Below are 43,101 nucleotides of genomic sequence, written 5' to 3'. Positions count from 1 at the left end.
AGACGGCACCAGACGACAGCTCGACAAAGCCACTACAGACGGCGATCCACCGACGAAGCCACTGGATAGCTCACGAAACCACACTGGAGTACTAGCCCTGGCCGGGCGGGGACGACAACGGCCCCGCGATGCCCCCCGGGGCCCGCGAACCCACCCCTTCCGCCCCGGGCCGCCCCGCCGACCCGGGGTGCCCGGCATCCGGACCCATCCGACCGGTGCAGCCGCCCCCGCCGGTTCGGCCGGATCCACGGGTCGGCCCGATGAGCCGGTCCAGCAGGATCCACAGGATCAGCGGGCCCCATCGGGCTGGCCGGATCAGTCCGATCGGCCAGGACCAGCCGACTCCGTCCACCGGACCAGCCCGATCAGCCGGTCCAGCCAGATCCCCCGGATCGACATCACGCAGCGGAGCGGCGGTTCCGGCTGGCCCGCCGTCACCGCCCGGCGGGCCCAGCACGAGCGGACCACCCCAAGAGCCCCGATCAGCGGGCCCCACCGGATCAGCCGGTCCCACCGGATCCACCGGATCAGCCGGTCCGATCGGGTCGGCCGGACCAGTCCGATCGGCCAGGGCCAGCCGGTTCCGTCTCACCGGTCCCACCGGATCAGCCCGATCAGCCGGATCGACATCGGCGCGGCGGAGTGGCAGGTCCGACTGCCCCGCCGTCACCGCCCGGCGGGCCCAGCACGAGCGGACCACCCCAAGAGCCCCGATCAGCCGGTGCAGTCCGAACGGCCGGATCCACCGGTTCCACCGAACCAGCCCGATCAGCGGTCCAGCCGGTTCCGTCGGATCGGCATCGGCGCGGCAGGTCCGGCTGGCCCGCCGTCACCGCCCGGCGGGCCCGGCACGGGCGGACCACCCCGAGAGGCCCGATCAGCCGGATCAGCGGGACCCACCGGATCGGCCGGCCAGCCGATCAGCCGGTCCCAACGGATCAGCCCGACCAACCCGATCAGTCAGCCCCACCGCATCGGCCGCAGCGGCGTCGGCGGGCGGTTTCGTCGGTTTGGGGCTCCCTCGCTGGGGCCTGGTTACTTGAGGGCGAGGAGGAGGGTGTCCGACGGTGAGGACCACACCGGCCGAGCCTCCGAGAAGCCCTTCTCCCGCAGCACGCGCGCGTGCCAGGCGACGGAGGGCATGTCCCCGTCGGCGTGCTCGCCGTAGATCTCGAAGCGGCGGGCCGTGGGCTCGGCGAGGACCGGGTCCTTCGCGGCGAGTTGCCACCACTCCGCCCAGTCGAGCGCGCCCACGCGCTTGGCCTGATCCATGCGGGCGTGCCGCTGGGCCCGTTCGGCGGCATTGATCCGGGGCGTGCTGTCATCGATCATGTGGTCCGCGTTCATGAAGACACCGCCGTCGCGGACGAGTTCCGCGACCTGACCGTAGAGGGCCGCGAGGGGGTCGCTGTGCAGCCAGTGCAGGGCCGTGGCGGTCAGCACCGCGTCGTACGCGTCGTACGGCAGCAGCGCGGGCCACTGCGGGTCCTTGAGGTCGGCGGTGACGAAGGTGACCCGTTCGTCGCCCGCGAAGGTGCCCTCGGCGATGGCCAGGAGCGCCGGATCGAGATCGACGCCGGTGCTGACGGCCTGCGGGAACCGCTTGAGCAGCCGGCCGGTGATGCTGCCGGTGCCGCAGGCGAGGTCGAGCACGCGCGGCGCGGTGCCGACGAGCGCCTCGACCATGTCGAGCATGATCGTGAACCGCTTCTCGCGGTCGGGCATGTACCACTCCTGCTGCCGGTCCCAGCTCTCCTGCCAGGCCCGCCAGTCGGCTCCGGTCGTGGCCGTGTTCGCGTCCGTCATCGCAACCCCTCCCACGCGAAGGTCCCGTAATACCCTGGAAGCGCGATCGGTCATTACCCGATCGCGTCCACGACCATAGAGCACCACCGTAAGGACTACAAGTGGAACTGGCCTATTACTCGGATTACGCCGTGCGCCTCGTCAACAGCGAGGAACCGCTCCGGGGCAAGGACTCGCTCACCACGGTCGAGGCCGTCCGCGGCCTGTTCGGCGTCAACCAGTCGGCGGGCCGCCGCGCCGCCGACGCCGACGTCACCCGCTTCCGCTCGGTGCGCGCCCGGCTGCGCGCGGTCTTCGAGGCCGCCGACCAGGGCGACGAGACCCTGGCGGTGGACCTGCTGAACTCACTGCTGCTGGAGTTCCCGGTCAGCCCGCAGATCTCCGGGCACGACCACCGGGACGACGACGGCCGCCCGCTGTGGCACATGCACCTGGCCGACCACCCGTCGAACGCCACCGCGGGCTACGCGGCGATCGCCGCCATGGGCCTGGCCTTCCACCTGACCGAGTACGGCGTGGACCGCCTGGGCCTGTGCCAGGCGGCCCCCTGCCGCAACGCCTACCTGGACACGTCTACCAACCGCTCCCGGCGCTACTGCTCCGACCGGTGCGCCACGCGGGCCAACGTGGCCGCCTACCGGGCCCGCAAACGCCTGGAGGCCGACCGGTCAGGGAACACCGGTCTCGCGGCCGAGAGCGCCCAGCGCACCACGGCCAGCGGCGAGCGCTGATCCGGCCTGCGCGGCCGCAGCCGCAGCCGGACCCGGCCGAGGATCAGCTCCTGCGGCACGGCCCCGTAGTCGGTGCTGTCACCGCCCGCGTACGGATTGTCCCCCAGCACCCACCAGCCGGCCTCGCGGCGCTCCACCGCACGCTTGACGACGAGCAGGTCCTGCTGGAAGGGATGGCGCAGGACCACGATGTCCCCGGGCCTGATCCGGGCGCCGTACTGCAGCACGAGCCGGTCCCCGTGATGCAGCGTCGGCACCATGGACGGCCCCGTCACCTCGGCCAGTCCGAAGGGCGGCGTCGCCCTCCCCCGCTCGGTCTCCTGCGACAGCTCCGGCATCGCCGGCACCTCCCCGGTCCGTTCCTCCACCAGTCTCAGTCTGACCCTGGACTTTTGTCCTAAGCCCTAGGGGGCACTCGCGAAATCCCGCTTCTCAGGGAGTAATGTCCCACCTGAGAAGACGATCACGAGGAAGGAATGCTCCATGCTTTCCCGCCTGTTTGCCCCCAAGGTCAAGGTCAGCGCGCACTGTGACCTGCCCTGCGGCGTGTACGACCCGGCCCAGGCCCGCATCGAGGCGGAGTCGGTGAAGGCCGTCCAGGAGAAGATGGCCGGCAACGACGACCCGCACTTCCAGTCGCGCGCCACCGTCATCAAGGAGCAGCGCGCCGAGCTGGCGAAGCACCACGTCTCCGTGCTCTGGAGCGACTACTTCAAGCCCCCGCACTTCGAGAAGTACCCCGAGCTGCACCAGCTGGTCAACGACACCCTGAAGGCGCTCTCGGCCGCCAAGGCGTCCACCGACCCGGCGACGGGCCAGAAGGCGCTCGACTACATCGCCCAGATCGACAAGATCTTCTGGGAGACCAAGAAGGCGTGATCGTTATTCATGCCTTCTGACCTGCGATTACTTTGGTTGCAGCGTCTCCCCGACCGCACCCGGCCCACAGTCCGCCGACCACGGCGACCCTGACGGCCCGGGTGCGGTCTTCTTCCCTGGCCACAGGTGGGCACAGGTCCGCCCGGATCTCGCAGGCGAGGGCGGTCGTCATGTCCGACTGGGATCCGGAAGGCGGTGCGGGTACAGACACCGGGGCGGGCCCCGGAGCGTCCTGGAGGCCTGCCTGAGCGGAGCGGTCTGTCTACGATCGCCGCATGAGCATCCGCTGGACCCATGCCTTCGTCGACCGGCCCGCCGAGCGGATCACGGTGGCGTGGGCGTTCTGGACGGCCGTCACCGGCACCCGGCTCTCCGGACCGCGGGGCGAACGCGGCGAGTTCGTGACCCTGGTGCCGGCGGGCGCCGACGCCTGCGTGAAGGTGCAGGGCGTCGCCGCCGGTCCGGGCGGTGCCCATCTCGACTTCTCCGTGGACGACGTCGAGGCGTTCGTGACGTCCGCGCGAGCACTCGGCGCGGTCCCGGTCGCCGAGCACGGGGGCTGGTGCGTGCTGCGCTCCCCGGCCGGGCAGCCCTTCTGTGTCGTGCCGTGGCACGGGGAGTCGGTCCGGCCCCCGGTGGTGGCGGGCAGCAGACTGGACCAGGTGTGCCTGGACATCGCGCCGTCCGCGTACGACGCCGAGTCCGCGTTCTGGGCCGAGTTGACCGGCTGGGAGCCGCTGACCGGCTCGCTTCCCGAGTTCCGGGTGCTCCGGCCGCCGCCGGGCCTGCCCGTCCGGATCCTGCTGCAACGGCTGGGCGAGGAGCGGCCCGCCGGCGCCCACCTCGACCTGGCCTGTGCGGACATCGCGGCGACCCGGACCCGCCACGAGGGCCTCGGGGCCGCCGTCGTGGCCCACGGCCCGCACTGGACGGTGCTGCACGACCCGGCGGGCGGCACCTACTGCCTGACCGGCCGGGACCCGGAGACGGGCGGCCTGCCGGGGTCGTCGCTCAAGAACGCACGCTCGTGACCGCGCACCGGGGGACGTCCGGACCGCCGGGCACGGCGGAGGGCAGGACCCCTGGAGACGGGTACGCCGTCACCCCCAGGGCTCCACGTCCACCACGGCCTTGACCGGCACCGGCCCGTACACATGCGGGAACTCCTCGCCGCCCGGCTCCGCGGCCTCATACTTCACGGGTACGCCGAGCAGCGCCGGGTCCACGACCAGGACCACCAGGTCGTCCGGGCGGTCGTGCGCGCCGTACAGGAAGGCCGCCACGCGCGGGAGTTGGGCGCGGGTGGAGAAGTGGACGAAGCCCTCCTCCCGGAGCGTGCGGCCACGGGTGGACATCTCATAGCTGCCGCGCTCGCGGGCCGCTTCCCACAGGGGGCGTTCCGTGATGTGGAGGATGTACGGGAGTTTCGGCATGCGGCCACGCTACGGCCCCGACCGGACGTACGGCTCGCGCCCGGGACATGGGCGCCGCACCGGTGAGGCCGGGACGGGCTCAGGGCTTCTTCGCGTCGGCCGCGTCGGGCTCGCCCTGCCGTTGCTCGGCGGCGGGGTCGGCGCAGGCCGGGCAGTCGGGGTTGTGGCACGGGCCCGGGCCCCACACGGGGACCCAGGCGCCCAGGGTCTTGTGCCGCTTGACGACCGTTTCGACGGGCTGTCCGCAGGCGGGACAGACGTGTTCCTCGCTGTCCATGTCCCCAGGGTAGGGCGTGCGGGGGCACCGCGCGTCCCGCGCCGGGACGGCCCCCCTCAACCCGCGCGGGACGGGAGTCGGGGGCGAGTGCGGTCCGCGCGGCCGGCCGACGAGAGAGGGCCGGTACGCCCCGCCCGGCATGCGCCGGCCGGGGCATGCCGGGCGCCGTGGGGATCCACGAGGCCCACCGGGCCGGAGCCGTCGGGGGACGTGCGGCGGTCAGAGGCCGCACGCGCCCGGTGGCTCCGGGAGCCTTCCGGGGCCCGGCCGTCGGCCTCAGCTGCTGCGCCGGGTGACGAACTCGGCCAGCGCGATGAGACTCCCCGCCGCCTCCGGATCGGGAACCGCGCGGGCCAGTTCCTGCATCGCCCGGGACATCCGGTCGGCCGCCTCGGCCTGCGCCCAGTCCCGGCCGCCCGCCCGCTCGACGGCCAGCGCCGTCCGCTCCAGGTCCTTCTCGTCGTACGGCCGTCCGTACAGCGCGGCCAACTCGGTCGCCGCCGCCGTACCGGAGGTGAGGGCCGCGACCACCGGCAGCGACTTCTTGCGGGCGGCGAGGTCCGCGCCGGCCGGTTTGCCGGTGCGGCCCGGGTCGCCCCATATCCCGATGACGTCGTCGATCAGCTGGAAGGCGAGCCCGGCCTGCCGTCCGAACCCGTCCAGCGCCGCCACCTTCTCCTCGGCCGCCCCCGCGTACAGCCCGCCGAGCGCGCAGGCGCAGCCGATCAGCGCACCGGTCTTGGCCTCGGCCATGGCGATCACCTCGTCGAGCGTGACCTCCTCGGGGGCGCGCTCCTCCATCGCCGTGTCGGTGTGCTGGCCCTCGCACAGCTCGACCACGCAGTCGGCGAGCCGGACGGCCGCGGCCCGGGACGCCGGGTTCGGGTCCTCGGCGAGCAGCCGCAGGGCCAGCGCCTGCAGGGCGTCCCCGGCGAGGATCGCGTCGGCGACGCCGAACACGGTCCACGCCGTGGGCCGGTGTCTGCGGGAGGTGTCCCGGTCCATCACGTCGTCGTGCAGCAGCGTGAAGTTGTGCACCAGTTCCACCGCCGCGGCGGCCCGGAGAGCCGCCGTACGCGCCCGGGGACCGCCGAGCGCCGCCGCCGCGGTGAGGACGAGCGCGGGCCGGATCGCCTTGCCCGCGTTGCCCGCGGCCGGGGTGCCGTCCGCGTGCTCCCAGCCGAAGTGGTAGCGCGCGATCCGCCGTATGGCGTCCGGCAGCGAGTCGACAGCGGCCCGCAGTTCCGGGTCGACCGATGCCCGGGCCCGGTCCAGGACGGCCGTGGCCTCGTGCCCGTCGAGCGGGGGCGCGCCCTCCCGGGCGGGCCGCGGCCGGTTGTCCGGCACCGGGGGCTCGCCGGTCCCCGGCGGGCCGGCGGGGTACTGCTTCGTCTCCGTCAAGAACTCGGCCATGGGTCCCCCTCGCAGAGTCCGCGGACGGTGGCGTGGCCGTCCCGGCTGGGCGGGTATCCCGATGGTGTACCCACCCGAGTGGGCGGGAACACGGCTGCGACGTGCGGAGACGTCACCTCCACCGGCCGATCTCGACGTTCTCCAGGACACCGAGCGCGTCCGGCACCAGGACCGCCGCCGAGTAGTAGGCGGTCACCAGGTAGTTGATGACGGCCTGCTCGTTGATGCCCATGAAGCGGACGGACAGGCTCGGCTCGATCTCGTCCGGGATCCCCGCCTGCCTGAGGCCGATGACCCCCTGGTCCTCCTCGCCCGTACGCATGGCGATGATCGAGGTCGTGCGCGCCTCGCTGATCGGGATCTTGTTGCACGGATAGATCGGGACTCCGCGCCAGGTCGGGATGCGGTTGCCGCCGATGTCCACGGTTTCGGGGACGAGTCCGCGCTTGTTCAGCTCGCGGCCGAACGCCGCGACGGCCCGCGGGTGGGCGAGGAACAGCTTGGTGCCGCGCCGACGGCTCAGCAGCTCGTCCATGTCGTCCGGGCCGGGCACGCCGTCGTGCGGCTGGATCCGCTCGTCGTACTCGCAGTTGTGCAGCAGACCGAACGCACGGTTGTTGATCAGCTCATGCTCCTGGCGTTCCTTCAACGCCTCGACGGTGAGCCGCAACTGCTGCTCCGTCTGGTTCATCGGCTGGTTGTACAGGTCGGCGACGCGGGTGTGGACGCGCAGCACGGTCTGGGCGATGCTCAGCTCGTACTCACGGGGCTTCGCCTCGTAGTCGACGAACGTGTGCGGGATGTCCGGCTCTCCGGAGTGGTCGGCCGCGAGATCGAGCGCCTTCTCGCCGTACTTGTTGGTGCGCTGCGCCGGGATCGCGCGCAGCCGCCGCAGATGCTCGCGCAGGGAGTCCGCGCGCTCCGCGACCTGTTCGAAGTCCTGGCGGGACAGGATGAGTACGGTGCATGTGGTGCCCGCGCGGGCCGTGTACTCCCAGATGGCGTCCGGGTCGAGCAGCGCCTGTTCGCCGAAGTAGGCGCCGTCGGCGAGGACCCCGAGGATCGCGTCGTCGCCGTACGGGCCCGTGCCGAGCTTTTCCACCCGGCCGTGCGCCAACAGGAACACCTCGTCGGCCCGGCCACCGAACGAGGCGATCACCTCGCCCGGGGCGAAGTCGCGCTGACGGCAGCGCTGGGCCAGTTCGGAGAGCACCTGCCCGTCCTCGTAGGACCGCAGGGCCGGCAGTTCGCCGAGTTCGGCGGGGATCACCTCGACCTGGTCACCGGTCTTCACAAAAGTGATGCGGCCGTCGCCGACGGCGTACGTCAGTCGCCGGTTCACCCGGTACGTGCCGCCCTGCACGTTCACCCAGGGCAGCGTCCGCAGCAGCCAGCGGGAGCTGATCTCCTGCATCTGGGGCGCGGACTTGGTGGTGGTGGCCAGGTTCCGCGCGGCCGCCGTGTCCAGAGACTGCTGCGGCTTGCCCTGATCCGTGCGGACCTCTTCGCCTACCGACATAAAGAATTGCCCTCCCAGTCTGCACCGGCACACGAACTGCGCCGGGCATCGGCCTCGCTCGCAACCAGCCTTTCAGCACGGAGCGTGTTCGCGCCATTACCCAAAAGAGCGGGAATGGATCATCGCATTACTGGGCAGAAAGAGGGACCTCCATTCCGGACGGCGCCTTGCGCGCACGATGTCCGGATCGACTCGCACGGCGCCCGAACAAGGTGGCCAAGACGTCCGATTTCACTGACACTTACCGCGTTCGATCGAGCACACCGGGTGACTCGCGTCCGGCACGAAGGAGGCGTCCATGGCTTCACCCATGTCCGCGAGCCGTTTTCGGGACGCCTTGAGGGCGGAGGGTGCGACGGTCGTCGAGGTCGGCGACTGGAAGCATCACAATCGCAACCACAAGGGCGCGTGGGGGCCCGTGCACGGAGTGATGATCCACCACACGGTGACCAGCGGCAGCCAGGCGACGGTGGAGCTCTGCCGGGACGGGCACGCCGAACTGCCGGGCCCGCTGTGCCACGGTGTGATCACCAAGGACGGCAAGGTCCACCTCGTCGGCTACGGCCGGGCCAATCATGCCGGACTCGGCGACGACGACGTGCTCCGCGCGGTCATCGCCGAGACGGCGCTTCCGCCGGACAACGAGGCCAACACCGACGGCAACCGGCATTTCTACGGCTTCGAGTGCGAGAACCTCGGCGACGGCAAGGACCCCTGGCCGGCGGCCCAGCTCACGGCGATCGAGCGGGTGTCCGCGGCGATCTGCCGCCACCACGGCTGGACGGAACGCTCCGTCATCGGCCACCTGGAGTGGCAACCGGGAAAGGTGGACCCCCGTGGCTTCACCATGAACTGGCTGAGGCAGCGCATCAAGGAGCGCCTGGCAAGCTGACGGCGGCGGTCGGCAGGCGGCCCCGGGCGGCAGGCGGCCGGGCGGCGGCCGCCCGGCAGGGTGCTGCGCCGCGGCGACCGCCAGGTGGTGACAATGGGGTGGTGGTCGCTCCTGGGTCTCTTGCCGCCCGGCTCCCGTCGCCCGTCGAAGTCGTCGATGACCGGCGGTTCTCCCGGCACGGGGTACGTCTGCTGCTGAAGCGGGACGACCTGATCCACCCGGAGCTGATCGGCAACAAGTGGCGCAAGCTGGCGCCGAACCTGGCCTCGGCGGCGGGGCGGACGATCGTCACGTTCGGCGGGGCGTACTCCAACCACCTGCGGGCCACCGCCGCCGCGGGCCGCCTGCTCGGCCTGACCACCATCGGAGTGGTCCGCGGCGAGGAGTTGGCCGACCGCCCCCTCAATCCCTCCCTGGCCCGGTGCGCGGCCGACGGCATGCGACTGCACTTCGTCGACAGATCGACCTACCGCGCGAAGACGGACCCGCGGATCCTGGCTGCCCTGCTGCGCGCGACCGGCGCCGAGGACGCCCATGTCATCCCGGAGGGCGGCAGCAACGCCGAGGCCGTACGCGGCTGCCGGGCCCTGGGCGAGGAACTGCGCGGGCACGCCGACGTCGTCGCCGTCGCCTGCGGCACCGGCGGCACCCTGGCCGGTCTCGCCGCCGGCCTCGCCCCCGGCCGGCGCGCCCTGGGCATAACGGTCCTCAAGGGCGGCTTCCTGGCCGCCGAGGTGCGCGCCCTCCAGGAGCGCGCCTTCGGCGCCCCGCGCGGCTCCTGGTCCCTCGACGACCGCTTCCACTGCGGCGGCTATGCCCGTACCACTCCCGAACTCGACGCCTTCGCCGAGGACTTCGAACAGCGCCACGGCCTGCCCGTGGAACGTCTCTATGTCGCCAAGTTGCTCTATGGACTCGTCGCCCTGACGGACGAGGGCGCCTTCCCGCCCGGCACGACCGTCGCGGCCGTCGTCACGGGCCGCCCCTTCCCCGAGGCCGGCTAGGCGTCGGCTAGGCGGTCTCCCGGTACGCGGCCGCTTCCTCCAGGTCCAGTCTGCGCAGCAGCGTGCGCAGCATCTCGTCGTCGATGTAGCGGCCGTCCCGCAGCCGTACGAACACGTCGCGCTCGGCGCTGATCATCTCCCGGGACAGCCGGCGGTAGGTGTCGTCGGCGGTCTCCCCGGTCACCGGGTTCACCGCGCCCAGCCGCTCCCAGACGGCGTTGCGGCGGCGTTCCAGGACGGTGCGGAGGCGGTCCGCGAGCGGCTGCGGCAGGGCGTTGCGCTCGTCGGCGAGCAGGTCGTCGAGGCAGGCCTCGGCGGCCCGGGACGCCTGCGCCTGGGCATTGGCCTCGGCAAGGGTCTCCGCCTGCGGGTCGCGGCCGGGGAAGCGCAGCACCCGGATCAGCGGGGGCAGCGACAGGCCCTGTACCACCAGCGTCCCGATGACCGTCGTGAACGTCAGGAAGAGGATCAGGTTGCGCTGCGGGAAGGGCAGTCCGCCGTGCGTGGTGGCCGGGATCGAGAAGGCGATGGCCAGCGACACCACGCCCCGCATCCCGGCCCACGAAGTGATCATCGCGCCCCGCCAGGTGGGGTCGGCCTCGCGCTGTCTGATCCGGGCGGACAGCCGCCGGGGCAGGAAGGTCGCCGGATACACCCACACGAACCGGGCCGCGACCACCACCAGGAAGAGGGCTACGGCGTACCCGGCGGCCTCGGCGCCCGCGTACGATCCGAGCCCTCTGAGGACGACCGGCAGTTGCAGTCCGATCAGCGCGAACACCGCCGACTCCAGGACGAAGGCGACCATCTTCCAGACCGCCTCCTCCTGGAGCCGCGTGGCGAAGTCGACCTCCCAAGCACGGTGTCCCAGATACAGCGCGACGACCACGACCGCGAGCACACCGGAGGCGTGCACCTGCTCGGCGACGCTGTAGGCGACGAACGGAATCAGCAAGGAGAGCGTGTTCTGGAGCAGGGGCTCCTTCAGGTGAGTGCGCAGCCAGTGGAGCGGGGCCATCAGCACCAGGCCGACGCCGACGCCGCCGACCGCCGCGAGCAGGAACTCGCCGATCCCGCCGGCCCAGGTGGCGCCCTCGCCGACGGCCGCCGCGAGGGCCACCTTGTACGCGGTGATCGCGGTGGCGTCGTTCAGCAGGGACTCGCCCTGGAGAATGGTCGTGATCCGGGAGGGCAGCCCGACCCGCCGGGCCACCGCCGTCGCGGCGACCGCGTCCGGCGGTGCCACCACCGCGCCCAGCACCAGGGCGGCGGTCAGCGGCATCCCGGGCACGATCAGGTAGACCGCCCAGCCGACGAGGAACGTCGCGAAGAGCACGTATCCCACGGAGAGGAGCGCCACGGGGCGCAGCTGCGCGCGCAGGTCCAGATAGGAGCTGTCGCTGGCCGAGGTGTACAGCAGCGGAGGCAGCAGGAGCGGCAGGACGACCTCCGGGTCGAGGGCGTACTCGGGCACCCCGGGGACGTACGCGACCGCCAGTCCGACCGCGACCAGCAGCAGCGGTGCCGGCACCGGGGTGCGCCGGGCGGCCCCCGCCACCGCCGCACTGCCCGCCACCAGCAACAGCAGCGGCATCACGTCCATGTCCTCGCCCGCCCTCGTTTTCCGCGCGGTCAACCGCACACCCGTCGTAATCTGGCAATCATGAAACAGTGCACGCACGCCGACGCGCTGCCGCACCCCGAACCGAAGCCGCTCACCGAGACCTGCCCGGAATGTCTCGCACAGGGCACGCACCCGGTGCAACTGCGGCTCTGTCTGACCTGCGGCCACGTCGGCTGCTGCGACTCCTCGCCGGGGCGGCACGCGACGGGGCACCACGATCAGTCCGGTCACCCGGTGATGCGGACCTTCGAGCCGGGCGAGGACTGGCGGTGGTGCTTCGTCGATCATGTCCTCGTGTGACACTGCATGGCGACGCCGGGTTTCGACGGTTCGACCGTCTGACGCCTGGGTACGTCAAACCGGCGCGTGCTCTTCCCATTTGGGCCCGCAGAACCCCTAGACACGGAGCGTATCCACAGTTTTACTGTGAGTAACGACAGGGGTTGGGGTCCCGGGGACAGAAAAGTTCGGAGCGCGATAGCGTCACCGCTGAACCAGGAACCGCGTTACCCCGGGGGGCGACCCTCGGCCCTGTAGAGCTTGTACCACCTTGGAGGTGAGGGTGTCCCAGATCGCAGGCGAGCCCGCGACCCAGGACTTCGTGGAAGTCCGGCTGCCGGCTGCGGGTGCCTACCTGTCGGTGCTGCGGACGGCCACGGCCGGACTCGCCGCCCGCTTGGACTTCACCCTGGACGAGATCGAGGACCTGCGCATCGCGGTGGACGAGGCCTGCGCGATCCTGCTCCAGCAGGCCGTGCCGGGCTCTGTACTCAGCTGCGTCTTCCGACTCGTCGACGACTCGCTGGAGGTCACGGTGTCGGCGCCGACCACGGACGGGCACGCCCCCGCGCGGGACACCTTCGCCTGGACCGTGCTGTCGGCCCTGGCGGGCAAGGTCTCGTCGGCCGTCGACGAGGACAAGACCGTGTCGATCAGCCTGTACAAACAGCGCGGCGCGGGACCCGGGCCGGCGTGAGGAACGGGGACGGTCCGGTGCGGGACGAAGAGCGCGGCACACGGGAACTGCCCGCCGAGGGCGGGGGCGCCCCGAGCGGATCTCGGCGCCCGGCGGACGGCATCGACGGCATCGACGGCATCCCCGAACAGGCCAGGCCGCATCCGGAGGACGACTCCGCGCAGGCTGATCGGGACGGTGCCATGCAGAGCGCGCCTTCGGCGGGACGGAACGGGGTCGTGTCCCCAGTCCGAGCGGAGGCGAGGGCTCGGGGAAGGTCGACGGGCGGGACGATGAGCGAGCACGAGCGATACTCCGCGGACGATGCGCTGGGCGCACAGGGCGTCCCAGGCACGCAGCACGATCCTCAGGACCGCAGCGGGGCACGTGCCATGTTCGTCGAGCTGCGCACGCTCAAGGACGGCAGTCCGGAGTACGCGGAGCTGCGCAATCAGCTGGTCCGCATGCATCTGCCGCTCGTGGAGCACCTTGCGCGCCGGTTCCGCAATCGCGGCGAGCCGCTCGACGACCTCACCCAGGTCGCCACCATCGGCCTGATCAAGTCCGTGGACCGGTTCGACCCGGAGCGCGGAGTGGAGTTCTCCACATACGCCACGCCCACGGTCGTCGGTGAGATCAAACGGCACTTCCGGGACAAGGGCTGGGCGGTGCGCGTCCCGCGGCGGCTGCAGGAGCTGCGGCTCGCGCTGACCACGGCCACGGCCGAGCTGTCGCAGCTGCACGGCCGCTCCCCCACAGTGCACGAGCTGGCCGAGAAGCTGGCGATCTCGGAAGAGGAGGTCCTGGAAGGGCTGGAATCGGCCAACGCCTACTCCACGCTCTCCCTGGACGTCCCCGACACCGACGACGAGTCCCCGGCGGTGGCCGACACGCTCGGCGCGGAGGACGAGGCGCTGGAGGGCGTCGAGTACCGCGAGTCCCTCAAACCGCTGCTCGAAGACCTTCCGCCGCGCGAGAAGCGGATCCTTCTGCTGCGGTTCTTCGGCAACATGACCCAGTCGCAGATCGCCCAGGAGGTCGGCATCTCCCAGATGCACGTCTCCCGTCTACTGGCCCGAACCCTGGCCCAGCTCCGCGAGAAGCTCCTGGTGGAGGAGTAACCAGCGCCCGGCCGGCTGCGGTGACCGGAGCCCGCCATGGGGTGTGGCTCTCACGGGAGCCGGCTTGACGTCGGAGGCACGCGATCCGGCACGGCGAAGGGCCCCCACGCAGAGATGGCGTCCTTCGCGGGGCCGGGCCCGCGTGCCAGAAGCGACGCCCGTCCACCGGCACGAGTCCGCTCTCCCGCAGCGAGACCGACGCGCCGAGGGACCGAGCCAGGCACGGGAGCGGGACACACCGCCGTGGCGGGGCATCGCCTCTCGAAGCCCGTCACCTCCCGATACGCGGCTTCCTCGGCGACATCCGCTCCGGGGTGCACCGCCGCCGATCTGCCCCGCCGCGCGCCCCTCTCGTGATGCGGCCCGCGTCTTTCCGCGGCAGCCCGCGCCCCCGCGGTCGGTGTCTCCGGGGCGTCCCCCTGCCGTGAGCATCCCCGGCGCCGCCGCAAGCCGCCCCGCCTCCGTTGCGGTGCGGCACCGGCGTCGTCTTCCGTGGCGCCGGGCTCGTCGTGGGGACGGTGTCGGCGTGGTTCAACGTCTCGGGTCCCGGGTGTGGCCCGGGGTGTGGATGCCCAGGGCCCGGGTGGTCTCCGCGTTGATCAGCAGGACCAGGGCCGCCACCGCCACCACCGCGAGGACGATGCCCGCCGGGATGGCCACGCTGTCGGCCTGGAGCAGGCTGTAGGCCACCGGCAGCGCCATGATCTGGGTGATCACGGCGGGCCCCCGGCTCCAGCTGCGCCGTAGCAGCAGACCGCGCGCGGCAAGCAGCGGCAGCAGCGCCAGGACGATCAGGGTGACGCCCAGCGTGATGGCCTGCTGCCGGTCGTCCGGCGCGCCGGTGAGGCCGAGGACGAACGTCCACACGCCCCCGATCACCAGCGCGGCCCCCTCCAGCGCGGCCAGCGCCGCCGCCAGGGTCAGCCGGCGCGGACGCGGGCCGTCGGCCGCCGCGGGGTTCGGGGAGGGGTTCTGCTCACTGCTCACCCCCGCAGCCTAGCCGCCGTCGCTGCACCCCGGATGTCCAGGCTCACGCCCTCACCTCTTACCGGATCCCTACCTCGGTCTGGGCCCGGTACCACCCAGTAGGTACGCTGCAACCCATGCGTGCACTACTCGTGGTCAATCCGGCGGCAACCACCACAAGCGCACGTACGCGCGACGTACTGATCCATGCCCTGGCGAGCGAGATGAAGCTGGAGGCGGTCACCACCCAGTACCGGGGGCACGCGCGCGACCTGGGCCGGCAGGCCGCGGACAGCGACGACATAGACCTGGTCGTGGCGCTCGGCGGCGACGGCACCGTCAACGAGGTCGTCAACGGCATCCTGCACGGCGGCCCCGACCCCGACCGCCTGCCCGGCCTCGCGGTGGTGCCCGGCGGCTCCACCAATGTGTTCGCCCGCGCGCTGGGCCTGCCCAACGACCCGGTCGAGGCCACCGGCGCCCTGCTGGACGCGCTGAGCGAGAAGCGCGAGCGCGTCGTCGGCCTCGGTCTCACCGCGGGCACCCCCGGCACCTCGGACGAGTCGGTCCCGGCGCGCTGGTTCACCTTCAACGCGGGACTGGGCTTCGACGCCGGTGTCGTCGGCCGCGTCGAGCAGCAGCGCGAACTCGGCAAGACGTCGACGCACAGTCTGTACGTCCGTCAGGTCCTGAGGCAGTTCCTCGGTGAGCCGAACCGCAGACGCGGCACGATCACCCTCGAACGTGAGGGTGCCGACCCGGTCGGCGACCTCGTCGTGGCGATAGTCTCGAACACGTCGCCCTGGACGTATCTCGGCAATCGCCCGATGTATACGTCGCCTAAGGCCTCGTTCGACAAGGGCATCGACGTATTCGGACTCAGCCGTCTGTCCACGGCCGCGGTTGCCCGGTATGGCACCCAGTTGCTCACTTCGTCCCCCGAGCGTGGACCCCGTGGCAAGCACGTCGTGTCCCTGCACGACATGGACCGCTTCACCTTGCATTCGAAGGTGCCACTGCCCCTCCAGATGGACGGCGACCACCTCGGACTGCGTACGAGCGTGACGTTCACAGGCGTACGCCGTGCACTGCGTGTGATTGTGTGAGCGGAACGCGCCAAAGTCCTTTCACTCGAACGTTTAGGCCAGGCTCCACCCCATGGAAGTACGGCTGTGACTCAGTCGACACCGAGGAATCAAAAAAAACTTTCCGGAAGGGGTTGTATCCGCCGCTGAGGTTTGCGAGTCTCTACGTGGCGATCGGGACGGCCCGCAACACCAGCCTCCGCTGATCACCGGAACCCCTCTTCAAACCACAGGACCACGCCAGGGAACCTGGCGGTCGGCCCTTCACTTGTTGAGGGATTCGTGAAAGCGTTCACATTCACAAGCAACCTGCATGTAATACCAAGGAGAGGTAGCAGCCATGGACTGGCGTCACAACGCCGTTTGCCGCGAGGAAGACCCCGAGCTCTTCTTCCCCATCGGCAACACCGGTCCTGCGCTGCTGCAGATCGAGGAAGCCAAGGCCGTCTGCCGTCGCTGCCCGGTTATCGAGCAGTGCCTGCAGTGGGCGCTTGAGTCCGGTCAGGACTCCGGCGTCTGGGGTGGTCTCAGCGAGGACGAGCGCCGCGCCATGAAGCGCCGCGCCGCTCGCAACCGGGCCCGTCAGGCCACCGCCTGACAGTCCCACCCCTGCACGACGGCCTGAGCTTGGCGGCGCGTACAGCGAGTGCGCATCTCCCGCCCCCGAGCCGCAGCGCGCAGTACCCCCGATGCGCTTAGAACACGCAGCAACGAGCACTGGCCTCGGACCCGACGCGGGTCCGAGGTCTTTTGCTGTACGGGGCTACTTCCGCGCCGGCACGGGGATGTCCAGGATCACCCGCGTCCCCCGTTCGGGCGCCGGCACCATGTCGAACGTACCGCCCAACTCGCCCTCGACCAGCGTCCGCACGATCTGCAGACCGAGGTTGCCCGAGCGGTGCGGGTCGAAGCCCCCGGGCAGGCCCACGCCGTCGTCCTGGACGGTGACGAGGAGGCGGGCCTCCGTGGTGGTGCCGCCGCGGACCGCCGTGACCTCGACGGTGCCGGTCTCGCCCTCGCGGAAGCCGTGTTCGAGGGCGTTCTGCAGGACCTCGGTGAGGACCATCGACAACGGAGTCGCCACCTCGGCGTCGAGTATGCCGAAGCGTCCGCTGCGCCGCCCGGTCACCTTGCCCGGCGAGATCTCCGCGACCATCGCGAGGACCCGGTCGGCGATCTCGTCGAACTCCACGCGCTCGTCCAGATTCTGGGACAGCGTCTCGTGCACGATCGCGATGGAGCCGACCCGCCGCACCGCCTCCTCCAGCGCCTCCCGGCCGCGCTCCGACTCGATGCGCCGGGCCTGCAGCCGCAGCAGGGCGGCGACCGTCTGGAGGTTGTTCTTCACCCGGTGGTGGATCTCCCGGATCGTCGCGTCCTTGGTCATCAACTCGCGTTCGCGGCGCCGCAGCTCCGTGACGTCCCGGAGCAGTACCAGCGAACCGATGCGCGTGCCCTTGGGCTTGAGCGGGATCGCCCGGAACTGGATCGCGCCGTCGGCCGACTCGATCTCGAACTCGCGGGGTGCCCAGCCGCTGGCGACCTTGGCCAGCGCCTCGTCCACCGGCCCCCGGGTCGGGGCGAGTTCGGCGGTGGTCCGGCCCAGGTGGTGGCCGAGCAGGTCGGCGGCGAGGCCGAGCCGGTGGTAGGCGGACAGAGCGTTCGGGGAGGCGTACTGGACGATGCCGTCCGCGTCGAGCCGGATCAGACCGTCGCCGACGCGCGGCGAGGCGTCCATGTCGACCTGCTGGTCCGGGAACGGGAAGGAGCCGGCCGCGATCATCTGCGCGAGGTCGGAGGCGCTTTGCAGATACGTCAGCTCCAGGCGGCTCGGCGTGCGCACGGTCAGCAGGTTGGTGTTGCGGGCGATGACCCCGAGGACGCGGGCCGCGCGGCGCACGGGAATCGACTCGACCCGGACCGGGACCTCCTCGCGCCACTCGGGATCGCCCTCGCGCACGATCCGGCCCTCGTCCAGCGCCGCGTCCAGCATGGGGCGCCGGCCGCGCGGGACGAGATGGCCCACCATGTCGTCCTGGTAGGAGGTCGGGCCGGTGTTGGGGCGCATCTGGGCGACCGAGACGTACCGGGTGCCGTCGCGGGTGGGGACCCACAGGACCAGGTCGGCGAAGGAGAGGTCGGAGAGCAGCTGCCACTCCGAGACCAGCAGATGGAGCCACTCAAGATCGGAGTCGTCGAGGGCGGTGTGCTGGCGTACGAGTTCGTTCATGGAGGGCACAAGTGCGAGCGTACCCGGCGGTTTGTCCGCCCTGAAAAAAGCCGTTGCCCGGCCCCGGGAACACCCGCGGGCCGCGGCGCCTGAGAGGGACCCTCAACCCTCCCGGCACCGCAGCCCGGAGCAGCAACGGCCGTGGGGTGTGCGGTCCCGATCGGCCGAAGGATGAGGAGCCGGGGCAGTCAGGGCAGAGAGCTCCGGTTCCTCGGTCCGCCTTCCTGTGCGGGGAAGACGGATGACTGGGGCTACGTCGTACGGTCCTGCCGTACGCGGTACCTGTACGCATTGTGGACTAGACCACGTAGGTGTGTCCATGTGTTGGAGGCTGTTCGTCCTCGGCGCTTCGCAGCCTAAGCGCTCCGCCGGTAGTGCCGCGATGCGCCGCCGGTCGTCCGCGGCGCCGTCGTGGCTCGTCGCGCAGTTCCCCTCGCCCCTTCGGGGCGCTGCCGGACCGCGGTGGACCCAGAGGGTCGGCGCCCGTGGGGGGTCGATGCTAGATTGGTCTAAACCACATAGACCTTCCAGCCCTCTTCAGAACGGCAGGCCCAGCGTGGAAGTTGTCATCGTCCCGGACGCCGCGGCCGGCGGCGAGCTGATCGCCGAGGCCATGGCCCAGCTGCTCCGGCGCAAGCCCGGCGCCGTGCTCGGCGTGGCCACCGGCTCGACCCCGCTGCCCGTCTACCAGGCGCTGACGGCCAAGGTGCGCTCGGGCGCCGTGGACATCTCGCGGGCGCGCATAGCGCAGCTCGACGAGTACGTGGGGCTGCTTGCGGACCACCCGGAGTCCTACCGTTCGGTGCTGCGCCGGGAGGTGCTGGAGCCGCTCGGGATCGCCATGGACGCGTTCATGGGGCCGGACGGCACGGCCGAGGACATCCTGGGCGCCTGCGCGGCGTACGACCGGGCGCTCGCCGAGGCCGGCGGCGTGGATCTGCAGTTGCTCGGGATCGGGACCGACGGGCACATCGGCTTCAACGAGCCGTGCTCCTCGCTCGCCTCGCGCACCCGGATCAAGACGCTGACCGAGCAGACCCGCATCGACAACGCGCGCTTCTTCGACGGCGACATCGAGCAGGTGCCGCACCACGTCATCACGCAGGGCATCGGCACCATCCTGGAGGCCCGGCACCTGGTGCTGCTCGCGACCGGCGAGGGCAAGGCGGACGCGGTCGCGGCGACCGTGGAGGGACCGGTGGCGGCGGTCTGCCCCGCCTCGGCGCTGCAACTGCACCCGCACGCCACCGTCGTCGTGGACGAGGCCGCGGCGTCCAAGCTGAAGCTCGCCGACTACTTCCGGCACACGTATGTGAACAAGCCGGAGTGGCAGGGCATCTGACCGGTCCCGGCCGGCCCCGGACCACTCCGGGCCGGGCCGGACGCAGCGGGCCGCCGGACTCCGCCGTGGAGCCCGGCGCTCTCGCCCGTCACGGTCGGCGCGCCCCGGCGACGGCCTCCGCCGCCGCCCGCCCGCACACCCGGGCCGCGCCATGGGTGGCGATGTGCAGGGCGCCGCGCGGCGGGGCCTCGGGGATGCCCATCTCGACCACGATCGTGTCGGGGCGGGCCGCCAGCAGGGTGTCGAGGGCCCCCGTCATCCAGGGGTGGCGGTGCTCGTCGCGGACGACGACCACGATGCGGCGGTCGCCCGCCGCGGCCAGCGCCACCGGTCCCGCGTCCACACCGGTGAAGCTGCCCGTCTCGGTGCCGGGCAGCAGCCGTGCCAGCTCCGCCGCGACGCCCCAGGGGGTCTCGTCGCCGACGGCGATGTTCGCGACGGGAGTGAAGGCGGCGACGTAGGGGGCCGAGGCCGGCGGCTCGTAGGGGCCAAAGCGGGTCACCGTGAGCGCGCGCCGGGCGGCGACGAGCCCGATGTCGTCCTGGTCCTGGGACGCCCCGGCCGCAAAGCCGTTGGCTGCCGGTCCCGCAGAGCCGTTCGTACCGGGTGCCGTCCGCGCGGTCCAGCGGGCCAGTCGGCGCACCCGCTCGGCCGCGTCCGCGAGCCGTTCCTCGGGCAGTTCGCCCGAGCGGACGGCGGACACCAGGGCGTCGCGCAGCCGGCGCACCGTCTCGTCGTCGTTGAGGCCCCCGCCGACGCAGATCGCGTCGGCGCCGGCCGCGAGGGCGAGGACGCTGCCGCGTTCGATGCCGTAGGCGGCGGCGATGGCCTGCATCTCCATGCCGTCGGTGACGATCAGGCCGTCGTAGCCCAGCTCGCCGCGGAGCAGGTCGGTCAGGATCCGGCGGGAGAGGGTGGCGGGGCGGTCCGGGTCCAGGGCGGGGACCAGGATGTGGGCGCTCATCACGGCCCGGGTGCCGGCCGCGACGGCCGCCCGGAAGGGGACCAGATCACGGGTCTGAAGCACCTCGGCCGGCACATCGATGCGGGGCATCGCGAGGTGGGAGTCGACGGCCGTGTCGCCGTGTCCGGGAAAGTGCTTGGTGCAGGCCACCACTCCGGCGGACTGGAGGCCGGTGACATAGGCGGCCGTGTGCCGGGCCGCCAGGTCGGGGTCGGCGCCGAACGAGCGGACGCCGATGACCGGGTTGGCGGGGTCGGCGTTCACGTCGGCCGCCGGGGCCCAGTTGAAGTTCACCCCGCAGGCCGCGAGCCTGCGGCCGAGTTCGCGGGCCACGTCGTGGGTCAGCGCCACGTCGTCGACGGCTCCGAGCGCGTGGTTGCCGGGGAAGCTGGAGCCGGTGCGCACCTCCAGGCGCGTGACGTCCCCGCCCTCCTCGTCGATGGCGACCAGGACGTCGTCGCGTTCGGCGCGCAACTGGGCGGTCAGGGCGGCCAGTTGTTCGGGCGAGGCGACATTGCGACCGAACAGGCCCACCGATGCCAGGCCCTCGCCGAGCCGGCGCAGCAGCCAGTCGGGGGCGGTGGTGCCGGGGAAGCCGGGCTGGAGGACGGTGAGGGCGTTGCGGGTGAGGGTGTCGGTGCGGCCGGCCAGGGTCGTCATCGGGCGCGTCATCCCTTCACGGCGCCCGCGGTCAGCCCCGCGGCCATCTTGCGCTGGACGAACAGGAACAGCACGACGATCGGCACGGCCATCATGGTGGCGCCGGCCATCATCGGCGCGTACTCGGTGCCGTGCTTGGTGGTGAAGTTGCCGAGCCACACGGTCGCGGTCTGGTTCTGCTGGCTCATCAGCATGAGTGCGTACAGGTACTCGTTCCAGGCCTGGATGAAGCCGTAGACGGAGGTGGCGACCATGCCGGGGGCGAGGAGCGGGAAGACGACGCGGACGAAGGCACCGGTGCGCGAGCAGCCGTCGACCATCGCGGCCTCCTCCAGTTCCTTCGGGATGTTGACGATGAAGCCGCGCAGCGTCCACACCGTGAAGGGGAGGATGAAGGTCAGGTAGGTGATGATGAGGCCGGTGAGCTTGTCGTACTGCTTCAGGTCGTTCAGTAGCAGGAAGACCGGGATGATCATGGCGACCAGCGGGACCATCTGCACCGCGAGGATGCCCACGATCACGATCTTGCGGCCGCGGAAGGCGAACCGGGAGATGGCGAGCGCGGCCAGCATGCCGACGACGATGCCGATCGCCACGACGGACAGCGACACGACCAGGCTGCGCCCGACGGGCCCCCAGAAGTCGGCGATGTCCAGCGCACGGCTGAAGTTGGACAGGGTCAGGCCCGTGGGCAGCAGGCTGGGATCCGGGTCGATGGCGTCCTTGGCCGGCTTGAACGCCGTGTTGAGCATCCAGTAGACGGGGAAGCCGACGATGACGAAGACGAGGAGGCCGAGGAGGTTCCAGCCGAGCCGGGACCCGTTCCTGCGCCGGCCGCCGGCGGCGATCGCACTCGTGCCGCTCATGTCGCTCATGCCGCTCACTCGACGTCTCCGATCTTCAGCATCTGGCGCATATAGACGGCGACCACACCGAGCAGCAGCACCACGGTGATCAGGGCGATCGCCGAGCCCTGCGCGTAGTCGTTGACCACGAAGGCGCGGTCGTAGGAGTAGGTGGTCAGCAACTGGAACTCGGCCTCGGGATGCCCGTTGCGCATCACGAAGACCTGCGGGAAGACACCCATGTCCCAGATGACCGACAGGGTCGTGAGCATCACGATGATCGGCTTGAGGATGGGCAGGGTGACATAGCGGAAGACGCCCCAGGCGCCCGCGCCGTCGAGGCGGGCGGCCTCCTCCAGTTCCTTGGGCACCTGGGTGAGGCCCGCGCTGAGCGTGATGACGACGAACGGCACGGCGCCCCAGACCACCAACAGCATGATCACGGCCAGGCCCTGCGGCCCGCTCGCGAACCAGTTGTGGCCGATCAGATCGACGCCGGGCAGCCTGCTCAGCAGCGCGTTGAGGATGCCGTAGTCGGCGTCGAAGAGCCATTTGAAGACGGTGGTGGCGACGATGACGGGCATGCCCCAGCTCGCCACCAGCGCGATGTTGATCAGGGTCTTCACCCAGCCGGAGACCCGTTGCAGCAGCAGGGCGACCAGCATGCCGAGGACCATAGTGAAGATCACCGAGCCGGCCGCGAAGACGATCGTGCGGACCACGACCTGCCAGAACTCGCCGTCGCCGAGGACCTGGGAGAAGTTGTCGAACCCGACCGACTCGGCCGGCTGGAAGCCCCACAGCTGGGACTGCCCGAACTTCTGGAAGGACAGGGTGACCAGGCGGACCAGCGGATAGCCCATGACCAGGACGAGGATCACCAGGCAGGGGGCGAGCAGCAGCCAGGGGGTGCCCGCGCCGCCGGACGTGCGCTTTCCGCGTGGCCGTTGCGTGCCGCCCGGTGGTGGTGCCTGCCGCGGCGGCGGCACCGTGGCGGGGGTGGTCGTGTCTGCGGCACTCATCGCGCGCTCCTCAGCGGTCCCTCTGGTCGTACGAAGCCGACATCCCGTACGGAAACCGGAGTTCCGCACGCAGGCCCGGTCCCGGAGGGCGGCGTCTGGGTACGGAGTCCGGGTCCCGCAGGGCCACGCGGCGCCGGACCCCGCGCGGCCGTACGAGAAGCAGGGCCCCGCCCCCGAACTCCCCCGGGGTCCACGGGCCCTGCGCTCACGTCACTTGGTGTTGATCACCTTGTCGATCGCGGCGTCCGCTTCCTTCGCGGCGGCCTCGACCGTCTTCTTGCCGGTGCCGATGCTCTGCAGCATGGTCTGCAGAACCTGGGCCTTCTCGATCTGGCCCCAGCCGGGGGCCATCGGGACGAACCAGTTGGACTCGGCCGCGGTGGCGGGGACGGCGGTCGCCGGGTCGTCCTTCAGGGTGGCGAGGTCCGTCTTGTTGTTGGGCAGGTTGCCCTTGGCCATCAGGCCCTTCTGGCCTTCGGGGCCGGTGAAGGCGTTGATCCACTCGGCGGCGACGGCCTGGGCCTTGGACTTCACCGGGATGGCGAGGTCGGAGCCGCCGAGGAAGACCGGCATGTTCTTGCCGGACGGGCCGGGCATCACGAAGTTCTCAAGGTTGTCCTTGAGCTTGCCGGTCTTGTCGTTCTTCGGGTCGGCCGCGGTGCCGCCCTCCCAGGCGGGCGCGAAGATCATGGCGGACTTGCCCTGGCCGTAGACGATGTAACGGTCGGACTCGTCCTTGGTCTTGTCGCCGTGCATGTACGTGTCGACGACGCGCTTGAACTCCTTGAGGCCCTTGAGGGACTCGGGCGAGGAGAGGGTGCCCTTCCACTGGCCGCCCTCCTCCTTGGCGATGGAGCCGCCGGCGTCGTAGACGAAGGACATGGCCGCGTACCAGTCGCGGGTGGGCTGGTACCAGGCGCTGAACTTGTCGCCCTGCTTCTTCTGGATCTTGTCCAGGGCGGAGGTCAGCTCGGCGTAGGTCTTCGGGGGAGTCTTGACGCCGACCGAAGCGGCCACGTCCTTGCGCCAGTTGGCGACCCGGCCGCCGGCGTAGTACGGCACGCCGTAGGGCTTGCCCTCGTACGTCACGGAGGCCTTGAGGCCGTCGAGCCAGGCGGCCGAGTTGCCGTACTGGGCCGGGTCGATGGGTGCGAAGGCGCCCTTGACCATGTAGCCGAGCATCTCGGTGTTGCCCATCTCGACCACGTCGGGGGCCTTGTCCGTGGCGAGGACGGCGTCCAGCTTGGTGTTCTTGTCCGGCCAGCCGTAGTACTCGTGCTTGATCTTGATGCCGGGGTGCTTCTTCTGCACCGCGGCGTCGGCGGCCTTGACCAGATCGGGCCAGTTGTTCTGGGCGTCCACGGTGAGCCAGACGGTCAGCTCCTTGGCGTCCGCCCCCTTGCCCGAACCGTCGTCGTCCTTGCTGTCGCTACCGCACGCCGCGATGGAGACGACCATGCCCGCGATACCGATCGCGGCTATCAGCCTGCGCTTCACGCCACCCTCCTCAGGGATGCCACAAACCCCCCTGCCTCCCCGCGGCGCGCGTCAGCGCTGTGTACCGCCCATGGGGCCGGGACCTGGACCAATGGTGTAGACCAGTATGGGGAGCTTGGCCCAGACCAATACGGCTGTCAAGGCGTTCAAACAGGCTCGGGGCGTCCGTGATGGGACCGAGATATGCAGAGACCTTTCATTCACCAACCGACAGATCGGACGGACCACTTCGGGCCTATCGGGGCCACTCGGAGGGACCTATGGACTAGACCAACGGGGGGCGCGACGGTATACAGAGGAGATCACGGACCGTTCGGGTGGCCTCCCGTCACACGGAGCCGTGCCACGATGTGATCCGTGGCCGATGGGATGTCGGTCGCTTTCGGCACCAGGAGCCGGGAAGGCAGAACATGAGCACCGACGTCGGCAGTGCGGAGAACGAGGGTGGGACGACCGTCCGTACCGCGCGTGTGCCCAAGTACTACCGCCTGAAGAAACACCTGCTCGACATGACGGAGACGCTCCCGCCGGGCACACCGGTTCCACCGGAGCGCACACTCGCCGCCGAGTTCGACACCTCGCGCACCACCGTCCGCCAGGCCCTGCAGGAGCTGGTGGTCGAGGGCCGGCTGGAACGGATCCAGGGCAAGGGCACGTTCGTCGCCAAACCGAAGGTCTCCCAGGCGCTGCAACTCACCTCCTACACCGAGGACATGCGCGCCCAGGGTCTGGAGCCGACCTCGCAGCTGCTGGACATCGGCTACATCACCGCGGACGACCGGCTCGCCGAACTGCTCGACATCACGGCCGGCGGCCGGGTGCTGCGCATCGAGCGGCTGCGCATGGCCAACGGCGAGCCGATGGCCATCGAGACCACGCATCTGTCCGCCAAACGCTTCCCTGCGCTGCGCCGCAGCCTCGTCAAATACACGTCCCTGTACACCGCCCTCGCCGAGGTGTACGACGTCCGTCTCGCCGAGGCCGAGGAGACCATCGAGACCTCGCTGGCCACCCCGCGCGAGGCGGGCCTGCTCGGCACGGACGTGGGTCTGCCGATGCTGATGCTCTCCCGGCACTCGCTGGACGAGGACGGCAACCCGGTGGAGTGGGTGCGCTCGGTCTACCGCGGGGACCGCTACAAGTTCGTCGCGCGGCTGAAGCGCCCACAGGAATAGGCAGGTCGGCTACTTCCAGCCCTGCTGGTCGCGAGCGTCGTCCAGGACGCGTTGCGGATGTGCATTCCGCGCCTCCGCCACCCGGCGCCGTCCCCCTGAGCGAGGCGCCCTACGTCGCCGCGAAGATCACCGCCCCGCACGGGCCGATCCTCGCACGGGCCGAGAAGGAGGCGGCACGGCATACGGCCGGCAGTGCGGCCGATGACTGCACGGACGGCACGGACTGCGCTGGTACGGGCGGGAATCGACGGGCGAGTCGGCCTGCGAACGCCATGCCGCGCATATCCGGAAACGGCACCCGAGGCGGCGCCGTCCCGCCGGGAATTCGAGTGGATGCGCACGGACCGCCAGGAATCGGATCCCCGCCAGGGCTTGCGCCGTTGCCGAGAACGCCGTTTGCGACCGAAATACGGATGGGTACTTCCGCTTCATCGGCACCGTCACCTACATTGCCTGCGCGTTACAACAGGTGATCAGTGAGGGGACGGAGCCCAGACATGCCAGACGCGTCCGAAGTGAAACCACCGGTGGTGACACCGGTACGGGTGGTGATCGCCCTGTGTCTCGTCGCACCGTTCGTGGCGATGCTCTGGGTCGGCTCCTACGCCAAGGTCGACCCCACGTTCATCGGGATCCCGTTCTTCTACTGGTACCAGATGCTGTGGGTGCTGCTCTCCACCGCGCTGACCATGACCGCCTACAAGCTGTGGCAGCGTGACCAGCGCGCCCGCCGGACCCGGGTCGGAGGTGACGCGCGATGAACGACGGCGTCAACGGCGTCGCGCTCGGCGTCTTCGTCTTCTTCTTCCTGGCCGTCACGGTCGTGGGATTCCTGGCCGCCCGCTGGCGCAAGGCCGAGAACGAGCACAGCCTCGACGAATGGGGCCTGGGCGGCCGGTCGTTCGGCACCTGGGTCACCTGGTTCCTGCTCGGCGGCGACCTGTACACGGCCTACACCTTCGTCGCCGTCCCGGCGGCGATCTACGCGGCGGGCGCGGCCGGGTTCTTCGCCGTGCCCTACACGATCCTCGTGTATCCGCTGATCTTCACGTTCCTGCCCCGCCTGTGGTCGGTCTCGCACCGGCACGGCTACGTGACGACCTCGGACTTCGTGCGCGGCCGGTTCGGCTCCAAGGGGCTGTCGCTGGCGGTGGCGCTGACCGGCATCCTCGCCACGATGCCCTACATCGCGCTCCAACTGGTCGGCATCCAGGCAGTCCTCGACGTGATGGGCGTGGGCGGCGGCGAGAACACCAACTGGTTCGTCAAGGACCTGCCGCTGCTGCTCGCCTTCGGCGTGCTGGCCGCGTACACCTACTCGTCGGGCCTGAGGGCACCCGCCCTGATCGCGTTCGTCAAGGACACGCTGATCTACATCGTGATCGCGGTGGCGATCATCTACATCCCGATCAAGCTGGGCGGGTTCGACGACATCTTCGCCAAGGCCGGCGACGCCTTCGCCCAGACCAATCCGGCGACGGGGGCGCCGCGCGGGGCGCTCGCCCCGCCGGAGGCGGGCCAGTGGACGTACGCCACGCTGGCCCTCGGCTCCGCGCTCGCGCTCTTCATGTACCCGCACTCGATCACCGCGACGCTGTCGTCGCGCAGCCGTGAGGTGATCCGCCGCAACACCACGATCCTGCCGCTGTACTCCCTGATGCTCGGCCTGCTCGGTCTGCTGGGCTTCATGGCGATCGCGGCCGGGGTCAAGGTCTCCAACGGCCAGCTGGCCATCCCCCAGCTGTTCGAGGACATGTTCCCCGACTGGTTCGCGGGCGTGGCGTTCGCGGCGATCGGCATCGGCGCCCTGGTGCCCGCGGCCATCATGTCCATCGCGGCCGCGAACCTGTTCACCCGCAACATCTACAAGGACTTCATCAATCCGGACGCGACGGCCCATCAGGAGACCCGGGTCTCCAAGATCGTGTCGCTGCTGGTGAAGGTGGGCGCGCTGGTCTTCGTCCTGACCATGGACAAGACGGTCGCCATCAACTTCCAGCTGCTGGGCGGCATCTGGATCCTGCAGACCTTCCCGGCCCTGGTCGGCGGCCTGTTCACCCGCTGGTTCCACCGCTGGGCGCTGCTCGCGGGCTGGGCGGTCGGCATGGTGTACGGCACGGTCGCCGCCTACGGGGTGGCCTCGCCGACACAGAAGCACTTCGGCGGCTCGGCCGAGGAGATCCCCGGGATCGGTGAGATCGGCTACATCGGCATGACGGCGTTCGTGCTCAACCTCCTCGTCACCGTCGTCCTGACCTTCGTCCTGAAGGCCGTGAAGGCTCCCGAGGGCGTGGACGAGACGAGCCCGCAGGACTACACGGCCGACGCGGGAGACGCGGGCGTCCAGGTCGAGCTTCCGCCCGCGACGGCGGGCGCCGGGCACTGACAGCACGCCCCCGCACGGCCGCGGGGCACCGCGCGGGCCACCGCGCACGCCCCGCAACGGGCCGCCGAAGCCGAACCCGGCAACGGCGGCCCGTTGACGTACGACACAACATCTGGGGGTGCCACCACGGCCCGGCACTAGATGTATGCTCATGCTCGCTGTCGCCGCAGGGGAATCCGGTGCGAATCCGGAACTGTCCCGCAACGGTGTACTCATGCGCGTATGCCCGCATACCCGCATGCAGGCTTCAGTCCGAGGACCTGCCGACGGCGCGCCCGGCCGTCCGGCCCGGGTGCTCTGACGTCCGGGCCTCGTGGAATGGGCCGGTGGACGCGACGCCGTGCGCGCTCGCGTGCTGCCCCCTGCCCTCCGCAAGGCCCCGTGCCGAGCGAGGGAGAGCCCCACGTGACCATCGCGCCAGCCGACCCGGCTTCAGCCGCCCAGGCGACCGCGGCCCCGGTGGAGACCGACGGCCCCGGTGCCGCGCTGCTGCGGACCCTGACCGAGCTGACCGCCGACCTTCCCGACGCCGACCCCGGCCGGGTCGCCGCCGCCGCGCTGCGCGGCCGGTCCGCGCGGTCCGACGCCGCTGCCGCCGCGGAGCTTCGGGAGCTGGCCACCGAGGCGGCCGCCGGCCTGATCTCGGAGGACCCCGCCTACTCCCGGCTGGCCGCCCGGCTGCTGACCCTGTCCATCCGCGCCGAGGCCGCCGCACAGGGCGTCACCTCGTTCACCAGGTCGATCGCCGTGGGGCACCGGGAAGGGCTCATCGCCGACCGCACCGCCGCCTTCGTACGGCGGCACGCCGAGCGGCTGGACGCGCTGATCGACACCGCGGCGGACGACCGTTTCGGGTACTTCGGGCTGCGCACGCTGCACAGCCGCTATCTGCTCCGGCACCCCCTGACCCGCCACGTCATCGAGACACCCCAGCACTTCATGCTGCGCGTGGCCGCCAGCCTCGCCGACGGTGCTGCCGACGCCCTCTTTGGGGAAGACTCCGCGCACGCCGTGGACGAGGTCGCCGCGCTCTACCGGCTGATGAGCCGCCTCGACTACCTGCCCTCCTCCCCCACGCTCTTCAACTCCGGCACCCGCCACCCGCAGATGTCGTCCTGCTACCTCCTCGACTCCCCCAAGGACGAGCTGGACTCCATCTACGACCGCTACCACCAGGTCGCCCGTCTCTCCAAGCACGCAGGCGGCATCGGCATCGCCTACTCCCGCATCCGCTCCCGCGGTTCGCTGATCCGCGGCACCAACGGGCACTCCAACGGCATCGTGCCGTTCCTGAAGACCCTCGACGCCTCCGTGGCCGCCGTGAACCAGGGCGGCCGGCGCAAGGGCGCCGCGGCCGTCTACCTGGAGACCTGGCACTCGGACATCGAGGAGTTCCTGGAGCTGCGCGACAACACCGGTGAGGACGCCCGCCGTACGCACAACCTCAACCTCGCCCACTGGATCCCGGACGAGTTCATGCGCCGGGTCGACGCCGACGAGCCGTGGTCGCTGTTCTCCCCGTCGGACGTGCCGGAGCTGGTCGACCTGTGGGGCGCGGAGTTCGACGCCGCCTACCGCGCGGCGGAGGCGGCCGGGCTCGCGAAGAAGACCATCCCGGCCCGTGACCTCTACGGCCGCATGATGCGCACCCTCGCACAGACCGGCAACGGCTGGATGACCTTCAAGGACGCGGCCAACCGCACCGCCAACCAGACGGCCGAGCCGGGCAGTGTCGTCCACTCCTCCAACCTCTGCACGGAGATCCTGGAGGTCACCGACGACGGCGAGACCGCGGTCTGCAACCTGGGCTCGGTCAACCTCGGCGCGTTCGTGAGCGGCGGGGGCATCGACTGGGAGCGGCTGGACGAGACGGTCCGCACCGCCGTGACCTTCCTGGACCGGGTCGTCGACATCAACTTCTATCCGACCGAGCAGGCGGGCCGTTCCAACGCCAGGTGGCGGCCGGTCGGCCTCGGTGTGATGGGCCTGCAGGACGTCTTCTTCAAGCTGCGCCTGCCCTTCGACTCCCCCGAGGCGAGGGCCCTGTCCACCCGGATCGCCGAGCGCATCATGCTCGCCGCCTACGAGGCGTCCGCCGACCTCGCCGACAGCAACGGCCCGCTTCCCGCCTGGGAGAAGACCCGTACGGCGCGGGGTGTCCTGCACCCCGACCACTACGGCGTCGAGTTCACCTGGCCCGAGCGCTGGGCGGCGCTGCGGGCGCGGATCGCGACGACCGGCCTGCGCAACAGCCTCCTGCTCGCCGTCGCGCCCACCGCGACCATCGCGTCCATCGCCGGTGTCTACGAGTGCATCGAGCCCCAGGTCTCCAACCTCTTCAAGCGCGAGACCCTTTCCGGTGAGTTCCTCCAGGTCAACTCGTACCTGGTGCGGGACCTCAAGGAGCTGGGTGTGTGGGACGCCCGCACCCGCGAGGCGCTGCGCGACGCCAACGGCTCCGTGCGGGACCTCACATGGATCCCAGCGGAGGTGCGCGCCCTGTACCGCACGGCGTGGGAGATCCCGCAGCGCGGCCTGATCGACATGGCCGCGGCCCGCACGCCCTACCTGGACCAGTCGCAGTCCCTGAACCTGTTCCTGGAGACGCCGACCATCGGCAAGCTCTCCTCGATGTACGCCTACGCCTGGAAGCAGGGCCTGAAGACGACGTACTACCTGCGCTCCCGCCCGGCGACCCGCATCGCACGCGCCGCTCAGGCGCAGTCCCGAGCCACCGTCCCCGTACAGCAGGCCGCCGACCCCGAGGCCGTCGCCTGCTCCCTTGAGAACCCCGAGTCCTGCGAGGCCTGCCAGTGATGTCTCACCGTTCCCGTAACCTTCTCGACCCGGGCTTCGAGCTGACGCTGCGCCCCATGCGCTACCCCGACTTCTACGAGCGCTACCGGGACGCCATCAAGAACACCTGGACCGTGGAGGAGGTCGACCTCCACTCGGACGTCGCCGACCTCGCCCGGCTGACCCCCGCCGAACAGCACCTCATCGGCCGGCTGGTCGCGTTCTTCGCCACGGGCGACTCGATCGTCGCGAACAACCTGGTGCTGACCCTGTACAAGCACATCAACTCCCCCGAGGCACGGCTGTATCTGAGCCGTCAACTGTTCGAGGAGGCCGTGCACGTCCAGTTCTATCTGACGCTGCTGGACACCTATCTGCCCGACCCGGAGGACCGTACGGCGGCGTTCGCGGCGGTCGAGAACATCCCGTCCATCCGGGAGAAGGCCGAGTTCTGCTTCAGATGGATGGACTCGGTCGAGAACCTGGACCGCCTGGAGTCGAAGGCCGACCGCCGGCGCTTCCTGCTCAATCTGATCTGCTTCGCCGCGTGCATCGAGGGCCTGTTCTTCTACGGCGCTTTCGCGTACGTCTACTGGTTCCGCAGCCGGGGCCTGCTGCACGGCCTGGCCACGGGCACCAACTGGGTGTTCCGTGACGAGACGATGCACATGTCCTTCGCCTTCGACGTGGTCGACACCGTCCGCAAGGAGGAGCCGGACCTCTTCGACGATCAGCTGCGGCAGCAGGTCACCGACATGCTCGGGGAGGCCGTCACGGCGGAGCTGCAGTTCGCGCGCGACCTGTGCGGCGACGGCCTGCCGGGCATGAACACCGACTCGATGCGGCAGTACCTGGAGTGCGTCGCCGACCAGCGTCTGACCCGCCTCGGCTTCGCCCCGGTGTACGGCTCCGAGAACCCCTTCTCCTTCATGGAGCTGCAAGGGGTTCAGGAGCTGACCAACTTCTTCGAGCGGCGTCCGTCGGCGTACCAGGTGGCGGTGGAGGGCACCGTCGACCTGGACGAGGACTTCTGATCCCGCTCCTCGTCCGCCGTCTCCTCGGCCTCCCGGAGCTGTCGGTCGATGCGCCGGTCGCGCACGATGCCGAACACCGACGGGAGGACCAGGAGGACGAGGATCCCGAGGACCGTGACCATGCCGATCAGACCTTCGATCTGGTTCGTGTTCATGGACACCACTGTCGTCTCTGACACCCCTTACCGGCAGTGGCAGGACTGCCGCACACCCTCGAATTACTGCCAGGAACGAGGCACACTGGCAGCGTGTTGAAGAACGTGGTGGCCGTGCTGCTGGACGGCGTGCACCCCTTTGAGCTGGGCGTCCTGTGCGAGGTGTTCGGCCTCGACCGCAGCGACGACGGGCTGCCGGTGTACGACTTCGCCGTGGTCTCGGCGGAGGGCCCGGCCCTGCGCACCCATGTCGGCGGGCTGACCGTCTCGACGCCGTACGGGCTGGACCGGCTGGCGGAGGCCGACCTGGTCGCGGTGCCGGCCGGCCAGGAGTTCGCCACCCGCGACTTCCCGCCCGAGCTGCTGACGGCCCTGGTGGCGGCGGCGGAGCGCGGGGCGCGGGTGCTCAGCGTCTGCTCCGGGGTGTTCGCGCTCGGCGCCGCCGGGCTGCTCGACGGGCGGCGGTGCAGCGTGCACTGGAGGCAGGCCGCGGACCTGGCCGTGCGCCATCCGCGCGCGATCATCCAGCCGGACGTGCTCTACGTCGACGACGACCCGGTGATCACCTCCGCGGGCACCGCCTCCGGAATCGACGCCTGTCTGCACATCGTGCGCAAGGAGCAGGGCCCGGAGGTCGCCAACAAGATCGCCCGGCGCATGGTGGTGCCACCGCACCGCGACGGCGGGCAGGCCCAGTACATCGAGCGCCCGCTGCCCAAGGACCGGTGCGACACCGTCGGCGACGTGCTGGCCTGGATGGAACGGCACCTGGACCGTGAGGTCACCGTCGAGCAGCTTGCCGCCCGCGCCCACATGGCACCGCGTACCTTCGCGCGCCGCTTCCAGCAGGAGACCGGCACCACCCCCTACCGCTGGATCCTGCGCCAACGGGTGCTGCTGGCCCAGGAGTTGCTGGAGGGCACGGACGAGACGACGGACGTGATCGCGGCGCGCACCGGGTTCGGCACCGCCGCCGCGCTGCGCCACCAGTTCGTCCGGGCGCTGGGCACCACGCCGCACGCCTACCGGCGCGCGTTCCGGGGCCCCGAGGCCGCCTGAACGCACACCGGGGCCAGAAGACGGGCGCCGTCACCGCACGAGTCTGCCAACTGCGGTTAGTCAGCGCCCGAAGGGGCGCGGGGAACTGCGCGACCAGCCACAACGGTGCAGCAGACGACCGACGGCATAGCGCGGCACTTCCAGCGGAGCGCTCGGCGTCAGTCGTTGGCGACCACGGCGTAGCGCGGCTCGTTCTCGGCCATCTGCCGCAGTGCGTCCTTGCGCTCGCGCTTGGAGAGCCGGTCGATGTACAGGTACCCGTACAGATGGTCGGTCTCGTGCTGCAGACACCGCGCGAAGTAGCCGTTGCCGCGCACCTTGACCGGGTTGCCCCGCTCGTCCTGCCCGGTCACCTCGGCGTAGTCGGGCCGGGCCAGCGGCGCGTACGCGGTCGGCACGGAGAGGCAGCCCTCGTTGCTGTCGTCGAGGCGGCGCCGATCGGCGGGCAGGTCGACGAGCCGGGGGTTGCAGACCACGCCGACGTGCCGGAGGCCCGCGTCGTCCTGGCAGTCGTAGACGAAGACCTTCAGGTCGACACCGATCTGGTTGGCGGCCAGGCCCACGCCCTCGGCGGTGCGCTGGCTGGCGAACATGTCGGCGACCAGCTGCCGGAGTTCGTCGCCGAACTCGGTGACGTCCTTGCACTCCTTGTGCAGCACCGGATTGCCGACGACCGTGATCGGCCGCGAGGTGCCGCGCTCCCGCCAGGCGGCCTCGCGCTCCTCGGTGTCCTCGGTGTCGATGACGAAGCCTTCGTCGTCCACGGGGAGCACGCCCGCGTGCTGCTGATCGGTGTCCTGCTGCGCCATGACCGACGTATGCCTTCCTGACAAGAATGGGGAGTGGATGCTGATACAGGGTACGGGGATCGCGCCCCGCCAGGCGCGGGGCTGTGTCCGCTGTGCGGCTCCGCCGCTCCGGCGCGACCAGCCGGCCGAACCCGCGGCCGGGCAACGGTTCTCAACAGACCTCTTCGAGATCCCGCCAGTCCCGGGAATCGGGGCTGTCCGCGACCCACCCGTCCAGCAGCCCCCGGACCAGCGACGCCGGGGCGGCAACGCCACACTCCCGCTCCGGCACCCACAGCTGCCCGTCCGTACGGTGCCCGAGCGGCCCGGGATGCCCCGGCTCGCTGTGATCGTGCGGATCGAGGTGTTCCCCGTCGCCCTCGTCGGAGGGCATCCGCGACTCGGAGCACATCCGGCACAGCAGCCGCACGGACGACGACCAGTCCTCCGCGGCAAAGCCGGCGTCGGCGGCCAGCTGTTCCAGCGCGTCCCGGTCGGCCTCGCTGGCGGCCTCCAGCAGGACCACCCAGGTGGGCACGGGCGAGGGGGCCCACAACTCGATCTCGTCGAAGACCGGGTAGGCGTGCCCCGCGGCGGTGGTGCGCTCCCCGTGCGGTACGCCGTCGTGCAGCACGACCTCGCCCCAGCGCCGCCCCGACGAGGGCAGCGGAATGGACAGCACCTCGATGCGCGCCGGGTCGAGCCGCCTGCCCCAGACGACCTCGGCCTCTCCCTCCGGGGACAGCCGTACGACCGCGCTGCCCAGCTCCATGCCGAGCGGTTCACCGGTGGCGGTGGCGCCGCCCCCGGGCACCCGCAGTCCGTAGGCCTGCCAGGCGCGGTGGGCCAGCGGCCAGTCCTGCAGGGCGGTGGCGGCGATGCCCACGTTCCACCAGTCGGGCGCGCCGGTCTCCCGGTCCAGCAGGGCCACGGCGCGCAGTCCTGCGGCGCGGGCCTGCTCCCAGTCGTGCCGGAACTTGTGCAGCAGGGCGAGGTTGAACCAGGACTCGGACAGCCAGGGCTCCAGGTCGGCGGCGCGTGTCAACAGCTCGCCCGCGTCCTCGTACCGGCCGTCGCCGATGAGCGTGAACGCCCGGTCGGTGGCCTGCCGCCAGGAGGCGGAGGGCCGGTGCCGTCCCTTGCCGAAGATCCTCACGATTCCCGCCTGCCAGTTCCAGATCCGCACTGTGGGCTGGCTTGTGCCCCCGGACACCCTCTCCCTCGCATCCAACCACGTGCGACGGGAGAGTCGCTCATTACCCATGGGTTACCCAGCCGGGGCCGGGTCAGACCGGCCGGTCCGGCGTCCGCCGCCCCGGCCGGGGCGCTCGCGCGCCGCATCCTGGTCGCCCAGCACCCGCGCGAGCGACTCCACCACCTCGGGCGCGTAGTCCCCGGCGGTGCCCAGCCGCAGCTCTTCCAGGGCCTTGAGCGGGCCGCCGGGACCGGCGTCCCGCGTCTTCTCCTCGTACGCGTTCACGGCCCGGATGATCCGCGCGGCCACCGGCTGCTCCCGGTAGGGATCGGCCTGCCGCTCCACGACCACCGCGACCGCCGCGTCCACCCCGGTCTGCCGTACGACGGCCCCGCCGAGCAGCGCTATCCGCCGCTGTTCCGCGGCGGGCAGTGCGGCGGTGGCCCCGGCCGGCACCGGGTCGACCAGGCTCAGCTGGCCGATGTCGTGCATGAGGGCCGCGTACTCCAGCACGGTCAGCTCGGGCGCGGTCAGCCCGAGGTCCCGGCCGACGGCCTGGCTGAGCGCGGCGACCCGGTGGGCGTGTCCGGCCGGGGTGTAGCCGGCCACCTCGGTGGCCCGGGCGAGGGAGGCGATGGTCTGCCGGTAGGTGGCGCGCACGGCGGCGTACCGGCGCAGCGTGAGCTGGGTGAGCAGGAGCGGCAGACAGAACACGGGCAGCGCCCACAGCCCGACGACGGCGACCGCCAGCGCCATCACCGCGCCCGTCGCGGACACCGCGGATCCGATGCCGAGCAGCCCCCTCAGCTCGTCCCGCAGCAGCGGGCCGAACGGCCACCGGGTGCGGGAGTGGGCCAGGGCGGCGGCCAGGACCGCGTCGCACAGGGCGGTGAGCAGGAGGAGCGCGAGCAGCAGCACGGCGTGCGCCAAGCCGCCCAGGGCCCCGATCAGGCCGTCGCTGTGCAGGGGTGGGAAGCAGACGGCGGCGAAGCCGATGGTGAGGACCCGGCGGGCCAGGTGGTCGAGCGTGCGGGTCCGGCCGCACCAGATGCGCGGGGCGCTGCCGAGCAGCGAGGCGGCGAGGACGACGGTGACGACCTGCGCGGCCCGGCCGGGTGTCCCCGCGCTCTGGGCCGCAGCGAGCGCCTGCGGGGCGGCCGGGTGCCCGGCTCCCTCGCCGAGCAGCGCGTACGACAGGGCGCCGGCCGCGCCGAGCGAGGCGGTCTCCCGGACGTCGGCGCCGGCGACGGTCACGGGGACGTCCGCCACCCGGGCCGGGCCGGACGGCCGCGGGACGGTCAGCTCGCCGACGGCTATGAGCACGCCGAAGGCGAGGGCGGTGCCGCGGTCCTCCAGTCCGCCGAGGAGGGTGACGGTGAGGGAGCCGGCGGCGAGCAGCGCGGCACAGCCATGCACGAGCCGCAGCGCGTTCATCGGCGCGCCTCGCGCGGGCCCACGGCGGGTTCGGAGGGTGGCACCGGGTACCGCGGTTCGTCGGCGGTGACCGCGGGGTGCCAGCCGCCCCCGCTCTCGGCTGCGCTCGACCGGGGGCACCCCCATCGCCCCACGGCCCGGACCAGCGCGGCGACCATCCTGGGGTCGAACTGGGTGCCGGCGCAGCGCTCCAGTTCCCGCAGGGCCGTCGGCACCGGGCGCGCCCTGCTGTAGGAACGGGTGGACGTCATTGCGTCGAAGGCGTCGGCGACGGCCACCACCCGGGCGCACTCCGGGATCTGAGCGCCCGCCAGCCCGTACGGGTAGCCGCTGCCGTCGAGCCGTTCATGGTGGTGCAGGATCGCCGCCCGGGCCTCGCCGAGGAAGGAGATCCCGCGGACCATCTCATGGCCGTACTCAGGATGCAGCTCGATCACGCGCCGTTCCTCGGGGGTCAGCGGGCCGTCCTTGCGCAGCAGCCGGGTCGGCACGCCGAGCTTGCCCACGTCGTGCAGGATCCCGGCGAACCGCAGCACCTCGACGCGGTCGTCGTCCAGGCCGAGTTCGCGGGCGATCATCACGGACGCCTGCCCGACCCGCTCGCTGTGGCCGCGGGTGTATCCGTCCTTGATGTCGACGGCCTGCACGAGCGCGCGGATCGTCGCCTGGTGGGCCGCCCGCTCCCGGTGGTACTGCGCGAAGGCCCACCAGGACACGCCCATCGGCAGCAGCACGAGCAGCGCGACGACCGGCCCGTGCGGGCTGCGCCACAGCACGGCCATCATCAGCCCGGCCAGTCCGTGCACGGCGATCGGCGCGAGCGAGCGGGGCAGCAGCCCGCGCCAGGCCCGGCGCACCGGCACCCGCTCGGCCAGGACCAGGATGCCGCCGTCGAGCGCGGCGATGACGAGGCAGAAGGCCAGCACGGCGGCGGCGACCGGCACGAGGGCGTAGGGGAAGTCGGAGTGCACGACCGCGGCCCGGCCGCCGAGCAGCCAGTGCACACGGGCCGCGACCCCCACGGCGAGCGAGCACTGGGCGGCGCGCCAGATCCGGCGCAGCGCGCGGGGCCGGTCGGCGGGCGACAGCAGGGCGCCGGGCAGCGGTACGAGCGCGGCGGCGGGCGCGGGCAGCAGAAAGGCCCCGGCGAGCAGGACGGGGTGGAAGGTGCCTCCGAAGCGGCGCCGGACGATCTGCTCGCAGGCCGCGTACACCGCGGAGAGCAGCGCGACCGCCCACCAGGGCGCGTGAGTCCGGGGCAGCGGCAGCACCCCGAGCAGGGCCAGGGCGGCGACACAGGTCACGTAGACGCGTGCCCGTGCCGGAACCGCCTCCATGAGCCCTCCCCCGACCATGCCCGTCCTGGCTCCGGAGCCTAGGGCGCGGATCGCGGGGTCCGGGGGGCCTTGCCGCCCGGATTAGCACGTTCGGGTGATGACCGGCGAGTCAGCGGCGGGGCCGGACCGCGGCCGCGGAAGGCGCGGACCGCACGCCCGGTCAGGACTCCTGGGGGGTCGCCGTGATGTCGTGCTCGGGCACGGTCTGGCCGGAGCGGATCAGATCGATCCGGCCCATGACCTTGGCGCGCAGGTCGATCGGCACGTCGTCATGGCCGCAGCACCGCTTGACCAGCTTCTTCACCGCCTTCTCCAGGCCGTACTTCTCCAGGCACGGCGAGCACTCCTCGAAGTGCTGCTGGAACTTGTCGCGATCGGCTGCCGGCATCTCGCTGTCGAGGAACTCGTACAAATGATCGAGTACCTCACTGCAGTCCGTCTCGTGCGGCCCTCCGCAGCTCATGAGCCCGAGCCTTTCGCTTCGTTCGACTCTCCGGCGCCCGCCGGGACCAGCCCGCGCTCGCGGGCGTAGTCCTCCAGCATGCCGCGCAGTTGACGGCGGCCCCGGTGCAGCCGGGACATCACCGTACCGATGGGTGTCCCCATGATGTCCGCGATCTCCTTGTAGGCAAAGCCCTCTACGTCCGCGAGGTAGACGGCGATGCGGAATTCCTCGGGGATCGCCTGCAGCGCTTCCTTGACGTCCGAGTCGGGCAGGTGGTCGAGCGCCTGCGACTCGGCCGAGCGCAGACCGGTCGACATGTGCGACTCGGCGCGGGCGAGCTGCCAGTCCTCGATCTCCTCGGCCGCACTGCGCTGCGGCTCGCGCTGCTTCTTGCGGTACGAGTTGATGAAGGTGTTCGTGAGGATCCGGTACAGCCACGCCTTGAGGTTGGTGCCCTCGCGGAACTGGTGGAAGGACGCGTACGCCTTGGCGTACGTCTCCTGCACCAGGTCCTCCGCATCGGCCGGGTTGCGCGTCATACGCAGCGCGGCCGAATACATCTGGTCGAGGTATTCGAGCGCGTCCCGCTCGAAGCGCGCGTTGCGCTCCCTGCTGGACTCCGCGCCGACGCCCCGGCCCTCGGGCTGCTCCGCCTGGCCGTTGTCGGTCCCTGCGTCGGTCCCAGTGACCGGACCCACCTCCTCAAGATCGCGGGCAGAACCGATACCGGTCCCACTCGAATCGGAGGATAGAACACGACCCGTGCCTGCCGCCGCTCGAATCGGAGCGGTCTTGGCCGCGTGCAGCACCGTCCAGTCCAGGTCAGTGCGGCTGCTGCGGCTCGGGCAAACGGTCGAACCCATGCGGCGGACTCCCTCTCCCACGGCGTCGGTGCTGGAGCTTCAGCACTTCTGACCGCCACAACAGCGGGTCGGCGCGCGGCATTCCCGGCTGTCACCCGAGTGACGCGATCCACTCCGCGACGCCGTCGGTGACGATCTCCAGAGCCCGCTCCTGGCCGATCTCCGCACGCTTGGGCACGGCGAGGCCGTGGTCGCCGTAGGGCACCTCGACAAGCCGGTACGCGCCCGGCGGGAACTCGGCCGGCCTGCCGAACGGATCGTTGCCGCCCTGCACGACCAGCGTGGGCACCTGCGCCCCGAGCAGCTCCGCGGCCCGGGACTTCTCGGGGCTGCCCGGCGGGTGCAGCGGGAAGCTCAGGGCGAGGACGGCCTGCGCCCCCAGCTCGGCCGCCGTGCGGCAGGCGACCCGGGCCCCGGCGCTGCGCCCGCCGGAGATCACGGGCGGGCCCGGCGCGGTGAGCGCGGGCCAGACCCCGCGCCAGCCGGTGTCGAGGGTCTTCGGTGCCGGGGCGACCTTCCGGCCCGCCACCCGCCAGGGTTGCTCCACCAGGGCCACGGTGACGCCGTGGGCGGGCAGCGCCGCCGCGAGCGCCCGCAGGTCGCGCGCCTCGATGCCGCCGCCCGCCCCGTGGCTCACTGCCAGCACGAACCGGGGCCGCCGCGCCGGGTGCCAGGTGATGCGGGCGTCCCCCGCGTCCGTAGCGATGATCTCTGTGGTCACGTCAGAAGAGTGTGCCCGCTTCCGGACCCGCCAGCTCCTTCAGCAGCTCCGGACCGTTGTTGCGGACGTTGCTGACGGCCGTGGCGACCGGGTAGGCGCGCATCAGGCCCTCCGGCGGCGGCTCCAGCAGCGACCGCAGGTCCTCGACATCGGTGCGGGCCGGATCCAGCCAGGCGTCCCAGCGGTCCGGGGTGAGCATCAGCGGCATCCGCGGGTGGATCTCGGCGAGGCTGTGCGGCCCCTCGGCCGGGGCCACGGCCAGCGGGGTGGTCTCCGCCTCGGTGGTGAGCACCGAGCAGGTCACCCACCAGGCCCGCGGATGGTCGTCGGGCAGGGTCCGGTCCCGCCAGAACTCGTACAGGCCCGCCATCGCGAAGACCGAGCCGTCGGCGGGCAGCACGAAGTACGGCTGCTTGCGCGGCCGCTTCTTGCGGCCCTCGACCTCCAGGTCCCGCTCCTGCGCGCCGGTCACCCACTCGTAGTAGCCGTCGGCGGGCAGGATGCAGCGCCGGGTGGCGAAGGCACGGCGGTACGACGGCTTCTCGTGCACGGTCTCCGCGCGGGCGTTGATCATCCGGGCCGCGCCCTCGGGCGACTTGGCCCAGGACGGCACCAGGCCCCACTTCAGCCTGCGCAGCTGCCGAACCGGACGCGGGTCGTCGGCGTCTTTCACCGGACGGTCGAGTACGGCGTAGACCTCCTTGGTGGGCGCCACGTTGTAGTCGGCCTCAAAGGTCTCCTCGGGCTCCCTCTTGTCCACCTCAAAGATTCCTGCGAGATCCTCGGGCCTACGACTGGCTGCATACCGTCCGCACATACGTGCCACACTGCCAGGCCCGGCCGCCACCCGGCCACCGGCTCCGCCGACCAGGCCCGACCCGACCGGCCCCCCGAGCCCCGACCAGAGGGAGCGACCGCACCACATGGACAGCACCGCATCGACCGCGCTGCCCGACCTCTGGAACCGGCTGTGGGGCACCCAGCCAGGACCGGACCAGTGGGTGGTGCTGATCACCCTGACCGCGGCCCTCGCCGTGGTCGTCCCGCACGGGCTGTGGCGCGTCTCGCGCAACGCCATCACCATCGCGCACGAGGGCGGTCACGGCCTGGTGGCCCTGCTCACCGGCCGGCAGCTCACCGGCATACGCCTGCACTCCGACACCAGCGGCCTCACCGTCAGCCGGGGCAAGCCGCACGGCCTCGGCATGATCCTCACCGCCGCGGCGGGCTACACCGCGCCGCCGCTGCTGGGCCTGGGCGGGGCCGCGCTGCTGGCCGCCGGGCGCACCACGCTCCTGCTCTGGCTGGCCACGGCCCTGCTCGTCGCCATGCTGGTGATGATCCGCAACGCCTACGGCGCGCTGACCGTGCTCCTCACCGGCGGCACCTTCCTGCTGGTGTCCTGGCTGGCCGGTACGCAGGTGCAGGCGGCGTTCGGGTACGCGGTGGTGTGGTTCCTGCTGCTGGGCGGGGTGCGGCCGGCCTTCGAGCTACAGGCCAAGCGGGCGCGGGGCGGAGCGGGCGACTCGGACGCGGACCAGCTGTCGCGCCTGACCCACGTGCCGGCATGGCTGTGGCTGTTCCTGTTCCACACGGTGTCGCTGTGCTCGCTGATCGGCGGGGGAAGGTGGCTGCTGCGGGGCTGAGGGCACACCCCGAAGGAGTGACGGGTCGACGTCCTCAGGGCGCGGGGCCGTATCGGTATGCGGCCGCGCCCCGGTTCGAGCGGGGCCGTATCGGTATACGGCCGCGCCCCGGTTCGAGCGGGGCCGGGAACTTCCGCCGGGCGACAAGCCCTCGCGCACCCCGCGGCCGACGGCGCAGCCCCGGTGCACGCACCCGCACCCGGCGACCCCCCGCCCACTAAAGTGGGGCCATGGCCCCGAACAACGCGCACACCGCCCTCTGGCCCGCCCCGCACGCGAGCGGAGCCGTCGACGCGACGGTCCACGTGCCCGGGTCCAAGTCCGTCACCAACCGCGCCCTCGTCCTTGCCGCCCTCGCCTCCGAACCGGGCTGGCTGCGCCGCCCGCTGCGCTCCCGTGACACGCTGCTGATGGCGGGCGCCCTGCGGGCCATGGGCGTCGGCATCGAGGAGGGCGTCGGCCCGGACGGCTCCGGCGAGGCCTGGCGGGTACTGCCGACGGGCCTGCACGGCCCGGCCGCGGTCGACGTCGGCAACGCCGGCACCGTCATGCGCTTCCTGCCGCCCGTCGCCGCGCTGGCCGACGGCCCGATCCGCTTCGACGGCGACCCGAGGTCGTACGAGCGCCCCCTGCACGGTGTGATCGACGCCCTGCGCGAGCTGGGCGCCCGGATCGACGACGACGGCCGCGGCGCGCTGCCGCTGACCGTGCACGGCGGCGGCGCCCTGGAGGGCGGTCCGGTGTCGGTCGACGCCTCGTCGTCGTCCCAGTTCGTCTCGGCGCTGCTGCTGTCCGGGCCCCGGTTCAACCAGGGCGTCGAGGTCCGCCACACCGGCGCCTCGCTGCCCTCCGTGCCGCACATCCGGATGACCGTCGACATGCTGCGCGCGGTCGGCGCCCAGGTCGACACCCCGGAGTCGGGCGGCGAGCCGAACGTCTGGCGGGTCACGCCGGGTGCCCTGCTGGGCCGCGACCTGACCATCGAACCGGACCTGTCGAACGCCCAGCCCTTCCTGGCCGCGGCCCTCGTCACCGGCGGCAAGGTGCTCGTCCCGGACTGGCCGGCGCGCACCACCCAGCCCGGTGACCGGCTGCGCGAGATCTTCACCGAGATGGGCGGCTCCTGCACACTGACCGAGTACGGCCTGGAGTTCACCGGTTCCGGCGCGATCCACGGCATCGACGTGGACCTGAGCGACGTGGGCGAGCTGACCCCGGGCATCGCGGCGGTCGCCGCGCTCGCGGACTCCCCATCGACCCTGCGCGGCGTGTCCCATCTGCGACTGCACGAGACGGACCGGCTGGCCGCGCTCACCAAAGAGATCAACGAGCTGGGCGGCGATGTGACCGAGACCGCCGACGGGCTGCACATCCGCCCGCGCGCGCTGCACGGCGGGATCTTTCACACGTACGAGGACCACCGCATGGCGACGGCCGGCGCCGTCATCGGCCTGGCCGTCCCGGGCGTGCGGATCGAGAACGTGGCGACCACCGCCAAGACCCTGCCGGACTTCCCCGAACTGTGGGCCGGGATGCTCGGGAACTGACGGGCGGACCGGGATCATGCGCCGCTACGGCAAGCACACCGACGAGGACGACATCCGCAGCCGCCCGAACCGCAAGGGCAACCGGCCCCGCACAAACATCCGGCCCAAGCACGAGGACGCCGCCGAGGGCATGGTCCTCACGGTGGACCGGGGCCGGCTGACCTGCCTCGTCGACGGCCGTACGGTCCTCGCGATGAAGGCACGCGAGCTGGGCCGCAAGGCGGCCGTCGTGGGCGACCGGGTGGCGCTGGTCGG

42 protein-coding genes and 1 riboswitch (1 of these 43 cut by a window edge) are annotated in these 43,101 nt (G+C 71.4%); of the genes, 20 read left to right on the top strand and 22 right to left on the bottom strand.

Annotation, left to right across the window (positions count from 1 at the left end; genetic code table 11):
* Positions 1-1,035 precede the first annotated feature (1,035 nt).
* Complete coding sequence (locus tag ACFYTE_RS02935; protein WP_388703959.1) at positions 1,036-1,806, bottom strand: class I SAM-dependent methyltransferase; 771 nt, start codon at positions 1,804-1,806, stop codon at positions 1,036-1,038.
* A gap of 101 nt (positions 1,807-1,907) precedes the next feature.
* Between ACFYTE_RS02935 and ACFYTE_RS02930 the strand changes: the two genes are divergently transcribed.
* Positions 1,908-2,537: a CGNR zinc finger domain-containing protein gene (locus ACFYTE_RS02930; RefSeq protein WP_388703956.1), complete on the top strand. Its 630-nt coding sequence runs from the start codon at positions 1,908-1,910 to the stop codon at positions 2,535-2,537.
* Here the strand turns inward: ACFYTE_RS02930 and sodX are convergent.
* A complete protein-coding gene (gene sodX / locus ACFYTE_RS02925; protein WP_388704059.1) occupies positions 2,441-2,875 on the bottom strand; it encodes a nickel-type superoxide dismutase maturation protease in 435 nt (144 codons plus the stop codon). The genes ACFYTE_RS02930 and sodX overlap by 97 nt on opposite strands.
* Positions 2,876-3,020: 145 nt before the next feature.
* On the opposite strand from sodX, the gene sodN reads away from it, so the two are divergent.
* On the top strand, positions 3,021-3,416 hold the full coding sequence (gene sodN / locus ACFYTE_RS02920) for a superoxide dismutase, Ni (protein ID WP_388703954.1): 396 nt from the start codon (positions 3,021-3,023) through the stop codon (positions 3,414-3,416).
* 275 nt (positions 3,417-3,691) lie between these two features.
* A complete protein-coding gene (locus ACFYTE_RS02915; protein WP_388703951.1) occupies positions 3,692-4,447 on the top strand; it encodes a VOC family protein in 756 nt (251 codons plus the stop codon).
* A gap of 69 nt (positions 4,448-4,516) precedes the next feature.
* Here ACFYTE_RS02915 and ACFYTE_RS02910 read toward each other — a convergent pair whose 3' ends face one another.
* The 4 genes from ACFYTE_RS02910 to ACFYTE_RS02895 all read right to left on the bottom strand — a co-directional run bounded on the left by ACFYTE_RS02910 (position 4,517) and on the right by ACFYTE_RS02895 (position 8,058).
* Positions 4,517-4,849, bottom strand: a complete 333-nt coding sequence (locus ACFYTE_RS02910; RefSeq protein ID WP_388703948.1) for a DUF952 domain-containing protein — start codon at positions 4,847-4,849, stop codon at positions 4,517-4,519.
* Positions 4,850-4,928: 79 nt separating this feature from the next.
* On the bottom strand, positions 4,929-5,126 hold the full coding sequence (locus tag ACFYTE_RS02905) for a hypothetical protein (RefSeq protein WP_388703946.1): 198 nt from the start codon (positions 5,124-5,126) through the stop codon (positions 4,929-4,931).
* A gap of 276 nt (positions 5,127-5,402) precedes the next feature.
* Positions 5,403-6,539 carry a family 2 encapsulin nanocompartment cargo protein polyprenyl transferase gene (locus ACFYTE_RS02900; RefSeq protein WP_388703944.1) on the bottom strand — a complete coding sequence of 379 codons (1,137 nt, stop codon included), beginning with the start codon at positions 6,537-6,539 and terminating at the stop codon, positions 5,403-5,405.
* A 112-nt stretch (positions 6,540-6,651) separates the two neighbouring features.
* Positions 6,652-8,058, bottom strand: coding sequence for a family 2B encapsulin nanocompartment shell protein (locus ACFYTE_RS02895; RefSeq protein WP_388703941.1), 1,407 nt, complete (start codon positions 8,056-8,058; stop codon positions 6,652-6,654).
* 298 nt (positions 8,059-8,356) lie between these two features.
* On the opposite strand from ACFYTE_RS02895, the gene ACFYTE_RS02890 reads away from it, so the two are divergent.
* Both ACFYTE_RS02890 and ACFYTE_RS02885 read left to right on the top strand, forming a co-directional pair.
* Positions 8,357-8,950, top strand: coding sequence for an N-acetylmuramoyl-L-alanine amidase (locus tag ACFYTE_RS02890; protein WP_388703938.1), 594 nt, complete (start codon positions 8,357-8,359; stop codon positions 8,948-8,950).
* Positions 8,951-9,051: 101 nt separating this feature from the next.
* Complete coding sequence (locus ACFYTE_RS02885; protein WP_388703935.1) at positions 9,052-9,954, top strand: 1-aminocyclopropane-1-carboxylate deaminase/D-cysteine desulfhydrase; 903 nt, start codon at positions 9,052-9,054, stop codon at positions 9,952-9,954.
* Positions 9,955-9,961: 7 nt separating this feature from the next.
* Here ACFYTE_RS02885 and ACFYTE_RS02880 read toward each other — a convergent pair whose 3' ends face one another.
* Positions 9,962-11,557 (bottom strand): Na+/H+ antiporter, encoded by a 1,596-nt coding sequence (locus ACFYTE_RS02880; protein ID WP_388704057.1) that lies wholly within the window; start codon positions 11,555-11,557, stop codon positions 9,962-9,964.
* A 60-nt stretch (positions 11,558-11,617) separates the two neighbouring features.
* Between ACFYTE_RS02880 and ACFYTE_RS02875 the strand changes: the two genes are divergently transcribed.
* From ACFYTE_RS02875 to ACFYTE_RS02865, 3 genes are all read left to right on the top strand, one after another.
* A complete protein-coding gene (locus tag ACFYTE_RS02875) occupies positions 11,618-11,878 on the top strand; it encodes a UBP-type zinc finger domain-containing protein (RefSeq protein ID WP_388703932.1) in 261 nt (86 codons plus the stop codon).
* Positions 11,879-12,140: 262 nt separating this feature from the next.
* Positions 12,141-12,554, top strand: a complete 414-nt coding sequence (locus ACFYTE_RS02870) for an anti-sigma regulatory factor (protein ID WP_019058277.1) — start codon at positions 12,141-12,143, stop codon at positions 12,552-12,554.
* Positions 12,555-12,571: 17 nt separating this feature from the next.
* Positions 12,572-13,654 carry an RNA polymerase sigma factor SigF gene (locus tag ACFYTE_RS02865; RefSeq protein ID WP_388704055.1) on the top strand — a complete coding sequence of 361 codons (1,083 nt, stop codon included), beginning with the start codon at positions 12,572-12,574 and terminating at the stop codon, positions 13,652-13,654.
* Positions 13,655-14,185: 531 nt separating this feature from the next.
* Here ACFYTE_RS02865 and ACFYTE_RS02860 read toward each other — a convergent pair.
* Positions 14,186-14,641 carry a hypothetical protein gene (locus tag ACFYTE_RS02860; RefSeq protein ID WP_388703929.1) on the bottom strand — a complete coding sequence of 152 codons (456 nt, stop codon included), beginning with the start codon at positions 14,639-14,641 and terminating at the stop codon, positions 14,186-14,188.
* A 116-nt stretch (positions 14,642-14,757) separates the two neighbouring features.
* Between ACFYTE_RS02860 and ACFYTE_RS02855 the strand changes: the two genes are divergently transcribed.
* Complete coding sequence (locus tag ACFYTE_RS02855) at positions 14,758-15,726, top strand: diacylglycerol/lipid kinase family protein (RefSeq protein ID WP_388703927.1); 969 nt, start codon at positions 14,758-14,760, stop codon at positions 15,724-15,726.
* A gap of 319 nt (positions 15,727-16,045) precedes the next feature.
* On the top strand, positions 16,046-16,303 hold the full coding sequence (locus ACFYTE_RS02850) for a WhiB family transcriptional regulator (RefSeq protein WP_007491230.1): 258 nt from the start codon (positions 16,046-16,048) through the stop codon (positions 16,301-16,303).
* A gap of 165 nt (positions 16,304-16,468) precedes the next feature.
* Here ACFYTE_RS02850 and ACFYTE_RS02845 read toward each other — a convergent pair whose 3' ends face one another.
* A complete protein-coding gene (locus ACFYTE_RS02845) occupies positions 16,469-17,944 on the bottom strand; it encodes a sensor histidine kinase (RefSeq protein ID WP_388703924.1) in 1,476 nt (491 codons plus the stop codon).
* Positions 17,945-18,491: 547 nt separating this feature from the next.
* On the opposite strand from ACFYTE_RS02845, the gene nagB reads away from it, so the two are divergent.
* A complete protein-coding gene (gene nagB / locus ACFYTE_RS02840) occupies positions 18,492-19,277 on the top strand; it encodes a glucosamine-6-phosphate deaminase (protein ID WP_388703921.1) in 786 nt (261 codons plus the stop codon).
* Positions 19,278-19,365: 88 nt separating this feature from the next.
* Here nagB and ACFYTE_RS02835 read toward each other — a convergent pair whose 3' ends face one another.
* The 4 genes from ACFYTE_RS02835 to ACFYTE_RS02820 all read right to left on the bottom strand — a co-directional run bounded on the left by ACFYTE_RS02835 (position 19,366) and on the right by ACFYTE_RS02820 (position 24,265).
* Entirely contained in the window at positions 19,366-20,901 is a 1,536-nt protein-coding gene (locus tag ACFYTE_RS02835) for a glycoside hydrolase family 3 protein (protein WP_388703919.1), read from the bottom strand.
* Positions 20,902-20,909: 8 nt separating this feature from the next.
* Entirely contained in the window at positions 20,910-21,767 is an 858-nt protein-coding gene (locus ACFYTE_RS02830; protein ID WP_388704052.1) for a carbohydrate ABC transporter permease, read from the bottom strand.
* A gap of 14 nt (positions 21,768-21,781) precedes the next feature.
* Positions 21,782-22,768 (bottom strand): carbohydrate ABC transporter permease, encoded by a 987-nt coding sequence (locus ACFYTE_RS02825; RefSeq protein WP_388703916.1) that lies wholly within the window; start codon positions 22,766-22,768, stop codon positions 21,782-21,784.
* Between the two features lie 210 nt (positions 22,769-22,978).
* A complete protein-coding gene (locus ACFYTE_RS02820) occupies positions 22,979-24,265 on the bottom strand; it encodes an extracellular solute-binding protein (RefSeq protein WP_388703913.1) in 1,287 nt (428 codons plus the stop codon).
* Between the two features lie 410 nt (positions 24,266-24,675).
* Here ACFYTE_RS02820 and ACFYTE_RS02815 point away from each other — a divergent pair, with 410 nt between their 5' ends.
* The 5 genes from ACFYTE_RS02815 to ACFYTE_RS02795 all read left to right on the top strand — a co-directional run bounded on the left by ACFYTE_RS02815 (position 24,676) and on the right by ACFYTE_RS02795 (position 31,656).
* Positions 24,676-25,440 carry a GntR family transcriptional regulator gene (locus ACFYTE_RS02815; protein WP_388703910.1) on the top strand — a complete coding sequence of 255 codons (765 nt, stop codon included), beginning with the start codon at positions 24,676-24,678 and terminating at the stop codon, positions 25,438-25,440.
* Positions 25,441-25,937: 497 nt separating this feature from the next.
* Positions 25,938-26,201, top strand: coding sequence for a DUF3311 domain-containing protein (locus ACFYTE_RS02810; protein WP_388703907.1), 264 nt, complete (start codon positions 25,938-25,940; stop codon positions 26,199-26,201).
* Positions 26,198-27,826 (top strand): monocarboxylate uptake permease MctP, encoded by a 1,629-nt coding sequence (gene mctP / locus ACFYTE_RS02805; protein ID WP_388703905.1) that lies wholly within the window; start codon positions 26,198-26,200, stop codon positions 27,824-27,826. Before ACFYTE_RS02810 ends, mctP begins: the two co-directional genes overlap by 4 nt.
* A 134-nt stretch (positions 27,827-27,960) precedes the next feature.
* Positions 27,961-28,083, top strand: a riboswitch (cobalamin riboswitch).
* Positions 28,084-28,231: 148 nt separating this feature from the next.
* Positions 28,232-30,643, top strand: a complete 2,412-nt coding sequence (locus ACFYTE_RS02800) for a ribonucleoside-diphosphate reductase subunit alpha (protein WP_388703902.1) — start codon at positions 28,232-28,234, stop codon at positions 30,641-30,643.
* Positions 30,643-31,656 carry a ribonucleotide-diphosphate reductase subunit beta gene (locus ACFYTE_RS02795; protein WP_388703900.1) on the top strand — a complete coding sequence of 338 codons (1,014 nt, stop codon included), beginning with the start codon at positions 30,643-30,645 and terminating at the stop codon, positions 31,654-31,656. The genes ACFYTE_RS02800 and ACFYTE_RS02795 overlap by 1 nt, the downstream gene beginning before the upstream one ends.
* On the opposite strand, the gene ACFYTE_RS02790 is transcribed toward ACFYTE_RS02795, so the two are convergent.
* Positions 31,569-31,811, bottom strand: coding sequence for a hypothetical protein (locus ACFYTE_RS02790; RefSeq protein WP_388703898.1), 243 nt, complete (start codon positions 31,809-31,811; stop codon positions 31,569-31,571). The genes ACFYTE_RS02795 and ACFYTE_RS02790 overlap by 88 nt on opposite strands.
* A 93-nt stretch (positions 31,812-31,904) precedes the next feature.
* Here ACFYTE_RS02790 and ACFYTE_RS02785 point away from each other — a divergent pair, with 93 nt between their 5' ends.
* A complete protein-coding gene (locus tag ACFYTE_RS02785) occupies positions 31,905-32,870 on the top strand; it encodes a helix-turn-helix domain-containing protein (RefSeq protein WP_388703896.1) in 966 nt (321 codons plus the stop codon).
* A gap of 158 nt (positions 32,871-33,028) precedes the next feature.
* Here ACFYTE_RS02785 and def read toward each other — a convergent pair whose 3' ends face one another.
* The 8 genes from def to ACFYTE_RS02745 all read right to left on the bottom strand — a co-directional run bounded on the left by def (position 33,029) and on the right by ACFYTE_RS02745 (position 40,470).
* Entirely contained in the window at positions 33,029-33,679 is a 651-nt protein-coding gene (def, locus tag ACFYTE_RS02780) for a peptide deformylase (RefSeq protein WP_388703893.1), read from the bottom strand.
* 151 nt (positions 33,680-33,830) lie between these two features.
* Positions 33,831-34,814 carry a tetratricopeptide repeat protein gene (locus ACFYTE_RS02775; RefSeq protein WP_388703890.1) on the bottom strand — a complete coding sequence of 328 codons (984 nt, stop codon included), beginning with the start codon at positions 34,812-34,814 and terminating at the stop codon, positions 33,831-33,833.
* Between the two features lie 111 nt (positions 34,815-34,925).
* Entirely contained in the window at positions 34,926-36,287 is a 1,362-nt protein-coding gene (locus ACFYTE_RS02770; protein ID WP_388703887.1) for an HD-GYP domain-containing protein, read from the bottom strand.
* Complete coding sequence (locus tag ACFYTE_RS02765; protein WP_388703884.1) at positions 36,284-37,624, bottom strand: HD-GYP domain-containing protein; 1,341 nt, start codon at positions 37,622-37,624, stop codon at positions 36,284-36,286. Before ACFYTE_RS02765 ends, ACFYTE_RS02770 begins: the two co-directional genes overlap by 4 nt.
* A gap of 160 nt (positions 37,625-37,784) precedes the next feature.
* A complete protein-coding gene (gene rsrA / locus ACFYTE_RS02760; RefSeq protein ID WP_388703882.1) occupies positions 37,785-38,087 on the bottom strand; it encodes a mycothiol system anti-sigma-R factor in 303 nt (100 codons plus the stop codon).
* Positions 38,084-38,767 carry an RNA polymerase sigma factor SigR gene (sigR, locus tag ACFYTE_RS02755; protein ID WP_388703879.1) on the bottom strand — a complete coding sequence of 228 codons (684 nt, stop codon included), beginning with the start codon at positions 38,765-38,767 and terminating at the stop codon, positions 38,084-38,086. Before sigR ends, rsrA begins: the two co-directional genes overlap by 4 nt.
* Before the next feature lie 256 nt (positions 38,768-39,023).
* Entirely contained in the window at positions 39,024-39,653 is a 630-nt protein-coding gene (locus ACFYTE_RS02750; protein WP_388703876.1) for an alpha/beta family hydrolase, read from the bottom strand.
* 1 nt (position 39,654) lies between these two features.
* Entirely contained in the window at positions 39,655-40,470 is an 816-nt protein-coding gene (locus tag ACFYTE_RS02745) for an SOS response-associated peptidase (protein WP_388703874.1), read from the bottom strand.
* A 106-nt stretch (positions 40,471-40,576) separates the two neighbouring features.
* Here ACFYTE_RS02745 and ACFYTE_RS02740 point away from each other — a divergent pair, with 106 nt between their 5' ends.
* The 3 genes from ACFYTE_RS02740 to rsgA all read left to right on the top strand — a co-directional run.
* A complete protein-coding gene (locus ACFYTE_RS02740) occupies positions 40,577-41,299 on the top strand; it encodes a M50 family metallopeptidase (RefSeq protein ID WP_388703871.1) in 723 nt (240 codons plus the stop codon).
* Positions 41,300-41,529: 230 nt separating this feature from the next.
* On the top strand, positions 41,530-42,846 hold the full coding sequence (gene aroA / locus ACFYTE_RS02735; RefSeq protein ID WP_388703868.1) for a 3-phosphoshikimate 1-carboxyvinyltransferase: 1,317 nt from the start codon (positions 41,530-41,532) through the stop codon (positions 42,844-42,846).
* Between the two features lie 16 nt (positions 42,847-42,862).
* Positions 42,863-43,101 carry the beginning of a ribosome small subunit-dependent GTPase A gene (gene rsgA / locus ACFYTE_RS02730; RefSeq protein ID WP_388703866.1) on the top strand. 772 nt of this gene lie beyond the right edge of the window, so 239 of the gene's 1,011 nt are visible here — the first part of the coding sequence; the start codon lies at positions 42,863-42,865; its stop codon lies off the right edge, out of view.

The organism is Streptomyces sp. NPDC004629 (genome assembly GCF_042873595.1).
Lineage (GTDB): Bacteria > Actinomycetota > Actinomycetes > Streptomycetales > Streptomycetaceae > Streptomyces.
The sequence above is the reverse complement of the archived record's forward strand: the minus strand, read 5'-3'. Positions and strand labels throughout refer to the sequence as shown.

Excerpts from the sequence above, each read along its gene's own strand:
- ACFYTE_RS02740 (WP_388703871.1), top strand. The coding sequence starts at position 40,577 with ATGGACAGCACCGCATCGACCGCGCTGCCCGACCTCTGGAACCGGCTG.
- ACFYTE_RS02830 (WP_388704052.1), bottom strand. The coding sequence starts at position 21,767 with ATGAGCGGCACGAGTGCGATCGCCGCCGGCGGCCGGCGCAGGAACGGG.
- def (WP_388703893.1), bottom strand. The coding sequence starts at position 33,679 with ATGGCGCAGCAGGACACCGATCAGCAGCACGCGGGCGTGCTCCCCGTG.
- ACFYTE_RS02905 (WP_388703946.1), bottom strand. The coding sequence starts at position 5,126 with ATGGACAGCGAGGAACACGTCTGTCCCGCCTGCGGACAGCCCGTCGAA.
- sodX (WP_388704059.1), bottom strand. The coding sequence starts at position 2,875 with ATGCCGGAGCTGTCGCAGGAGACCGAGCGGGGGAGGGCGACGCCGCCC.
- ACFYTE_RS02890 (WP_388703938.1), top strand. The coding sequence starts at position 8,357 with ATGGCTTCACCCATGTCCGCGAGCCGTTTTCGGGACGCCTTGAGGGCG.
- ACFYTE_RS02795 (WP_388703900.1), top strand. The coding sequence starts at position 30,643 with ATGTCTCACCGTTCCCGTAACCTTCTCGACCCGGGCTTCGAGCTGACG.
- sodN (WP_388703954.1), top strand. The coding sequence starts at position 3,021 with ATGCTTTCCCGCCTGTTTGCCCCCAAGGTCAAGGTCAGCGCGCACTGT.
- ACFYTE_RS02895 (WP_388703941.1), bottom strand. The coding sequence starts at position 8,058 with ATGTCGGTAGGCGAAGAGGTCCGCACGGATCAGGGCAAGCCGCAGCAG.
- ACFYTE_RS02745 (WP_388703874.1), bottom strand. The coding sequence starts at position 40,470 with ATGTGCGGACGGTATGCAGCCAGTCGTAGGCCCGAGGATCTCGCAGGA.
- ACFYTE_RS02900 (WP_388703944.1), bottom strand. The coding sequence starts at position 6,539 with ATGGCCGAGTTCTTGACGGAGACGAAGCAGTACCCCGCCGGCCCGCCG.
- ACFYTE_RS02815 (WP_388703910.1), top strand. The coding sequence starts at position 24,676 with ATGAGCACCGACGTCGGCAGTGCGGAGAACGAGGGTGGGACGACCGTC.
- aroA (WP_388703868.1), top strand. The coding sequence starts at position 41,530 with ATGGCCCCGAACAACGCGCACACCGCCCTCTGGCCCGCCCCGCACGCG.
- ACFYTE_RS02875 (WP_388703932.1), top strand. The coding sequence starts at position 11,618 with ATGAAACAGTGCACGCACGCCGACGCGCTGCCGCACCCCGAACCGAAG.
- ACFYTE_RS02790 (WP_388703898.1), bottom strand. The coding sequence starts at position 31,811 with ATGAACACGAACCAGATCGAAGGTCTGATCGGCATGGTCACGGTCCTC.
- ACFYTE_RS02810 (WP_388703907.1), top strand. The coding sequence starts at position 25,938 with ATGCCAGACGCGTCCGAAGTGAAACCACCGGTGGTGACACCGGTACGG.
- mctP (WP_388703905.1), top strand. The coding sequence starts at position 26,198 with ATGAACGACGGCGTCAACGGCGTCGCGCTCGGCGTCTTCGTCTTCTTC.
- ACFYTE_RS02935 (WP_388703959.1), bottom strand. The coding sequence starts at position 1,806 with ATGACGGACGCGAACACGGCCACGACCGGAGCCGACTGGCGGGCCTGG.
- ACFYTE_RS02910 (WP_388703948.1), bottom strand. The coding sequence starts at position 4,849 with ATGCCGAAACTCCCGTACATCCTCCACATCACGGAACGCCCCCTGTGG.
- ACFYTE_RS02850 (WP_007491230.1), top strand. The coding sequence starts at position 16,046 with ATGGACTGGCGTCACAACGCCGTTTGCCGCGAGGAAGACCCCGAGCTC.
- ACFYTE_RS02915 (WP_388703951.1), top strand. The coding sequence starts at position 3,692 with ATGAGCATCCGCTGGACCCATGCCTTCGTCGACCGGCCCGCCGAGCGG.
- ACFYTE_RS02825 (WP_388703916.1), bottom strand. The coding sequence starts at position 22,768 with ATGAGTGCCGCAGACACGACCACCCCCGCCACGGTGCCGCCGCCGCGG.
- ACFYTE_RS02855 (WP_388703927.1), top strand. The coding sequence starts at position 14,758 with ATGCGTGCACTACTCGTGGTCAATCCGGCGGCAACCACCACAAGCGCA.
- ACFYTE_RS02835 (WP_388703919.1), bottom strand. The coding sequence starts at position 20,901 with ATGACGACCCTGGCCGGCCGCACCGACACCCTCACCCGCAACGCCCTC.
- rsrA (WP_388703882.1), bottom strand. The coding sequence starts at position 38,087 with ATGAGCTGCGGAGGGCCGCACGAGACGGACTGCAGTGAGGTACTCGAT.
- ACFYTE_RS02765 (WP_388703884.1), bottom strand. The coding sequence starts at position 37,624 with ATGGAGGCGGTTCCGGCACGGGCACGCGTCTACGTGACCTGTGTCGCC.
- ACFYTE_RS02880 (WP_388704057.1), bottom strand. The coding sequence starts at position 11,557 with ATGGACGTGATGCCGCTGCTGTTGCTGGTGGCGGGCAGTGCGGCGGTG.
- ACFYTE_RS02770 (WP_388703887.1), bottom strand. The coding sequence starts at position 36,287 with ATGAACGCGCTGCGGCTCGTGCATGGCTGTGCCGCGCTGCTCGCCGCC.